Below are 57,533 nucleotides of genomic sequence, written 5' to 3'. Positions count from 1 at the left end.
TCGAACCAGAAGTCGACGCGGGTGTTGTCTGCAGCGGAAGTCGTCATGCCGTCACCCTACGCGCCGATCCCCGTCGACTCCCCCGAAACCGATGGACGGCGGGTCTAGGCTGGTTGATCGTGCCGCGGTCGTCACGAGCGACCACGTGCAGTTCACACGTCACGTGTCCATCAACACCAGGGAGCAGTTGTGCCAGGAGAGAACCTCACCCGAGTCGAAGCCCAGGAGCGCAGGGCGCTCGTCGACACGTCGAGCTACGAGGTCGTGCTCGACCTCACGACCGGTCCCGAGGTGTTCCGCAGCACCACGACGGTCCGCTTCACCGGTGAACCGGGCGCTTCGACCTTCATCGACGCCATGACGCGCACCGTCCACTCCGTCACGCTGAACGGCGTCGAGCTCGACCCGTCGACCGTCTCCGACGGCGTGCGCATCCAGCTCGACGGCCTCGCTGCGGAGAACGTGCTCGTCGTCGACGCGGACGCCGAGTACACCAACACCGGTGAGGGCCTCCACCGATTCGTCGACCCCGTCGACGGCGAGGTGTACCTGTACAGCCAGTTCGAGGTGCCGGACTCCCGTCGGGTGTTCGCGGTGTTCGAGCAGCCCGATCTGAAGGCGACGTTCACCTTCACGATCACGGCGCCCGCGGCCTGGCAGGTCGTCAGCAACTCGCCCACGCCCGAGCCGGCACCGGCGCACGACGGCGCGGCGACCTGGAGCTTCGCACCCACGCAGCGCATCTCCTCCTACATCACCGCGATCGTGGCCGGCCCGTACGACGTGGTGCGCAGCGAGCTCACCTCGAGCGACGGCCGGACCATCCCGCTGGGTGTCTTCGCGCGGAAGAGCCTGGCGGAGTACCTCGACGCCGACTACATCTTCGAGAAGACGCGTCAGGGCTTCGCGTACTACGAGGAGAAGTTCGCGTACCCCTACCCGTTCGAGAAGTACGACCAGCTCTTCGTCCCCGAGTTCAACGCGGGCGCGATGGAGAACGCCGGCGCGGTGACCTTCACCGAGACCTACGTGTTCCGCTCGAAGGTGACCGACGCGATCAAGGAGCGCCGGGTCGTCACGATCCTGCACGAGCTCGCCCACATGTGGTTCGGCGACCTCGTCACCATGAAGTGGTGGAACGACCTGTGGTTGAACGAGTCGTTCGCCGAATGGGCTTCGACGATCGCCACCGCAGAGGCCACCGAGTGGACCGAGGCGTGGACGACGTTCAACGCGATGGAGAAGACCTGGGCCTACCGCCAGGACCAGCTGCCGTCGACGCACCCCATCGTCGCGACCATCAACGACCTCGAGGACGTCCAGGTCAACTTCGACGGCATCACCTACGCCAAGGGCGGCTCCGTCCTGAAGCAGCTCGCCGCCTGGGTGGGCATCGAGGCGTTCTTCGCCGGCGTTGGCAACTACTTCCGCAAGCACGAGTTCGGCAACACGGTGCTCGACGACCTGCTCGTCGAGCTCGAGGCGACGAGCGGCCGTGACCTCCGCGAGTGGTCGAAGCTGTGGCTCGAGACAGCCGGGGTCGGGACGTTGAGCCCGGAGTTCACCGTCGACGCCGACGGCGCGTTCACCGCGTTCGCCGTCCGTCAGACGGTCCCCGCGGACTACGACACGCTGCGTCCGCACCGCCTCGCCATCGGCCTGTACCGGCTGCAGGACGGCAAGCTCGTCCGCACCCGACGCGTCGAACTCGACGTCGACGGGGCGCTCACCGAGGTGCCGGAGCTCGTCGGTGAGACGCAGCCCGACCTGGTGCTGCTGAACGACGACGACCTCGCCTACGCGAAGATCCGCCTCGACGAGCGGTCGCTCGCGACGGCGATCGGCCACCTCGCCTCGATCGAGGACCCGCTCGCACGCTCGCTGGTCTGGGGCGCCGCCTGGGACGCGACCCGCGACGCCGAGTCGAGCGCCTCCGACTACGTGGAGCTCGTCCTCGGGAACATCGCCACGGAGACCGAGTCGACGACCCTGCGCACGACGCTCGGCCAGCTCGGTCTGGCCGCGCGCAACTACGTCGCTCCGGAACGCCGCCTGGCGACCGTCTCACGGGTCGGCGACGCGCTCTGGACGCTCGCCCAGGAGGCTGAGGCCGGCTCGGACGCGCAGTTCCAGTTCGTGAAGTTCTTCGCCGCCCTCGCCTCGACCCCCGAGCACGGCGAGCACCTGCGTGCGCTGCGCGACGGCTCCGCGGCACTCCCGGGCCTGGAGATCGACACCGACCTCCGCTGGGAGCTCCTCGAGGGCCTGGTCCTCCTCGGTCTCGCGGACGGTTCGGACATCGACGCGGCGCTCGCCGAGGACAACACGGCGAACGGTGCGCAGGCGGCCGCTCGCGCACGGGCGACGATCCCCACCGTCGAGGGCAAGCGTGCAGCGTTCGACTCGGTCGTCGAGCACGACGACCAGCCGAACGCGATCGTCCGGAACGTCGGTCTCGGGTTCGGACATGTCATCGACCCGGCCGTCCTGCAGCCGCTCGTCGAGCCGTACTTCGCCGCGCTCACCTCGGTCTGGGAGTCGCGCAGCTACAAGATCGCCGAGTACATCGTCGAGGGGCTCTACCCGGCGGCGCTCGCCTCCACCGAGCTCCGCGACTGCACCCGCGCGTGGTTGGACGCCAACGCCGATGTCCCGGCACTCCGACGCATGCTCGTCGAAGCCCTCGCCGGGGTCGAGCGGGCACTCGCGGCACAGGCACGGGATGCCGCATGATCCACTCGGCCGGATAGCACTCCGGTACCAGGATCCTCTGGAGAGAACCCCTCCACGGCACGACCCGCTGTGGAGGGGTTCTCCGTATCCTGGAGGGATGCGCCGACCAGTGAACGACGACCGACCCTCAGGGTCGTCCTCGTCGTGACCACTCGGAAGCCCTCCTCCGCCCCGGACCGGGCCGCGACGGAAGCCGCACTGATGCTCCCGCGCCCGCCCGGGGTCGTCCGACGCTGGTGGTCGAGGCATCCGTGGACCGCCGACTCGCTCATCGCCGCCGGGTACCTGCTCGTCGCGCTCTCGGTCAGCACCGTCGAGTGGTTCGACGTCGACCTGGCGGCCCAGCCCGGTCGCATCGCCCTCGCCGTCGCGATCGTGGGCGTCACGACGCTCGCCGTCCTGCTCAGGCGACGGCGTCCGCTCGCGATGGCCGTGCTCGTCATCGTCGTCGGGCTCGTCTCGGTCGCGCAGACGGTGGGCGTCGACGCGTTCGCGGTGCCGATCCTGCTGTACTCCGTGGCCGTGTACCGGACCGTCGCACTGGGCTGGCAGGCCTTCGCCGCCGCCGCGATCGTCGCCGTCCTCGCACCCTTCCTGCCCTGGGCCGCGCCACACGCACCGGGAGAGCCGCAGCAGACCATCATCTCGGTCGTCCTCTTCGCGCTCTTCGGGCTGCTGATCGGGATCAACGTCGGCAATCGCAAACGGTACGTCGAAGCCCTCGTCGATCGGGCGGCGCAGCTGGCCCGCGAGCGCGACCAGCAGGCCCAGCTCGCCGCCGTCGCCGAGCGGACCCGCATCGCCCGCGAGATGCACGACATCGTCTCCCACAGTCTCACCGTCATCGTCGCACTGAGCGAGGGGGCCCTGGCGACGAAGGACCCGACGGCGTCCCGATCCGCCATGACCGCTGTCACCGACGCCGCCCGGAGCTCCCTCGTCGACATGCGACGCATGCTGGGGGTCCTCCGTGAGACGGGCAGCGCGCCCCTCGCTCCGCAACCCGACGCCGCGTCGATCCCCGCGCTCGTCGAGACCTTCCGCGGACTCGGTCTGCCGGTCGCCCTCACCGCCTCCGGGCCGTCGACGGACGACCCGTCGATCCTGCTCGCCGTGCACCGCATCACGCAGGAGGCCCTCACGAACGCGCTGCGGTACTCGGAGCGGCCGAAGCGCGTCGACGTCGTCATCACCACCGACGACGAGCACCTCGAGCTCATCGTCGAGAACGACGGGTCCATTCCGGACGCGCCGTCGCTCGGCGCGGGCCAGGGCTTGCTGGGCCTCCGCGAACGCGTCGCGTTCCAAGGGGGTCAGGTCACCGCCGGAGCCGTCGGGGATTCACTGTGGCGCGTCCATGCCGTCCTGCCACTGGAACCACGTCCGACGAGAACGGCTCCGCCGACCACCGAACCACGAGGAACCACACCATGACCGATCCCGTCCGCATCCTGCTCGTCGACGACCAACAGCTCATCCGGCTCGGATTCGGTCTCGTGCTCGGCGCGGAGGACGATCTGGACGTGGTCGGTGAGGCTTCGAACGGCGCCGAGGCGATCCTCCTCGCCGCCACCCTGCGGCCGGACGTGATACTCATGGACGTCCGGATGCCGGGACTCGACGGGATCGAGGCGACCAGGAGGATCGTCGCCGCGAACCCGGACAGTCGCATCATCATCCTGACGACCTTCGACCTCGACGAGTACGCCTTCGGAGCGCTGCGGGCCGGCGCGAGCGGCTTCCTGCTGAAGGACGCCCTGCCGAACGAGCTGACGTCCGCGATCCGTGCGGTCCACGCCGGCGACGCCGCCGTCTCGACCCGCATCACGAAGCGGATGCTCGAACTCTTCGCGACGGCCCTCCCCGGCACGCCCGCGGCCGCCGAGGACGGCTCGGCCGCAGAACTCGCCGAGCTGACACCGCGGGAGCACGACATCCTCGTCGCCATGGCGGAGGGGCTGAGCAACGCGGAGATCGCCGCCCACTTCGTCCTCTCCGAGTCGACGGTTAAGACACACGTCGGTCGCGTGCTCATGAAGCTGCAGCTGCGCGACCGCGTGCAGGCCGTCATCTTCGCCTACAAGCACGGACTCGTGCGTCCATGACCGTCCACGCAGGCACCGTCCGGCTCGCACTCGGGCGGTTCACACGGTTCACTCCGGGTCGCTCGATACACTGGGGCCCATATGAACTGGGATGAGATCTGGCCTGACGTGACCGCCTTCCTCTGGACGGCGGGGTGGAAGATCATCGGCGTGGTGATCGTGATCGGCCTGGCGTTCGCCGCCGCATGGGTGCTCCGATTCGTCATCCGACGCGTCGTCGGCCGCATCGTGAGCGGCGTCAAGAAGAGCGCCGATGTCACCGACACGCAATCGCTGCTCGCCTCGCCGCTGGCCGCCGTCCGACTCGTCCAACGCACACGGACCCTCGGCACCGTGCTCAGCAACATCGTCAACGTCACCATCGTCATCGTCGCGGCCATCCTCGTCGTCAACGTCATCGACTCGAGCATCATCGGCTCCTTCGCCCTGCTGACGGCAGCGGTCGGCGCCGGTCTCGGTTTCGGCGCGCAGAACATCGTCAAGGACATCCTCAACGGCCTGTTCATGGTGGTCGAGGACCAACTGGGCGTGGGCGACGTGGTCGACCTCGGGCCCGCCACCGGCGTCGTCGAGACCGTCGGCATCCGGATCACCCAGGTACGCGACGTCAACGGCACGCTCTGGTTCGTCCGCAACGGCGAGATCCTGCGGGTCGGCAACATGTCGCAGGGCTGGTCGCGGGTCATCATCGACCTGGCGATCCCGTACGACACCGACTTCGAGGCCGTCCAGGAGCGCATGCTCGACACGGCGAACGAACTCGCCCACGACCCCAAGTGGCGCTCCCGCATCCTTGAGAAGCCCGAACTGTGGGGTCTCGAGTCGATCTCGGGCGACGCCCTCGTCATCCGCCTCGTCATCAAGACGCGCACGAGTGCCAAGGACGATGTGGCTCGCGAACTGCGGATGCGGTTGAAGCGGGCCGTCGACGAGATGGACGTCAAACTGCCGTCGCTCAACAGCATCGTCCTCTCGGGTTTTGAGGGTGCCGCAAGCGTGACCGGTTCGCGTCCCCCGCGCACCCACCCGACCACGGTGGTCCCGCCACGGGCGCCGAAGACCAAGCGACCCCCGAGAGGGCAGCAGTGACCGACTCCCAGGCACCAGGCACGTCCTTCTACGAGCAGGTCGGCGGACACGCCACCTTCAAGGCCCTCGTGGACGAGTTCTACCGCGGTGTGGCCGGCGACCCCGTCCTGAAACCGATGTACCCCGAAGAGGACCTCGGTCCGGCGGCCGACCGGCTGATGCTCTTCCTCGAGCAGTACTGGGGTGGGCCCGGCACCTACAGTGCCAAACGCGGCCATCCGCGTCTCCGGCTGCGGCACCAGCCCTTCCACGTGAACCCCGACGCTCGCGACCGCTGGCTGCTGCACATGCGCGCCGCCGTCGACAGCCTCGACCTCGCGCCGGTGCACGAGGCGACGCTCTGGGACTACCTCGAGCGGGCAGCCCACGCCATGGTCAACACCTTCGACGAGGATCCAGGGGCACCGCGCCGCAGTCTCCTCTGATTCCGGCCGCGCGGTCGTAGGATCGGACGCACGTCCGTGCCGAAGGAGTCAACAGATGCCAGCAGCCGTCCCTCCCAATCCGTCCGCCGATCGAACCGAGGCCGACGCGATCGTGATCGGCAGCGGGCTGGCCGGGCTCGTCGCCGCCGCAGAGCTCATCGATGCCGGCAAGCGGGTCATCCTGCTCGAACAGGAGCCGGAGTCGAACCTCGGTGGCCAGGCGCACTGGTCGTTCGGCGGCCTGTTCCTGGTCGACTCCCCCGAGCAGCGCCACCTCGGCGTCCGTGATTCACTCGAGCTCGCGACCCAGGACTGGTTCGGCGCAGCAGCGTTCGACCGTCCCGAGGACCACTGGCCCAAGCGCTGGGCAGAGGCGTACCTCGATTTCGCCGCGGGCGAGAAGCGCGCCTGGCTCCACGACCAGGGCGTGCGGTTCTTCCCGGTCGTCGGCTGGGCGGAACGGGGCGGTTACGGCGCCATCGGCCACGGCAACTCCGTTCCCCGCTTCCACATCACCTGGGGCACCGGACCCGGTGTCGTCGCGCCCTTCGTCCGACGGGTGGGCGCCGGCGTCGAGGACGGCACGGTGTCGGCGCATTTCCGGCACCGCGTGGACGAGCTGCTCACCGAGGACGGCGCGGTCGTCGGCGTGCGCGGCTCCGTGCTCGCCCCGTCGCATGCCGAGCGCGGTGCTCCGAGCACGCGTGAGGTCGTCGGCGAGTTCTCGTGCAGGGCGCCCGCGGTGCTCGTCGCGAGCGGTGGCATCGGAGGGAACCACGACCTCGTCCGCGAACAGTGGCCGGCCCGGCTCGGGACGCCGCCGACGACCATGCTCTCCGGTGTCCCTGCGCACGTCGACGGACGCATGCTGGCGATCAGCGAGCGCGCGGGCGGGCATCTCATCAACGGCGACCGGATGTGGCACTACGTCGAAGGCATCACCAACTGGGATCCGATCTGGCCGCAGCACGGCATCAGGATCCTGCCGGGGCCGTCGTCGCTCTGGTTCGACGCGACCGGGAAGCGGCTCCCGGTGCCGCTCTTCCCGGGCTTCGACACGCTCGGTACCCTCGCGCACCTGCGTGCCACCGGCCACGACCACAGCTGGTTCGTGCTGACCCAGCGGATCATCGAGAAGGAGTTCGCGCTGTCGGGGAGCGAGCAGAACCCCGACCTCACCGGGAAGGACCTCGGGCTGCTCGCGAAGCGCATCGGTCCGGGAGCGCCCGGCCCCGTCGAGGCGTTCAAGGAACACGGCGCTGACTTCGTCGTCGCAGACACGCTCACCGAGCTGGTCGCCGGCATGCAGGAGCTGAGCCCGGAGACGCCCATCGATGCGGCGAACGTCATCGCCGAGGTGGAGGCCCGCGATCGCGAGATCGACAACCCGTTCACGAAGGACCTGCAGATCACGGCGCTCCGCGGCGCCCGCTCCTACCGGGGCGACAAACTCATCCGCGTCGCCGCGCCGCATCGGCTCCTCGATCCGAAGGCCGGACCGCTCATCGCGGTGAAGCTGCATGTGCTGACCCGCAAGAGCCTCGGTGGGCTCGAGACCGACCTCGCGAGCCGGGTCCTCGGTCCCGACGGGAACCCGGTGCCCGGTCTCTACGCCGCCGGTGAGGCGGCCGGCTTCGGCGGTGGAGGGATCCACGGCTATCGCGCGCTCGAGGGGACCTTCCTCGGCGGCTGTCTGTTCAGCGGTCGGACCGCCGGCCGCGCGATGGCCGCCGGCTGAGGATCAGGACACGGCACCCGCGAGCACATGCCCGCGTCGGGTGCTCAAGCGGACCCATCCGCCTGAGCGGAAGACGGCCGCACGCTCCGGCTCGGCGATGAAGCCGAGGCCCACCGCGGCGAACGCGGCACCGGTCGGGAGTCCGTGGCCGTCGCCGAGGGGCCGGGACCAGACCTGCGACCGCACCTTCTGGACGATCTGATCGCCCACCGCCGTGGGGAGCGTCTCGGCGATCTCCGAGGCCCCGGTCCTGGCGACGAGTTCGAGCTCGATGGTGTCCACGTCGCCCGCGCGTTCCCAGCCGCCACGCGGCGGCGCCTGTCCGACCCACGGAGCCGTCCTCGTGGACGGCGGCAGCTCGAGCGGCACGGTCTCGCGAGCATCCGCGACCAGGTCCTCGGCAGCGACGCCGCCGAGCGTGCGGACGATGCGGTCGATGAGTTCACGCGGGGTCGCGAGGACGTCGGCCGTGGCGGGTTCGGCGAGTGCGAAGGTACGCATCCCGATGATCGTCGGACTCCGGTCGAGCAGACCCTGCGGGTGTAGCACCGGAGCGGAGACCGCCAAGACGTCCCCGGCGGCCAGGAGTCGCACGCCGGAGTCGTCGATCCGGGCGGCGCGTGCGAGGAAGGTGCGGAGGTCGGCGAGCGAGGTGGCGTCGAGGAGCTGCAAGGTGGTGGACATCTCCTCTCAATCTACGCCACCGCCGCGTGCGCTCCGGCACCGCGCCGCCGGGGCCTGGATAGACTCGGCGGGTCGGGTCGGGCATCGACGACCGAGCCTCGACCCCGGATGAAAGGCGTGTTCGCGTGAAGGAACCGATCCACTCCCTGCTGACCGCGCTGGACCTCAGTGCTCCCGGTGTCCGGACCGACGAGGACATCTTCACCGGTCCGTCGCAATGGATGCCACAGGGGCGGGTCTTCGGTGGTCAGGTGCTCGCCCAGTCCGTCGTCGCCGCGACCCGGACCGTCGACGCCGAGCGCATCATCCACTCGATGCACGGGTACTTCCTCCGACCGGGCGACGTCGACCTGCCGATCACCTTCGCGGTCGACCGCATCCACGATGGACGCTCGTTCGCCACCAGGCGCACCCAGGCCTACCAGAACGGGGTGCCGATCCTCTCGATGATCTCGTCCTTCCAGACCCAGGACGAGGGTCCGGAGCATCAGATCGAGCTGCCCGACGGGATCCCGGACCCGGAGACGCTCCCGTCAGCCGCCGAGCTCCTCAGCGGGATCGACCACCCGGCGGCCGAGGCGTGGGCGACGGGACGCCCCTTCGACCTCCGACACGTCGGCTCCCCCGTCTACCTCCGGGTGGAGGGCGAGCGGACCACCCGGCAAGCGGTGTGGTTCAAGACGATCGAAGACCTGCCCGACGACCCGGCGCTGCACCGTGCCGCGCTCGCCTACGCGAGTGACTACACGATCCTGGAGCCGGTGCTCCGTCGTCACGGCGTTCCGTGGGCCACGCCCGGCATCAAGATCGCCAGTCTCGACCACGCCATGTGGTGGCACCGTCCCGCGCGCGTGGACGAATGGCTGCTCTACCTGCAGGATTCCCCGAGCGCCACCGGCGGAAGAGGTCTGTCCCTCGGGCGCATCTACGATCGGGCGGGTCGCCTCGTCGCGAGCGTCGCCCAGGAGGGCATGGTGCGATTCCCGAAACCTCGGTGACCGGGGTCGCTCAGCGTCGCGAGAACTCGATCGGATCCTCGAGGAACGGCTCCCATGCGGCACGTTCGACGTCCGAGATCCGGCGCGGCTTGAGGGTCTTGGCGTCCACCATGACGACCGTCGTCGACGCTCGGGCGTACAGCGTCTGCGATGCCCCGCCCAGCGGCGAGTACACCTCGTACGCGACCTGCAGGCTGGCCCCGCCGATCTTGCCCATCCAGAGCTGGACGTCGAGCGGATCGCGCTGGTACGGGATCGGGGCCAGGTACTCGATCTCCTGGTGCGCCACGAGCGTCAGCGTCTCGGCCTCGAGGCTCGCGTCGATGACCGCGGTCGGCGGCACGTCCTCCGACGCCAACGTCGGGATCCAGAAGACGCGGACACGCGCCTCCTCCAGCAGCTTGAGCATCGAAGCGTTGTTGACGTGGTTGAAGGCGTCGAGGTCGCCCCACCGCAGTGGGATCGGCACGTGGAGTCTGGTCATTGCTGGGCCCTCCGTGGGTCGGGGACGTACGGGTCGTGAACGGACGACGGCCCACCGGCAGAAGCCGATGGGCCGTTCGCACGAGTCCTAGTCGCGCGTGAGCTTGCGGTACGCGGAGCGGTGCGGCTTGGCCGCGTCCGGTCCGAGGCGCTTGATCTTGTCTTCTTCGTAGGACTCGAAGTTGCCCTCGAACCAGTGCCAGTTCGACGGGTTCTCCTCGGTACCCTCGTACGCCAGGATGTGCGTCGCGATGCGGTCGAGGAACCACCGGTCGTGGGTGATGACCACGGCACAACCCGGGAACTCGAGGAGTGCGTTCTCGAGGCTCGAGAGCGTCTCGACGTCGAGGTCGTTGGTCGGTTCGTCGAGCAGCAGGAGGTTGCCGCCCTGCTTGAGCGTCAGCGCGAGGTTCAGGCGGTTGCGCTCACCACCGGAGAGGACACCCGCCTTCTTCTGCTGGTCCGGGCCCTTGAATCCGAACGTCGACACGTAGGCGCGGGACGGGATCTCCTGGTTGCCGACCTGGATGTAGTCGAGCCCCTCGGACACGACCTCCCAGAGCGTCTTGTTGGGGTCGATGCCCCCGCGGGACTGGTCGACATAGGAGAGCTTCACGGTCTCGCCGACCTTGAGCTCGCCGGCGTCGAGCGGCTCGATGCCGACGATGGTCTTGAACAGCGTGGTCTTACCGACACCGTTGGGGCCGATGATGCCGACGATGCCGTTGCGCGGGAGGCTGAAGGAGAGGTCGTTGATGAGGACGCGTCCGTCGAAGCCCTTCTCGAGCTTCTTGGCCTCGAGGACCGTCGAGCCGAGTCGCGGACCGGCGGGGATCTGGATCTCTTCGAAGTCGAGCTTCCTGGTGCGCTCGGCCTCCGTCGCCATCTCCTCGTAGCGAGCGAGACGCGCCTTCGACTTCGCCTGGCGGCCCTTCGCGTTGCTGCGGACCCACTCGAGTTCGCTCGCGAGGCGCTTGGCGAGCTTCGCGTCCTTCTTGCCCTGGACGTTGAGGCGCTCGCCCTTCTTCTCGAGGTAGGTGGAGTAGTTGCCCTCGTAGGGGTACAGGCGACCGCGGTCCACCTCACAGATCCACTCCGCGACGTGGTCGAGGAAGTACCGGTCGTGGGTGACGGCGAGCACGGCGCCCGCGTACTGGGCGAGGTGCTGTTCGAGCCAGAGCACGCTCTCGGCGTCGAGGTGGTTGGTGGGCTCGTCGAGGAGCAGGAGGTCGGGCTTCTGCAGGAGGAGCTTGCAGAGTGCGACACGACGCTTCTCACCACCGGAGAGGTGGGCGACCGTGGCGTCGGACGGCGGGCAGCGCAGGGCGTCCATCGCCTGCTCCAGCTGCGAGTCGAGGTCCCAGGCGTCAGCGGCGTCGATCGCCTCCTGCAGCACGCCCATCTCGGCGAGCAGGGCGTCGAAGTCGGCGTCGGGCTCGGCCATCGCGAGCGAGATCTCGTTGAAGCGGTCGATCTTGCCCTTGATCTCGCCGACGCCCTCCTGGACGTTCTCGAGCACCGTCTTGTCCTCGTCGAGTTCCGGCTCCTGCATGAGGATGCCGACGCTGAAGCCCGGCGTGAGCTTCGCCTCGCCGTTCGAGGGGGTGTCGATCCCCGCCATGATCTTCAGGATCGTGGACTTACCGGCACCGTTCGGGCCGACGACGCCGATCTTCGCTCCGGGCAGGAACGCCATCGTCACGTCGTCGAGGATGAGCTTGTCGCCGACCGCCTTGCGGGCGCGGACCATCGAGTAAATGTATTCAGCCATGTCGCCGTCCAGTCTACGGCCGGACCCGTCGTTTGCGCTGCACGACGACGCCCGCGACGACGGCCGCCGCCGCGATCGCGCAACTCGTCGTCACCTCGAGGAGCCGGGCGGGTCCGCCGAAGAACATCGACACCAGCAGCGCGACGAGCGCGACGACGACCATGACCGTGAGCCACGGGTGTCCCCACATGCGGATCCCGCCGACGCGGTCGCTGCTCTCCGACGCCGAGACCTGGTCGAACCGTCGGCTGCGCAGTTGGGCGATGGCGATCACGATCCACACGAAGATCGCGATCGCGCCGGTGGAGTTGACGAGGAACGTGAAGACCTCGTCCGGTGCGAGGTAGTTCAACAGGACGCATACGAGCCCGACGACGGCCGAGCACAGGATCGCGACCGCCGGCGTGCCGCGTCGCGTCGTCGCGCGGACCGCTCGCGGGGCCTCCCCGCGGCCCCCGAGCGAGAACAGCATGCGCGACGCTGTGTACAGCGACGCGTTGAGCGTCGACAACAGGGCTGTGAAGACGATGATGTCCATCGCCACCCCGGCACCGGGGATCCCGGCGGCGTGCAGCATGGTGACGAAGGGGCTGATCCCCGGCGTGATCTCCGTCCACGGCACCACGATGAGGACGACCAGGATCGAGCCGATGTAGAACAACAGGATCCGCCAGACGACCGAGTTCACCGCTCGCCGGACGGCACCCTTCGGGTCCACCGATTCTCCTGCCGCGATCGTGGCGACCTCGGCACCGAACATCGAGAAGATGATCGGCAGCAGGGCCGCCAGGACGCCGCCGATGCCGAACGGCAGGAAGCCCCCGTCGGTCGGAGCGAGGTTGGCGACGGTCGCCGTCTCGGTCGGGACGACGCCGACGATGATGAGCGATCCGAGCGCGATGAACAGGATCACGGCCGCGATCTTGATCGACGAGAACCAGAACTCGAACTCACCGAAGGACTTCACCGAGACGAGGTTGGCCGCGAGGAACGCGACGGTGATGACGAGCGCCGGGATCCATTGCGGGAGACCGGGCACCCACTGGCTCACGATCTGCGCTGCGGCGGTCGCCTCGATGCCGACGACCACGACCCAGAACCACCAGTAGAGCCATCCGATCGCGAGACCGGCCCAGGGTCCGATGAATCGCGAGGCGTAGGCGGAGAACGACCCGGTCTCGGGCGACGCGGAGGCCATCTCCCCCAGCATGCGCATGACGAGCACCACGACCACGCCGGCCAGGGCGTACGCGAGGATCACGCCGGGCCCCGCTGCGAGGATCGCCGTGCTCGACGCCACGAGGAGCCCGGCGCCGATCATGCCACCGAGGGCGATCAGCGCCAGGTGACGAGGCTTGAGTGTGTGCGCCAGCGCCGCAGGAGCGACGGCGAGACGTCCGTCGGCCAGGAAGACGGCCTCGGTGGCAGGTTCCCCGCCCGGTGATGGGTTGGCGGTCATGCGGGCCCTCGATTCCGGATCGAGCCACCCAGGAGGTGGCGATATCTGAAATGTCAGGTTATGGCATGCTCACAGCTCGCACCAGCCCGGGAGTGGTCAGCGGCTCTACCAGTCGATCGCGCGGGTGACCCCGACGAGGCATCGCCCGGTGTCGAGCTGCGACACCACCGACGAGTGGTATCCCGTCGCCGGCCCGTTCTGCCCGAGGATGCATTGTCCTTGCCACCGGATGGCGAACTGGATCGAGTCGGCCGGCTCGCCGATGCTCGTCGTGTCCGAGGAGACCTCCATCTCCGCCTTCGGGAAGCCGGCGGCGACGAGACCGTCGATGATCGCCTGGCCGCCAGCGGCGGGGTTTGCGGCGAGCGTGGCGGCGTTGACCGCGTCGAAGAACGGCAAGTTGTCGGTGGCGGTGCCCTCGGGGAGCAGCACCGGCGCCGCCGGAGTCGTCTCAGTGGCGGTCGGCGTCTGGCTCGGCGTGGCCGTCGGCTCGGGAGCGGGCTGGGTGCAACCCGTCACGACGATGCCGAGCAGGCCGAGCACCACGCCGGCCCGTACGCCGGCGATCGACGAGCGGCGACGGATCGAGGTGACGGCTGAGGCGGGGCGGTCGCGGAGGCTCTTCTGCACGTCGAGCAGTCTACGTGGCGCGTCAGAACGGCGTGTCCTGCGGCGGCGCCGACGCCCACTCCCCGGTTCCGGATCCGGTCGACTCGGATGCGGCGGACGCCGGACTCGCCCCAGCTCCGACCGGTGACTCGACGGCCCCCTTCGGCTGCCAGCCGATGTCGGGCCCGATGTGATCGGCTTCGATGTCGACCGACGTCCCTCGTCGCTCACCCTGCTCCCAGTCGCGGATCCGCAACCGACCGAGCACGATCACACGTTGTCCTTTGACGATCGATGTGGCGGAGGCGGTCGCCAATCCACGGAAGGCGCTCACCGTGTACCAGTTCGTCTCCTGCGCCACCCAGGAGCCCTGCTTCTGGTCGTACCGACGTTGCTGCGACGCCAGGCGGAAACTGGTGATGTCCAGCCCGGATGTCGTGCGATGGTGCTTGGGGTCTGTCGCGACGTGTCCGCAGACGGTGATCTGGTCGTTCATGGGTTCCTCTCCTGTCGGTTCGTCGATCCTGGCGGTGGATCGCCGAAGCGTCCGGGGCGGGTCCGTGCCGATCGCCACCCCGGACGCACTGCCAGCCTCACCGATCCCGTAGGCCCTGTGTCGAGCCGGGCAACCCTCGTCGATGTCCACAACCGCGCACCTCGCTGTGGAGGACCCTCGTTCCGCCCCGACCAGGGCCGATGTCGGTGGCCCCGCATACGCTGACGAGTACCAGCCGGCAGTCCCCGTCCGGCATCACCCCACCAGCGCAGGAGGAGTCCCATGCCCAACGCCCTGAGCATCCGTCCCGGCTACTGGCGCGTGACGACCCCCGACGGCCGCGTGCTCGGAAACATCGAGGCCGTCGGAGCGGACGGCGTTCCGGAGTACCGGGCCAACCGGTTCCGACCGGCGGTCCTCGGGTACGCCCCATTGGGCAGCTTCAGCGATCTCGCGGTCGCCATCGACGCCTTCCGCAACTGAGCGGCGACCCTCCCGCCGTTCCCGTCGAACCCGGTGCGTCGCCCGTGTTCACGCCCGAACGAGGGGTAGTCTGCGGCCCATGCAGTGGTGGAATGACTTCGTAGAGTGGGTGACCTCAGCTGAGGTCCGCCCCATGCTGTTCGCTGCGGCCCTCTTCATCGTGGCCGTCGTGGTGTCCTCCCTCGTCGCCGCCGGCGCAAGCCGTCGCGCGCTTCGGGCCATCGTGGACCAACGCGATCGAGAGCAGAAGAACGTCGCGATCCTGGCGCTCGTCGACGCCGCCACCGAGGCCAGCGTTTGGAACTCGCTCACCCCTCAGGAGCAGGTGCTCAGTGATCGGGCGGTCGCCCAGGCCGACACGCTCGTGCGACTCAGCCCGATCAAGGGTGCGGCCGTCGCCGCGGACTGGGCGAATCACCAGCTCCACGAGATGAAGCGCAACTCCGCGACGTTCGGGTACGAGTTGGACCCGGTGGTCGAGGACTTCCGCGACCGTCTCGTCGAGTGGTCGAAGAAGCCGGCACGGGCCCGGAAGGACTTCGACGGCGACCTCCGTCGCTGGCGCGCCGAGTCCAGCGGATCGGAACAGGCGCTCGTCGCTGAGCAGGAGTCCTGGGTCGCCAAGCAGCACCACGAGCAGTACGCCGAGGTGAAGCCCGCATCCACCGCGCCGGCTTCACGGCCCGGTGACATCACCCGCTCGACGGGCGGCACGATCAACACCAGCACGACGCAGCGCATCATCGACGACGTCGCGGTCCTGGAAGCCGAACGCAAGCAGTCCAGCGTCAGCTGACCGCGAGACCGACAGACGGCGGCCCGATCAACCGATCGGGCCGCCGTCTTCGTGTCAGGGGTTCGTGGTCAGCGCCACCAGGTGTCGAACTTGCTGACCGGGACCTGGCGCTTGTGCTCCGTCGCCGTATACCGGGCCTCGATCGCTTCGGCGGCCGCCAGATCGATCTCGCTCCCCTCGAGGAAGTCGTCGATCTGCTGGTAGCTGAGTCCGAGATTCTCCTCATCGGTCTGGCCGGGAGTGCCGTCGAGGAGATCGGCGGTCGGTGCCTTCAGGTAGAGCCGTTCCGGAGCGTCGAGCGACTCCAGGAGGGCTCGCCCCTGACGCTTCGTCAGGCCGCTGAGCGGGAGCACGTCGGCTCCGCCGTCGCCGAACTTCGTGAAGAAGCCGGTGACCGCCTCGGCCGCGTGGTCCGTCCCGACGACCAGGAGCCCCTGCTGACCGGCGATCGCGTACTGGGCGACCATCCGTGCCCGGGCCTTCGCGTTGCCCTTGACGAAGTCACTGAGGGGTTCACCGGTCGCATCCGCGTACTCGGCTTCGAACCCGTCGACCGCGCGCTGGATGTTGAACACGACGGAGTCGTCCGGGCGGATGAACGACAACGCCAACTGAGCGTCATCCTCGTCGTGCTGCACGGCGTACGGCAGACGGACGGCGACGAACCGGGCCTCGCCACCCTCGGCTCGGACCTCTTCCGCCGCCAGCTGGCACAGGCGCCCGGCGAGCGAGGAATCCTGCCCCCCGCTGATGCCGAGAACGAACCCCTTCGTGTGCGTCGCCCGCAGGTACGACTTCAGGAAGTCGATCCGGGAACGGACCTCGGCCGCCGGGTCGATCGTGGGGCTGACATGGAGTTCCGCAATGATGCGGGCCTGGATCTCGCGCATGTCCCCAGGCTACTCGCTCGCCGGAGGCGCACCCGGAACTCCGAGGCACTTGCAACACACCGGAAACACGACTCGGTGGGCGAGGCGGATCTCAGGCCCAGCCGAGCTCGTGCAGCCGCTCGTCGTCGATCCCGTAGAAGTGCGCGATCTCGTGGACCAGGGTGGTGTGGATCTCGTCGGCGAGCTCGTCGAGCGTCTCGCATGCCGCCAGATGCGGCTCGCGGTAGACGATGATCCGGTCGGGCATCTCGCCGAAGCCGTAGCGGTCACGCTCCGTCAAGGCGACACCGTCGTACAACCCGAGCGTGTCGAGCGTGCCGTTCTCAGGGCGATCCTCGACGACGAAGACGACATTGTCGAGACCGTCGACCATCTCGTCGGGTAAGCGGTCGAGTTCGTCCACCACGAGGGCTTCGAACGCCTCGGTGTCCAGCTCCAACATGCCCGCTCCCCGGATACGACAGAAGCCGGAGGGATCCTCCGGCTTCTGTACGACATGGGGTGAGTAACGGGGCTTGAACCCGCGACCTCCTGGACCACAACCAGGCGCTCTGCCAACTGAGCTATACCCACCATGCGACCTGCTCCGCGGAGACCGCGTCACAAGCGACTGGATGAGTCTATTACATGTTTGGGGCGTACCGTGACACGACCGCTTCCGAAACCTGCTTCGCGTCGTCGGAGGACGGGCCGGGGAGGTCGACGAACAACGCTCCGCGGTAGTAGGCGAGCTCACGGATCGACTCGAGGATGTCCGCCAGCGCGCGGTGACCGCCGTGCTTCGACGGGGCGTTGAAGTAGACCCGCGGGTACCACCGACGGGCGAGTTCCTTGATCGAGGAGACGTCGACGTTGCGGTAGTGCAGGTGGGCGTCGAGTCGTGGCATGTAGCGCGCGAGGAACCCTCGGTCGGTCCCGATGGTGTTCCCGGCCAGCGGAGCCTTCGACTCGTCGGGGACGAAGCGCTGGATGTACTCGATGACCTGGAACTCCGCGTCCGCGACGCTCACGCCGTTCGGGATCTCCTCGAGCAGCCCCGAGGTGCGGTGCATGTTCGTCACGAACTCACCCATGTTGTCGAGTGCCGACTGATCGGGCTTGATCACGACGGAATAACCCGGGTCGAGGATGTTCAGTTCGAAGTCGGTGATCACGACGGCGATCTCGACGAGTTCGTCGACCTCCAGCTCGAGTCCGGTCATCTCGCAGTCGATCCAGACCAGACGGTCCCCAGCTGTGCTCATGGGTCGAGTCTACTCAGCACGACCGACGCCGCCGGTTCCGTAGACTCGAGCGGTGATCATCGCCATCTCCGTCCTGCTGCTCGTCAACGGTGTCTACAACGTCGTCGTCTGGCCCCGCTTCCTCAAGCGGATCGTCGCCGACCCGCGTGCCCGCGACGATCAGGGACGTGCGACGACGTTCCTGCGCGTGCACGTCATCCTCATCAGCATCGCCCTCGTCCTCGCAGCCCTGTCGCTGGTCTTCGGTGTCCTCGGCCTCCTCGGCGTCGGCGCCTGAGACACCGCTGCGGTATCCTGGACGACGCCCGCCTCCGTAGCTCAGGGGATAGAGCAGGAGCCTTCTAATCTCTTGGTCGCAGGTTCGAATCCTGCCGGGGGCACACCAGAAGCTCTCGCGGACCCTTACTCATCTCTTGGTCGCAGGTTCGAATCCTGCCGGGGGCACCTCACACGACATCGCGGACCCTTCTCATCTCTTGGTCGCAGGTTCGAATCCTGCCGGGGGCACACCCACCCTTCGACAAGCTCAGGGACCGAACCTCAGCCCTGACCCTTCGATGAGCTCAAGGACCGGAACCTCAGCCCCGACCCTTTGACAAGCTCAGGGACCGAGATCGCGGTCGGCCGTCAGACGCGGAGCCAGGAGTTCCAGCGGCCCGCTTCGTCGCGCCTCAGGACATCGAGGACGAGGGATGAGACCTGGCCCGCGGCACCCGTCGCCTCGATTCGGAGACCGGCGTCGAGGTCGGGCCGCTCACGCTCGATGAACGCGTCCTCCTGGAGGGTCCACCCCGCGAGCCAGTCGACGCCGTCACCGCGCCCGATGAGGCGGTCGGTGCGCTGCACCACCGGCGCGTCGAGCCACAGCACCGTGTCGGCGAGCATTCGCGATGTCCGCGACGACGACCCGCAACCCTCGACGATGAGTGGACGGTCGCTCGGTACGAGGTGCGCCTCCGCACGGGCGGACCGTTCCCAGTCCCAGCGCCGCCACTCCCCCGCGCGCCGCTCGGAGAACGGCCTGAGGATCCACTCGACGAGGAGTCGAGCACCCTCGTCGAGCCCCTCCCACCCCGGATACAGGTCGTCCATGTGGACGACCGTGCTGGCCGTCAACGCGGACGCCACCGAGGAGGCGAGCGTCGTCTTCCCCGTGCCCGACCGACCGTCGATGAGCAGGACCGGCGGAACCGCGCTCACTGACCCACGACCCGGAACGTACCGGCGAGGACCGCCGTGGACAGGGCGAGGGCCATGATCACGATCGTCACCAGGACGGCAATGAGATCGGCCCGGCCCAGGCGGGACGGTCTGGCCCAGGTGCGTTCGATCGGTGCCCCGAACCCCCGCGCCTCCATCGCCGTCGCGAGTTTGCTCCCGCGGCGGATGGCGAACACCAGCAGCACGAACGCCATGGACGCGAACCGCCGGACCACTCCCCGGTCCCCCAGCCCACGGGCACGACGGGCGAGCGCGAGACTGCGCCAGTCGTCGATGAAGAGTCCGAGCATCCGCGCTCCAGCGAGGATCCCGAGCACGAACCGCGACGGCAGCTTCGCGATCTGGGACAAGCCGTCGGCCAGATCGGTCGGATCCACCCGCGCGAAGAGCAGGATCGTCGGGAGACCGAGCGCCAACACGCGGATCGTCACGGCGACCGCCAGCTCGATCGAGTTGTCCGTCACGCGGACGAACCCGAGCGACAGGTACTCCGTCCCTCCCGGCTTCGCGTACAACAGCATGCTGATCCCGCCGATGGGCGCGAAGACGAGCACCGGCAGGGCCCGCTTCAGCAACGCGGTGAACCGCAGGCCGGAGAGCGGGAACAGCATCACTTCGAGCAGCACCGCCGTGCTCGCACTCACCCAGTCGATCGTCAGCAACAACGGGACGGACAGGATGAGGACGGCCAGCACCTTCGTCACCGGATTCACCCGATCGAGCGGCGGTCGATGGTGCAGCACCGTCGAGCGCTCCGCTGCCGTGAGGCTCGTCATGCGGCCCGCCTCCGGAGCTCCGGCGGTTCGAGGAGGATGCGATGGTCGCCCAGATGCTCGACGACCCCCGCGTCATGCGTGACGGAGACGATCGTCGCGCCGCGTTCGAGCTCGTGCTGCAGCAGGCGGACGAGTGACAACCACGTGCGTCGATCCTGCCCGAACGTCGGTTCGTCGAGGACCATGACCGCCGGCCGGGCGGCGAGGACGGTGGCCACCGACAACCGGCGCTTCTGACCCCCCGAGAGACTGAACGGGTTCGCCTCGGCGAGACGACCGAGACCGAGCGCATCGAGGATCTCGGAGACCCGCTCGTCGATGGCGGTCCGGGACCAGCGGAGGGCCTGCAGGCCGACACCGAGCTCGTTCCGCACGGTCGATGAGACGAACTGGTGCTCGGGATCCTGGAAGACCGTCCCGATGCGCGCGAGCAATTCGGTCGACTTCCAGCGGATAGGCCGGGATCCCAGCCTGCCGGCGAGCTGCGGAGCGGCGGTCACCGTCCCCGTGATCTCCGGCAGCAGTCCCGCCAGCGTGAGCGCGAGCGTGGACTTCCCCGCGCCGTTGGGGCCGACGATGACGGTCCCCGCGCCTTCGGGCACCGCGAGCCCCAGGTGCTCCTGCACCGGCTGCTTCCGCGTTCGACCGATCGCCAGGTCGTCGGTCGTGATGACCGCCGCTGATGGGCCGGACACCGGACGAGGGGCCAACCCCAGCGGGATGCCCGGCACCCAGACGCCCGCATCGGCCAGGCGCTGCCCGACGTCGTCGAGGACGAGGTCGGGTGGCCCGTCGGCGAGGACACCGCCGTCGGCGTCAAGTACGACGACCCTGGTCATCAGCTCGCGCCAGACGTCGACGCGGTGTTCGATGACGACCAGGGTGGACGAACCGTCATCGACCAGCCGAGCGACGGCGTCCCGCACCTCGGCCACCCCGGCCGGGTCGAGGTTCGCGGTCGGTTCGTCGAGCAGGAGGAGCGAGGGCTGCATGGCGAGTACGCCGGCGAGGGCCAGCCGCTGTTTCTGACCGCCGGACAGCGCCGAGGTCGAGTGGTCCAGCGGCAGGTCCAGTCCGACGGCCTCCAGCGAGGTGTCGACGCGGCGCCAGATCTCCTCGCGCTCGATGCCGAGGTTCTCGCAGCCGAAGGCGACGTCGTCGCCGACCTTGGACAGGATCACCTGCGAGTCGGGATCCTGCAGCACGAGCCCGATGCGACCCCTCGCTCGTTCAGGCGGAACGCCGTCCACGAGGAGCGAGCCGTGGGACTCCCCCTCGTCCGCTCCGCCGAGCACGCCGGCCAGTGCGTGGATCAGCGTCGACTTGCCGGCACCGGACGCCCCCAGCAGGAGGACCCGCTCGCCCGGTTCGATCACGAGGTCGAGGTCGCTCACCGCCCAGGCCTTCCGACCGGCATGCCGCCACCCCCAGTCCCGCGCGACGACGCGCGCCGGACCGGTCGCAGCCGCTCCCGGCACGATCAGACCTCGCGCCGAGCGTCCCGCCCCGACGCGAACCGACTGAGCGCTCCGGTCGACGCGAGTGCCCTGACGAGTGCCCAGCCGACGACACCGGCGAGGATTGCGCCCGAGACGAGCAGCGAACCGAGGTAGATCGCGTTGAACTCGACACCCTTCTCGAGGTTGCCCGACATGACGAGTTCGAGGAGCCACGCGCCGGCCCCGGCACCGGCACCGGCGAGGATCGCCGGAACGAGGCCGAAGCGCTTGTACGCGAACGCCGCGAACACCAGCTCGGCACCGAGGCCCTGAGCGAGCCCGGAGTACACCGTCGTGATGCCCCATGCGTTGCCGATGAGGGCGGAGACGATCGCCCCGATGGTCTCGACGAGGAGGGCAGCGCCGGGCTTCCGGATGATGAGTCCGCCGAGCACCCCGCCGAGGAGCCAGATCCCGACGGCGATCCCGCCGAAACCGGGCGTGACGGCGCTGGCACCCGCGTACCAGAGTGATCCGATCGTGTTCCACGCCCAGAAGATGAGGCCGGTCGCGACGCCGAGTACGGCGACCACGACGATGTCGACGACCCTCCAGCGCAAGGTCCGCGACACAGCGCGTTCAGAGGGTGAGATCTTGGTCGATGCTGACACGATACGTGCCCTTCCTGTAGACGGAAAAGAGCACGGGATAGCGAGAAATGGTCTCCCTGCGCTGGCATGATCCAGATCAGGTTCGACGGTCGAAGGCGAATACCTTCCTCTCAGCCCGGTTCACCGGACTCCCGTGGTGGCACGAGTCTAACCCCTGCCGTGCGCGGTCGCACGACAGGGGTTGGACGGAGGGGGCTACTTCTTGAGGGCCTTGATGAGGCCGGCGAGCGCCTTGCCGCTCACCCAGATGAACGGGATCGCGACGGCGATCAGCGAGATGAGGTTCGGGTCGAAACGGAGACCCTCGTCGGTCTTGATGTAGGCACCGACGGGGATGGAGACGCCACCGCCGCCACCGCCGCTCGGGGCGTCGTCGCCGTCGCCCTCGGAGCCGCCGCCGAAGCCGTAGTACGTCAGCGCGACGGGCACGAGTTTCGTCCCGTCGATGTCCTGCTGCTCCCCATAGGCCGCGGTCACGCCGAGCCCCTTCGCCTGTTCTGCCAGCTTCTCCACGAGATTCGTCATACGGCGAGGCTATCGCTCGGCATCTCCCGGTCCAAGGGGTTGATCCGTGCTCGCAGCACCCTGCGAGTCCCCGCGACTGCCGAGTCCGCGACGCCTCGGCTTCCCGAGGAGGGAGGCGGGGGCGATCGCGAGATCGCCGAACCGGCTTGCGACCCGGTCGATCGTCTGCTCGGCTTCACGCCACTCCTCGTCCGGGTCCCAGAGCCCGGCACCGGCCTCATCGGCCGGGACGAGCTGGTCGACCTTCACCCCCACGAGGCGCACGAGGCGTCCGCCACGATCGAGGTCGTCGAACAGCGAGGCCGCTTCGTCGTACACCCGCCGGCCCACGTTCGTGGCTTCGCCGATGGTGCGCGACCGGGTGACGACGCTGAAGTCCGCATAGCGCACGCGGATGCTGATCGTCCGGCCGGCGTAGCCGCCCTTCCGGAGTCGGATCGCGACGAGGCCGGCGAGGTTCAGCAACTCGCGCTTGAGGATGGTCGGGTCGGAGACGTCCGTCGGGAAGGTCACCTCGTGGCTGACGCTCTTCTCACGTCGTGCCAGCTCGATGCCGCGCGGATCGATCCCGTTCGCGAGCTCGAGGAGTCGGCGACCGGAGGCCTCACCGACCGCGCGTTGGAGCATCGACAGCGGGGTGGAGGCGAGCTGACCGATGGTCCGGATGCCACGGTTCGTCAGCTGCTCCTCCGTCCGACCACCGACGCCCCACAGTGCACCGACCGGCAACGGGTGGAGGAACGCCAGGGTCTCGTCGGCCGGCACGACCAGCAGACCGTCGGGCTTGGACAGGCCGGAGGCGAGCTTCGCGACGTACTTCGTCGCCGCCAGGCCCACCGAGCACGGCAGGCCGGTCGCGTCGAGGACCCGTTGCTTCACGAGCGCGGCGATCGTCCGCGGGCTCCCGAGCAACCGGACCGCGCCGGAGACGTCGAGGAAGGCCTCGTCGATGCTCAGGGGCTCGACGAGCGGCGTGACCGACTCGAACACCTCCATCACCCGGTCGGAGTACTCGCGGTACCGGCCGTGGTGGGGCGGCAGCACGACGGCGCTCGGACAGAGCCGCATCGCCTGGGACACCGGCATCGCCGCGCGCACGCCGTACCGGCGAGCCTCGTAACTGGCGGAGGTGACGACCGACCGCCCCTCCTTGTTGCCGACGATGATCGGCAGACCGCGCAGCTCGGGCCGTTCCAAGAGCTCGACCGAGACGAAGAACGCGTCCATGTCGACATGGAGGATGGGGGTACCGCTGTCGTCGGCATCGTGCGCCGAGACGCGACGAGACGCTCCATCCTGCCGACTCATGCCTCCATTGTCGCAGTCGCCTCCGACACGCTCTCCACAGGGGCCGAGGCGGGAGGGCCCGGCGACGCTAGGCTGTCCGGCGATGAGCACGCGAACGCGGACCGGGTCGGCCCCGGCGGTCCCAGACCTCTCCGGGCGGGACCTCGCCCTCGACCTCGTGCGCGTCGCCTGCGTCGTCACGGTGGTCGTCGTCCACCTCCTGATGGTCGCCGTGGCGGTCGAGCCGGACGGCGCGATCGGCATCTCCCGGGCGCTCGAGCAGCAGCCGTGGTTCGATACGGGCACCTGGTTCGGCCAGATCATGCCGATGTTCTTCATCGTGGGCGGCTTCGCGACGATCACCGGCTGGCGCAGCACCGTCCGACGTGGTGGCGGGACCAGCGACTTCCTCCGGTCCCGGGTCTTCCGACTCGCCCTGCCGACGATCCCGGTCCTGCTCTTCCTCGCCGCAGGGCTGTGGCTCGCCGGGGCGCTCGCTGTCGACCCCGCCATCATCGAGGCCGTCGCCGCCGGCGTCGGCTCCCCGCTCTGGTTCCTGGCCGCCTACCTGCTGTGCCAGGCGGTCGCGCCCTTCCTGGCCACCTGGCACGACCGCAACCCCGTCCTGACCTGTGCGGCCCTGCTGGCCGGCGTGATCCTCGTCGACGTCGTCCGGTACTCGACCGGCCTCCTCGGCATCGGTCTCGTCAACCTGGTGTTCGTCTGGCCGCTGCTGCAGCAGTTCGGGTTCTTCCTGGCCGATGGTCGTCTCCGCACCGTCCCTCGCCTCGTCCTCGTGGCCGTGGTGCTCGTCTCCTACGGTGCGCTCGTGCCGATCACGACCTGGCTGCCGTACTCGACCAGCATGCTCGGCAACCTCAACCCACCGACCCTCCCCCTCGTCGTCCTCGGCGTCGGGCAGCTCGCCCTGCTCGCCCTGGTGCACCCGCTGCTCACGGCGATCATGCGGACCCGCGCCGCGCGAGCCGTCGTCTTCCTCATCGGGTCCCGGCTGATGACGGTGTACCTCTGGCATCTCCCCCTGATCATCGCGGTCGCCGGTCTCCAGCTCGCCCTCGGCATCCCCTTCGCGGAACCGCTGAGCGCGGCATGGTGGTGGACCCGACCGGTCGTGCTGCTCGTCGTCGCGGTCCTGCTCGCGGGCGTCGGCACACTCCTCGGCCGCGTCGAGCACCCCCGCAAGCTGCGCCTCGACCCGGAGCGCAAGCCGACACACGTCGCCGTGTGGATCGCGCTCACGAGCGCCTTCATCATGCCCTTCGCGGAGATCTCCCACCCGCTCACCGCCGCGATGGCGGCTGCCGGCGCTGTCGGCTCGATCATCGCGGTCGTGCTTCTGAACCCGACCCGTCGGCCGGTCGAGCGCGTCGCGAGCGGATCAGACCAGGCCGTGGACCAGCGGCCGTAGCCATTCGCGGAAGGCCTCCCGGTCGTCCCGGAGCGACTCACTGACCACGATCGTGTCGGGCGCGACCACCCAGGCCCCCGGTCGGCAGATCGGAAGCACCTCGAGGTCCAACCGGAACGAGCTGGATTGCCGACGCAACTCGAACTGGCGCTCGCGGATGAGTTCGTAGACGTCGGTGAGACGGCTCGGCGATCGACCTGCGAGCGCGCGTTCGTACTCACGGATACGAGCCGACGCCCATCGGTGCGCCTCGTCGTACGCCCGGTAGGCGAGCTCCTGCAGGTCGAGGGCTCGATCGAACACCTCGAAGTGTGGTGGACGGACCTCGGCCATGAAGAGGCGCGTGTCGCGACGAGCGATCCCGGTCCACCAGCCGTCGAACTGGACCGCGAGCGCGTCGAGGTCGAGGCCGGCGACGTCGATCCGCTCCAGCCCCGGCGTGACGGCGGGAAGCTGCGCGACGCATCGCTCCCCGAGCCCTGCCATGTCGCGGAACGCGAGCGCCAGCATGAGAGCCATCGGAGCGTCTTCCGTGACCTGCCACCGCATGGTGCCTTCGACCAGCATGGCGGAAGTGTATGCCGGGCCAGCAGTCGGCACCAGGGCTTCCCCTGGCCGACGACATCGGGCCCGTGCCGCCGTCGTCGACGCTGGCACGGGCCCGATGGTGCAGCAGTGACCGCTACTGCGAGGCGCGTTCCAGGACGAGTTCGCGCACACGTGCCGCATCGGCCTGTCCGCGCATCGCCTTCATCACGGCGCCGATGACCGCGCCGGCCGCCTGGACCTTGCCGTCGCGGATCTTGGCGAGGACGTCAGGCTGAGCGGCCAGTGCCTCGTCGATGGCGGCGATCAGCGGACCGTCGTCGGACACGAGCGCGAGACCGCGAGCGTCGATGACCTCCTGAGGAGTGCCCTCCCCGTCGATGACGCCCTCGAGCACCTGGCGCGCGAGCTTGTCGTTGAGCGTTCCGTCCTCGACGAGCGCAGCGAGTGCCGCGACGTGCTCGGGCGACACGAGGCTCGTCGCCTCGACGTCGCGCTGGTTCGCGATCCGCGAGATCTCACCCGTCCACCACTTCCGTGCGGCTGCCGGAGCGGCGCCGGCCTCGACGGTGGCCGTGATCTCGTTCAGCAGACCACCGTTCACGACGTCCTGGAACTCCAGGTCGGTGAAGCCCCACTCGCTCTTCAGCCGACGGCGGCGGACCGCCGGCTGCTCGGGCAGGGCCGCTCGGAGTTCCTCGATGAGTTCGGGCGACGGCACGACCGGGAGCAGGTCGGGCTCCGGGAAGTACCGGTAGTCGTCGGCGTCACTCTTCGGCCGGCCGGCCGACGTGGCCCCGGTGTCCTCGTGCCAGTGCCGCGTCTCCTGGACGATGGACCCGCCGTCCTTAAGGATCGCCGCCTGCCGCTGGATCTCGTAGCGGACGGCGCGCTCGACGGAACGCAGGGAGTTCACGTTCTTCGTCTCCGTGCGCGTACCGAGCTTCTCCTGGCCGCGAGGGCGCAGCGAGATGTTCGCGTCGCAGCGGAGGTTCCCACGCTCCATCTTCGCGTCGGAGATACCGAGCGCCACGACGATGTCGCGGATCGCGGAGACGTAGGCCTTCGCGATCTCGGGCGCCCGGTGCTCGGTGCCGTAGATCGGCTTCGTGACGATCTCGACGAGCGGCACACCCGCGCGGTTGTAGTCGACGAGCGAGTACTCGGCACCCTGGATACGGCCGGTGGAACCGCCGATGTGCGTGAGCTTGCCGGCGTCCTCCTCCATGTGCGCGCGCTCGATCGGCACCGTCACGATGGTGCCGTCGGCCAGCTCGACGTCGACCGAGCCCTCGAAGGCGATCGGCTCGTCGAACTGCGAGATCTGGTAGTTCTTCGCGAGGTCGGGGTAGAAGTAGTTCTTCCGTGCGAACCGGCTCGAGGGTGCGATCGAGCAGCCGAGGGCGAGCCCGAGGCTGATCGAGTACCGCACCGCCTGCTCGTTCACGACCGGGAGCGACCCGGGCAGACCGAGGCAGACCGGCGAGATGTTCGTGTTCGGAGCGTCGCCGAAGCCGTTCGGTGCCGAAGAGAACATCTTCGTCTTGGTGTTCAGCTCGACGTGCACCTCGAAGCCGAGCACCGGCTCGTACAGTTCGAGGGCTTCTTCGTAGGAGAGGAGCTTGTCCTTGGCCATGGGTTACCGACCTCCGAGAGCGGGTGCCTGCGAGATGAGGGTGTGCCCCCACGTCGATTCGAGGAGCGCCTCGAGGGCGGCGCCGACCCGGTAGAGCCTGGCGTCCTCCCGTGCTGGCGCCATAAACTGGATGCCGACGGGCAGACCGTCTTCGGGCGCGAGACCGATCGGCACGCTGATGCCGGGCACGCCGGCGAGGTTCGCCGGGATGGTGGTGACGTCGTTCAGATACATCGCCAGCGGGTCGTCGATGCGCTCGCCCAGCTTGAACGCCGTCGTCGGGGCGCTCGGGCTCACGAGGACGTCGACCTGGTCGAACGCCGCCGCGAAGTCGCGCTGGATGAGCGTCCGGACCTTCTGGGCGCTGCCGTAGTAGGCGTCGTAGTAGCCCGCGCTGAGCGCGTAGGTGCCGAGGATGATCCGTCGCTTCACCTCGGGACCGAAACCGGCCTCGCGCGTCGCGGACATGACCTGCTCGACCGTGCCGCCACCCTCGGGCGTGACCCGCATCCCGAAGCGCACCGAGTCGAACTTCGCGAGGTTGCTCGACGCTTCGGCCGGGAGGATGAGGTAGTAGGCGGCGACGGCGTACTCGAAGTTCGGAGCGGAGACCTCGACGATCTCGGCACCGTTCGCCTCGAGGACCGCGAGCGCCTCCTGGAAGCGGCTCTTCACACCGGCCTGGAAGCCTTCACCGTTGAGCTCGGTGACGACGCCGACCCGCAGACCGCGCAGCACGTCGCCACGCGCGCCCTCGCGGGCCGCAGCGGCCATCGAGGGCCACGCGTCGCGGAGCGAGGTGGAGTCGAGGGCGTCGTGCCCGGCGATGACGTCGTGGAGGAGGCCCGAGTCGAGGACCGTGCGGCTGACCGGTCCGACCTGGTCGAGCGAGGAGGCGAGTGCGATCGCCCCGTAGCGGCTGACCGCGCCGTAGGTGGGCTTCACGCCGACCGTGCCGGTCACGTGCGCCGGCTGGCGGATGGACCCACCGGTGTCGCTGCCGAGGGCGATGGGCGCCTCGAACGCGGCGACCGCGGCAGCGGAGCCACCGCCGGAACCGCCGGGGATGCGGTCGAGGTCCCACGGGTTGTGGGTCGGGCCGTACGCCGAGTGCTCCGTGCTCGAGCCCATGGCGAACTCGTCCATGTTCGTCTTGCCGAGCGGCACGAGACCGGCGGCACGTGACCGCGCGACGACGGTCGCGTCGAAGGGCGACAGGTACCCCTCGAGGATCTTGCTCCCCGAGGTGGACGGCATGTCCGTCGTCACCAGGACGTCCTTGATGGCGAGCGGGACGCCCGCCAGCTCGCCGAGGTCCTCGCCAGCGGCACGGCGTGCGTCGATGTCGGCGGCGACGTCGAGCGCGTGGTCCGACACGTGGAGGAAGGCGTGGACGTCGCCGTCGACCTGCGCGATGCGGTCGAGGTGCGCCTGGGTGGCTTCGACGCTGGAGACCTCGCCCGCGCGGAGCTTGCTCGACAGCTCCGCTGCCGTGAGACCGATCAACCCGCTCACTGCTCCTCCCCCAGGATCGCCGAGACCTTGAAGCGGCCGTCGGCCGATTCCGGCGCGTTCTGCAGCGCCTGTTCGCGCGTGAGCGTGTTGCCGACGACGTCGTCGCGGTACACGTTCTCGAGCGGGATCGGGTGGCTCGTCGCCGGGACGTCAGGCGTGGCCACCTGCTGCACCTTCTGGATGTTGTCCACGATGGAGTCGAGCTCCGTCGTGAGGTGGGCGATCTCGTCCTGGCTCAGGGCGATTCGAGCGAGGTTCGCGAGATGCGCGACCTGCTCGGTAGTGATTTCCGACATGCGTCTCCCGTACGTGTAGCGGTGGCGGTCGCTCCAGTCTATTCGCCAGGGACGTGGTCGTCCGTCGGGCTCCGCCCCTACAGTGGAACGGTGACCCAGAACGACTCGAGCAGCCGTCCCCGTCCCCCGCACGAGCGTCCGTGGCTCGCGAGCTACGCCGCCGACGTGCCGGACGACATCCCCGAGCAGACCGGCAGCCTCGGCGATCTCGTCGAGGCCTCGGCGGCGAGCTACCCGGACGCGGTCGCGCTGGAGTTCTTCGGGTCCACCACCACCTACACGGAGCTCGAGGCGCTGATCGCCCGTGCCGCCGCGGGCCTGCGCGCACTCGGTGTCCGGGCGGGCGACCCCGTCGCCCTCATGCTCCCGAACTGCCCGCAGCACATCGTCGCGTTCTACGCCGTCCTCAGGCTGGGCGCCGTCGTCATCGAGCACAATCCGCTCTACACCCCCAAAGAGCTCCGCCACCAGTTCGAGGACCACCGCGCGACGTTCGCGATCGTCTGGGACAAGGTCGCCGAGCACCTGCAGGACTTCCCGGCCGACCTGGCGGTGCACTCGCTCGTGACGATCGACGTGACCCGGGCGATGCCGCTCCACATGCGCGCCGCTCTCCGTCTGCCCATCCCGAAGGCGAGAGCCTCACGGGCCCAGCTCACCGCACCGGTCTCGGGCACGGTGCGGTGGGAGCAGCTCCTGACCTCGGCGCCGCTGCCGGCGAGCCACCCGAAGCCCGCGACCGACGCCCTCGCGCTCATCCAGTACACGAGCGGGACGACCGGCTCGCCCAAGGGGGCCGCACTCACCCACGGCAACCTGCTCGCGAACGCGGCGCAGTCCCGAGCCTGGGTGCCCACGGTGAAGCGCGGGGAGGCCGTCGTCTACGCGGTGCTCCCGATGTTCCACGCCTACGGCCTGACGCTCTGCCTGACCTTCGCCATGAGCATGGGCTCGCGCCTCGTCCTCTTCCCGAAGTTCGACCCGGCGCTCGTCCTCAAGGTCATGAAGAAGCGACCGCCGACCTTCCTGCCCGCCGTACCGCCCATCGCCGACCGACTCCTGACCGCGGCGACCGAGCAGGGCGTGTCGCTGCAGGGCACCGAGATCGCCATCTCGGGCGCGATGCCACTGCCGCACGACCTCGTCGTCCCGTTCGAAGCCGCGTCCGGCGGCTTCCTCGTCGAGGGCTACGGGCTCTCCGAGTGCTCACCGGTCATCTCCGCGAACCCGGTCTCGACCGCACGGAAGCCCGGGACCATCGGCCTCCCGCTGCCGAGCACCGAGGTGCGCGTCGTGGATCCCGACGACCCGGAGACCGACCGTCCGGCCGGCGAGGCGGGCGAGCTGCTCGTCCGCGGCCCGCAGGTCTTCCACGGCTACTACAACAAGCCCGAGGAGACCGCCGCCGTCCTGCTCCCAGGCGGCTGGTTCCGCACCGGCGACATCGTGTCCATCGACGAGGAGGGGTTCATGACCGTCGTCGACCGGATCAAGGAGCTCATCATCACCGGCGGGTTCAACGTGTCGCCGAGCGAGGTCGAGCAGGTGCTCCGCGGACACGCGTCGGTCGCCGACGCCGCCGTCGTCGGTCTCCCCGATCCCCACTCCGGCGAGCAGGTCGTCGCGGCCGTCGTCGCGGCTCCCGGTGCCACCGTGGATCCGGATGCCCTCCGAGCCTGGGCGCGGGAGATCCTCACCCCGTACAAGGTGCCGAAGCGGGTCGTCGTCGTCGACGAACTCCCCAAGTCGCTCATCGGCAAGGTGCTGCGGCGCCAGGTCCGCGACGAGCTGCTGCAGGCCGACCAGGACTGAGCTCAGTCCGTGGGCGCCTCGTCGGCGGACGCTGCGCCCTCGGCCTCGTCCTCGGCCGGGACGTCCGGCTCGCCGAGCGCCGCCGGACCCTCGGAGACGAGCAGGGCGAACTGCTCGGCGTCGATGATCCGCAGACCGAGCGCTTCGGCCTTGGCGAGCTTCGACCCGGCACCCGGGCCGGCGGCGACGAAGTCGGTCTTCTTCGAGACGCTCGAGGCAGCCTTCCCTCCCGCCTGCACGATCGCTTCCAGCGCACCCTCCCGGGTGAAGCCCTCGAGCGAACCGGTGGCGACGACGGTGACACCCGACAGCACCCCGCCGGCCGCGACAGCGGCGCCCGGCCCCGGGTGTCCCGGAGTCGCCCACTGCACGCCCGCCGCAGTCCACTCCTCGACGATCTCGCGATGCCAGTCGACCTCGAACCAGGCGATGAGCGCATCGGCGATGATCCCGCCCACGCCGTCGACCTCCGCGAGCTCGTCGCGGGTGGCCGCACGGATGGCATCGAGCGAACCGAAGTACTCCGCGAGTGACCGGGCGGCGACCGGGCCGACGTGGCGGATGTTGAGTGCCACGAGCAACCGTGCGAGCGGGCGGGTCTTCGCGCCGTCGAGGTTGGCGAGGAGTTCGATCGCGTTCTTGGACGGCACCGAGGACTCGTCACCGTCGAACTCGGCCGCGGCGGGATCGTGCACGCCGTCCTTCTTGGCGCGTCGGCGGCGGAAGGGCGTGACGCGCTTCTCGGATCCGTCCTCGTTGAGCTTGGGCAGGCCGGTCTCGTTGTCGCGGACGATCACCGTGACCGGGAAGATGTCGGCCATCGTGAGCGAGAAGAGTCCGGCCTCGGTCGTCAGCGGTGGTTCCGCGGGCTCCACCGGCTGGGTGAGCGCCGCTGCCGCCACCTCGCCGAGCGCCTCGACGTCGAGCGCGCCACGGGAGCCGATGTGCTCGACGCGTCCGCGCACCTGCGCCGGGCAGCTCCGCGCGTTCGGGCAGCGCAGGTCGATGTCGCCCTCCTTCGCGGGGGCGAGGGTGGTACCGCACTCGGGGCAGTGCTCGGGCATGACGAACTCGCGCTCCGAACCGTCGCGGAGCTCGACCACCGGGCCGAGGACCTCGGGGATGACGTCGCCGGCCTTCCGGAGGACGACGGTGTCACCGATGAGCACCCCCTTCGCCTTCACGACGTCCTGGTTGTGCAGGGTCGCCTGACGCACCTCGCTGCCGGCGACGAGCACCTTCTCCATGACGGCGAACGGGGTGGCGCGACCGGTGCGCCCGACGCTCACGACGATGTCGAGCAGCTTCGTGTTCACCTGCTCGGGCGGGTACTTGTAGGCGATGGCCCATCGCGGAGCACGACTCGTCGCGCCGAGCTCGCCGTGGAGCGCGAGATCGTCGACCTTCACGACGACGCCGTCGATCTCGTGCTCGACGCTGTCGCGGTGGGCGCCGAAGTACTCGATGAACTCCGCCGCACCGGTCGCCTCGTCGTGGACCCGGTAGTGCGAGGAGGTCGGGAGCCCCCAGCTGTGCAGCAACTCGTAGACCTGTGACTGCCGAGCGACTGGTGGCTGTTCCCACGCGCCGATGCCGTGGACGAGCATCTGCAGGCGGCCGAGCCGGTCGTGCATGAGTGCGAGCTGGGCCGGGTTCTTGCTCTCCGCCTTCTGGCGCAGGGAACCGCTCGCCGCGTTGCGCGGGTTGGCGAAGACCCGTTCACCGGCCGCCGCCTGGTTGGCGTTCAGTTCGCGGAAGGCCTCGACCGGGAAGAAGATCTCGCCCCGGACCTCGACGACCTCCGGGAACTCGACCTCGGGGTCGGACGAGGTCAGTCGCTCGGGGATGGAACGGATGTACCGCACGTTCTCCGTAACGTCCTCGCCGACGACGCCGTCGCCTCGCGTGGCCGCGCTCACGAGGCGGCCGCGCTCGTACCGGAGGTTGATGGCGAGGCCGTCGATCTTCAGTTCGCAGAGGTACTGGACGGACCCTCCGGCGTCGCGCTCGACCTTGGCGGCCCAGGCGAGGAACTCCTCGATCGAGAAGACGTTGTCGAGGCTGAGCATGCGCTCGAGGTGCGTGACCGGGGCGAACAGCGTGGTCTCGGCGCGCCCGCCGACGGTCTGGGTGGGGCTGTCCTGGCTCTGCAGCTCGGGGAACAGACGCTCGAGCTCCTCGAGCCGCCGGAGCATCGCGTCGTACTCCTCGTCGGAGGCGAGCGACTCGTCTCGCTCGTAGTACGCGTCGCGGAGCTCGAGGATGCGCGAGGTGAGTTCCTCGGCCTCGGTCGATGCCTGCTGGAGGGTCTGTCCGGTGCTGTTCGCCACGGCGTCCAGTCTACGAGCGGCGTCCGACACCGGCGGGCGCTTGACACCCGGCACGTCCTCCCGGATGTGCGCAACGGGGTCGGGGCGGGTCTCATCGAGGAGTAGGGTGTCGCAGTGCCGCAGGAACCATGCGCGCGGAATCGGAGGAACCATGTCCCAGTCCAGCAGTCCGGGAACGGGGGCGGCTCCTACCAGCAAGCAGCTGACCGCGCGCGTCATCGGCATCTCCGTCTCGGCCGCGGTCGGTGGCTTCCTCTTCGGATTCGACTCATCCGTGGTGAACGGCGCGGTCGACGCGATGCAGGACCACTTCGCGCTCAGTGAGGCGCTCATCGGCTTCGCGGTCGCGTCAGCGCTGCTCGGTTGCGCGCTCGGCGCCTACCTCGCGGGCCGGATCGCCGACAGCCGCGGTCGCATCTTCACGATGCTGCTCGGTGCAGGCCTGTTCTTCGTCTCCTCCTTCGGAGCCGGCTTCGCCTTCTCCCCCTGGGACCTCGTCATCTGGCGCATCGTCGGCGGGCTCGGTATCGGCATCGCCTCGGTCGTGGCTCCGGCGTACATCGCGGAGATCGCACCGAGCGCCATCCGGGGCCGGCTCGCCTCGCTGCAGCAGCTCGCCATCACGCTCGGCATCTTCGCCGCGCTCCTGTCCGACTCCGTGCTGGCGGGCGCCGCCGGCGGCGCGTCGAACCCGCTGTGGTTCGGCGTCGAGGCCTGGCGCTGGATGTTCATCGCGTGCGCACTCCCGGCCGTGGTCTACGGCGTGCTGGCGATGCGGCTCCCCGAGTCGCCCCGGTTCCTCGTCCGCAAGGGCAAGTCGGACGAGGCCCGTCGGATCTTCGCGACCGTCTGGCCACAGGAAGAGGTGGATCGCGCCGTCAAGCTCGCCGAGCAGGCGGTGAAGGACGATGAGCAGCAGAAGAAGGCGACCCTCTGGGGCGGACGCTTCGGGCTCCTGCCGATCGTCTGGATCGGCATCATCCTGTCGATCTTCCAGCAGTTCGTCGGCATCAACGTGATCTTCTACTACTCGACGACGCTGTGGAAGGCCGTCGGGTTCCAGGAGTCCGATTCGCTCCTCATCTCGGTCATCACCTCGGTGACGAACGTCGCGGTCACCATCGTCGCCATCCTGCTCGTGGACCGCATCGGTCGACGGCCGATCCTCCTCGCGGGCTCCATCGGCATGACGGTCTCGCTCGGTGCGATGGCGATCGCGTTCACACAGTCGGTGACCGACAGCGCCGGCGAGGTGTCGTTGCCCCAGCCGTGGGGGACGATCGCCCTCGTGGCCGCCAACGTGTTCGTGGTCGCGTTCGGCGCGTCGTGGGGACCGCTCGTCTGGGTGCTCCTCGGCGAGATCTTCCCGAACCGCCTGCGCGCGAAGGCACTCGGTGTCGCGGCGATGGCGCAGTGGATCGCGAACTTCCTCATCACGGTCAGCTTCCCGGCCCTCGCCGCGTTCTCCCTGCCGGTGACCTACGGCATGTACGCGCTGTTCGCGCTCCTCTCGTTCGTCTTCGTCCTCGCGAAGATCCCTGAGACGAACGGCCTGACGCTCGAGGAGGCGGAGACCCTCTTCGTCAAGAAGCCCAAGAAGTCCAAGGCGGGCGCACCGTCCCGATCCTGAGACCGACGCGGAACGCCCGACGAGCCTGGCTCGTCGGGCGTTCCGTCGTTCCGGGGTCGTCAGGCGGAGGCGGCGGCTCCGACGGGTACCGCGCTGACGGTGCGGTCGATCGTGAACTGACCGAGGACGCGCGTCCCGCTGTACAGCACGGCGGTCTGTCCGGGAGCGACGCCGTCGAGCGGCGTCTCCGGGTGGACGACGAGTTCACCACCGACGAGCGTCAGCGCGGCGGGGACCGGGTCCGCGTGCGCACGGATCTGGACGTCGCACGGGATCGGTTCGGCACCGACCTCCGGAGCCCTCCCAGCCCAGGTGAAGCGCGAGCCGGCGATCTCGCCGATGGCGAGCGCCTCCTTCGGCCCGACGACGACCGTGTTGTCCTTCGGACGCACCTCGAGGACGAAGCGGGGACGTCCGTCCGGCGCCGGCACGCCGAGGTGCAGGCCCTTGCGCTGGCCGACGGTGAACGCGTGGGCACCCTCGTGCGAACCGACGACGGCTCCGTCGCGGTCGAGGACCTGGCCGGTCTCGGTACCGACCCGCTCCCCCAGCCAGCCCTTCGTGTCGCCATCGGGGATGAAGCAGATGTCGTGGCTGTCGGGCTTGTTCGCCACCGTGAAGCCGCGCTCAGCGGCCTCGGCACGGACCTCGGCCTTCGACGGCGTCGCCCCGAGCGGGAACATCGAGTGCGCGAGCTGTTCGGCGGTGAGCACGCCCAGGACGTACGACTGGTCCTTCGCCCAGGCACTCGCCCGGTGCAGTTCTCGATCACCCTCGGGGCTCGTGACGATCGTGGCGTAATGGCCGGTCACGACCGCGTCGAACCCGAGGTCGAGCGCCTTCTCGAGCAATGCGGCGAACTTGATCTTCTCGTTGCATCGCATACACGGGTTCGGGGTCCGGCCGGCGCGGTACTCGGCGATGAAGTCGTCGACCACGTCGAGCTTGAAGCGCTCCGAGAAGTCCCACACGTAGTACGGGATGCCGATCAGGTTCGCCGCACGCTGGGCGTCCATCGAGTCCTCGATGGTGCAGCACCCGCGACTGCCGGTCCGGAGCGTACCCGGCATCCGGCTGAGCGCCAGGTGGACGCCGACCACCTCATGGCCCGCGTCGACGGCGCGTGCCGCTGCCACGGCGGAGTCGACTCCGCCACTCATCGCTGCCAGAACTTTCACCGGGCAAGTCTATGCGCCAGCCGCCGGACGGCCACCCGCAAGCAGCGACGGGAGGGCTGCTCAGGGACGAGCGCCCAGTGCCGTGTCGCGGTCGGCGGAACCGGCCCGACTCGCCTGCGCGTACGCGCGCGGCAGCGCCTGGAGGAAGTCGTCCACGTCGCCCTCGGTCGTCGTCCGGCCCAGCGTGATCCGGAGGACCGATCGGGCCTCGGTCTCCGGGCGTCCCATCGCGAGCAGGACATGCGACGGTTCCGGGACGCCGGCCTGGCAGGCGGAACCCGTCGAGACCGCCACCCCTGCGAGGTCGAGCAGGAAGAGCATCGAGTCCCCCTGTGCGCCGGGGAACACGAAGTTCGCGTTCGACGCGAGTCGCTCGCTGGGATCACCCGTCAGCTCGGCCTCCGGAACGGTCGCCCGCACGCCGGCCACGAGTCGGTCGCGCAAGGCGCTGAGACGCTCCTGTTCCGCGGTCCGCTCGAGCGCCATGAGCTCTGCGGCGACGGCGAATCCGACGGCTGCCGCGACGTCCTGCGTGCCGGAGCGGAGTCCGCGTTGCTGTCCGCCACCGTGCTGCAAGGGCTCGACCACGGCTGCGCGACTCACGACCAGGGCTCCGATCCCCACGGGACCACCGATCTTGTGCGCGGAGACGCTGAGCGCGACGAGACCACCGGCACCGACGGATCCGGATGCGGCGCGAAGGTCGGCGAGGTCGATGGGGAGGTGTCCGTAGGCCGAGACCGCGTCCAGGTGGAACGGCACCTCGGACGCTGCGGCGAGCGCCGCCAGCCGGACGACGGGCTGGATGGTGCCGACCTCGTTGTTCGCCCAGAGCGCCGTCGCCACGGCGATGTCGGGGCCGTGGTCGGCGAAGTGCGCGGCCGCCGTGTCGAGTGAGACCCGGCCGAGGTCGTCGAGCGGGATCCAGAGCGGGGATGCACCCTCGTGGCGCTCGAGCCACTCGACGGTGTCGAGCGTGGCGTGGTGCTCCCCCGCGGGTGCGAGCACGGCGGCGCGGCGTCGATCCTGCTGGCGGTGCCAGTAGAGACCCTTGAGGGCGAGGTTGATGGATTCGGTGCCGCCGGAGGTGAAGACGAGTTCGATGGGGTCGCATCCGAGGGTCGCCGCGACCCGCTCACGTGCCTCTTCGAGGAGGCGGCGGGCCTGTTGCCCGGGGCCGTGGATGGAGGCCGGGTTGCCGACGGTCGCCATCGCGGACGCGTAGGCCTCGATCACCTCGGATCGCACCGGGGTCGTCGCGGCGTGGTCCAGGTACACCACCATGCCGCTCCTCCCCTCGCCGCGTTGTCCGCGGATCTTCGCGCACTCCCGCACTCACTACTGTAGAACCCATGAACGCTGGTGACCCCTTCCACGATCTCGGCGTCCGCCTCGGCCCGTCCGGTGGTGAGCTCCGTGTGTGGTCCGAGCATGCGGATGCCCTCGAACTCGTGATCTTCGACGACAAGGATCTGAACTGGATCACCCACTCGGTCGAGATGACCCGCGACGACGACGGTGTCTGGAGTGGGAGTTCCGAGGAGCTGGTGCTCGGCCGACGCTATGCGGTCCGCGCCTCCGGGCCGTCCTCGCCGAACAACGCCTTCGACCCGAGCCTCCTGCTGCTCGACCCCTACGCCCGCGGCCTCGCCCGGGTGTCGGCAGAGCAGTGGCGGTCCGTCGTCGTCGACGACGCGTTCGACTGGGGCGGTGTGCAGAAACCCCGTGTCCCGCTCGACCGGACCGTCGTGTACGAGGCGCACGTCAAGGGGCTGAGCAAGCTGCACCCCGACGTGCCGGAGGAGCTGCGGGGCACGTACGCGGGCCTCGCCCACCCCGCGATGATCGCGCATCTGCACGACCTCGGGGTGACGAGCGTCGAACTGCTTCCGGTGCACGCGTTCACCTCTGAGCAGCGTCTCATCAAGCAGGGCCTCGTCAACTACTGGGGCTACAACACCCTGAACTTCTTCAGTCCACACGCCTCCTACGCGACGAAGACGGCGCAGGCGGGAGGCGCGGACGAGGTCCTCCGCGAGTTCAAGGGCATGGTGAAGCTGCTGCACGAGGCCGGCCTCGAGGTCATCCTCGACGTCGTCTACAACCACACCGCCGAAGAGGGGCCCGGCGGCCCCCGCACGAGCTTCCGCGGCATCGACAACGCGACCTACTACCGTCAGGACGCCACCGGCGCCTACATCGACGTGACGGGCTGCGGCAACACCGTGGACTTCGGCCACCCGGTCCCCCAACAGCTCGTGCTCGACTCGTTGCGGTACTGGGCGGACGAGGTGCAGATCGACGGCTTCCGGTTCGACCTCGCTGCGACGCTCGGTCGGAACGAGGCGGTCGAGTTCACGCCCGACCACCCCCTGCTCGAGGCGATCGTCCACGACCCGTCGCTCGTCGACGCGAAGATGATCGCCGAGCCCTGGGACGTCGGGATGGGCGGCTGGCAGACGGGGAACTTCCCCGCCGGGTGGCACGAGTGGAACGACCGGTACCGGGATCGCGTCCGCAACTTCTGGCTCTCCGACATCGACTACGCGAGACGGGCGGACGCCCCTGTCGGGATCGGTGGGTTCGCGACCCGTCTGGCCGGATCGAGCAACACCTTCTCCGCTGAGCGCGGTCCGCTGGCCTCCGTCAACTTCATCACGGCCCACGACGGGTTCACCCTGGCCGACCTCGTCTCGTACGACGTCAAGCACAACGTCGGGAACGGCGAATCCAACCGCGACGGGACGGACAACAACCGTTCCTTCAACCACGGTGCCGAGGGCCCGACGGACGACCCCGCGATCCTCGCCGCTCGTCGCAAGGCGATGCGGAACCTGCTCGGCACGCTCCTGCTGTCGGCGGGTGTCCCGATGCTCACGGCTGGCGACGAGTTCGGGCGGAGTCAGCGCGGCAACAACAACGCCTACTGTCACGACTCCGAACTGACGTGGGTCGGGTGGACGAGGGAGCCCTGGCAGGACCAGTTGCTCGCACACAGCCGCCGGCTCCTCGAACTGCGCCGCGAACACCCCGCCCTCCGACCGGAGCATTTCGCCGCCGCCGGGACGACGGTGCCCGGCGCGAGCGTCATGGACTGGTTCGACGCGTCTGGCGGGACCATGAGCACCGAGGACTGGACGAGTCCACGGAACCGGACGTTGCAGTTCTTCTCGACGAGCACGCCGGAGTCCGAGGAGCTCGACCGCGTGCTGCTCATCGTGCACGGCGTCGAGCAGCCGGTCGAGGTCACCTTGCCCCAGCACGAGGGCGTGACCGCGTTCGTGCGCATCTGGAACTCCGCAGACGACGCACCGACGTCCGAGGAGGAGCAGTTCGTCCCCGGCCAGACGGTCCCGGTCTCGGCCACGTCGATGCAGCTCTTCCGAGCCGTCTGACGATGGCGAAACGGAGGGCCGAGGGCGGTGGTGGCACCCCGGCGACGGTGACGTTGACCTCGCTGGGCATCCCGTTCACCCCGCGCTCCTACCGACACGATCCGTCGGTGACGGCCTTCGGGCTCGAAGCAGCCGCAGCGCTCGGGGTCGACCCGCCCAGGGTGCTCAAGACCCTGCTGGCGGAGGTGGACGGGTCGCTCGTCGTCGCGATCGTCCCGGTCACCGACCAACTCGACCTCAAGGCGCTCGCGACGGCCCTCGGCGGGAAGCGGGCGACGATGGCGGACCCCGCCGTCGCCGAGCGCAAGACGGGCTACGTGGTCGGCGGCATCAGCCCGATCGGGCAACGCACCACGCTCCCGACGGTGCTCGACGAGAGCGCCTTCGAGCACGAGACGGTGTTGGTCTCGGGTGGTCGGCGCGGGTTCGACCTCGAACTCGCCCCATCAGACCTCGGATCGGCCGTGTCCGCCGTCGTCGCGCGGATCGCCAGATAGTCGGATCCCTCGGCGCGCCGGTCCGGGGGTCGTACCGGCGCGTCGGGAGAGATCGCCCTACTGGTCCGCCACGGCGACGAGCCCGAGTTCCGCGGGGGTGAGGAGCAGCTCGTGTCTCGGCACGATGCGCACCGTGTACCCGAACCCGCCGGCCCGATCGAGGGGAAGCGTCCCGGCGTACTCGAGTGTGTGCTCCGGCCGACTCGTCGACGGGGACTGCTGCTGCTCGAGCGGCTGCGTCCGGATGTCGAGCAGTTCACCCCCGGCACCGGGCACCCCGTAGACCACCTCGACGGTCACGTCCTCGGGTGACAGCGATCCCAGTTGGACGTAGGCGCGCAGCCGCAGCACGTCACCGACCTGCGGGACCGCGTCGACACCGCCGCTCTCGACATGGGCGACCGCCAGCTGTGGCCAGGCCTCGCGCACCCGCTGCTTGTAGGCTGCCAGCTCGCGTGCCCGCTGCTGATCGGACGCGTTCAGCTCGCGCTCCATCGCCGCCGCCGGGAGGTACATGCGCTCCGTGTACTCGCGGACCATGCGGTCGGCGCTGAGCGGTTCGGACAGCGTCGAGATCGTGTGTCGCACCATCTGCATCCAGCGCTGCGGCAGCCCGTCGTCCTCGCGCTCGTAGAACCGCGGTACCAGCTGGTGCTCGAGGATCTCGTACAGTGCCGTGGCCTCGAGGGCGTCGCGTTCCTCGTCGTCCGCCGCCCCGTCCGCCGACGGGATGACCCAACCGTTCTCGCCGTCCGCGTACTCGTTCCACCATCCGTCGAGGATCGACAGGTTCAGTGCTCCGTTGAGTGCGGCCTTCATACCGGAGGTCCCGCAGGCCTCGAGGGGACGCAGCGGGTTGTTCAACCACACGTCACAGCCGGGGTAGAGCGTCTTGGCCATCCCGATGCCGTAGTCCGGTAGGAAGACGATGCGCGATCGGAGCTCGGGATCCTGGGCGAACTGTACGAGGCGCTGGATGAGCCGCTTGCCGTCGTCGTCCGCCGGGTGTGCCTTGCCCGCGACGACGATCTGGACGGGCCGTTCGGGGTGGAGCAGGATCGCGCGCAGTCGGTCGGGATCGCGCAGCATGAGGGTGAGCCGCTTGTAGCTCGGCACCCGCCGGGCGAACCCGATCGTCAACACCTCGGGGTCGAGCAGTTCGTCGATCCAGGACGGGAGCACCGCTTGCGGGTTCTGGGTCCGATACCCGTCGGCGATCCGGCGCCGCACGTCGGCGACGAGGCGCTCCCGCATCCCGTGCTTGCGCGACCAGAGCTCGGCGTCCGGGAGCGACGGATCGGACCAGTCCGCCCGACTCGTGTCGGTCGTCCCCCACCGGTCCACGGCGAGGTCGACGAGCGACGGATCCGTCCAGCTCGGGGCGTGGACGCCGTTCGTGATGGACGTGATCGGCACGTCCGAGACGTCGAAGCCGGGCCAGAGCCCTCGGAACATCGCGCGGCTCACCTCACCGTGCAACCGACTGACGCCGTTCGCGCGCTGCGCCAGACGCAGGCCCATGATCGCCAGGTTGAAGACGTCGGCCGAGCCGCCGTTCGCCGTCTCGTCGCCGAGTGCGAGGGCGTCCTGTGCGGCGACGCCCGGGAGCAGGTCACCGCTGAAGTACCGCGTGATCACCTCGCGGTCGAACCGGTCGATCCCGGCCGGAACGGGGGTGTGCGTCGTGAAGACGGTCCCGCCCCGCACGAGCTGCAGCGCCTCGTCGAAGGAGAGCCCGTTGCCGACGAGGTCGCTGATCCGCTCGAGTCCCAGGAAACCGGCATGGCCTTCGTTGGAGTGGTAGACCTGCGGCAGCGCGTGGTCCGTGAGCTCGCTCCACTGCTTGATCGCTCGGACGCCGCCGATGCCGAGGAGGAGTTCCTGCAGGAGGCGGTGCTCGCCGCCACCGCCGTACAACCGGTCCGTCACGCCGCGCAGGTCGGCGACGTTCTCCGGGATGTCCGTGTCGAGCAGCAGCAGTGGCACCCGACCGACCTCGGCGATCCAGACCCGTGCCGACAGGCTCCGGTCGTCCGGGAGCGCCAGGGTGACGGTGACCGGTGTCCCGTCCGGCTCCCGGAGCACCGTGACCGGGAGTCCGTCGGGGTCCTGCACGGGATAGGACTCCTGCTGCCAGCCGTCGTTCGTGATCGACTGCGCGAAGTATCCGGAGCGGTAGAGGAGGCCCACGCCGACGAGCGGCACCCCCAGGTCGGAAGCGCTCTTCAGGTGGTCGCCGGCGAGGATGCCGAGTCCGCCCGAATACTGCGGCAGGGCCGCGGCGATACCGAACTCGGGCGAGAAGTAGGCGATCGTCTGCGGTTTCGGGTCCGGAAGACCCTGGTACCACCGCGGCTCCTCCAGGTACCGGCGGAGGTCGGCGTGCAAGGCGTCGGCGCGGCCGACGAAGTCCGCATCGGCGGCGAGTTCCGCCAGTCGCTCCGGTGTCACGAGTCCGAGGCCGCTGATCGGATCGTGGTCGGACTCGCGCCAGACGTCCGGTGCGATCTCGTCGAACAGGCGCTGCGTCGGCTCGTGCCACGACCACCGCAGGTTCGCAGCGAGGGCCGTGAGCGAGGTCAGGGACTCGGGGATGAGCGCGCGGACGGTAAACCTGCGGATAGCCTTCACGCGCTCACTCTATGGCAACCGCAGCGGCCGCTCAGGACACGGCCGCGCCCGAGGCCTTAGCATGACGCGCGACACCCCGCGCGCCCCTTCATCGGTGGTCGTTTCGCGGTACGGTCGGACCAGTGGCACCGAAGGAGATGGAACGCACTATGCCGAAGTCAGTACCGCAGTCCTCCACCGTCGACGACGCCGGACCGGTGTCGCTCACGCTGTCCCCGAGCATCGGGCGCATCCCGATCCTGGATCCGACGCCCTCGGTCGAAGGTGGCCGTTGGCCGGCCAAGGCGTTCTCGGGCGAGGTGGTGCCGTTCGGCGCGACCGCGTTCCGCGAAGGGCACGACCTCATCGGCGTCGAGCTCCTGTTGACCGACCCGCGCGGGAAGACGGTCGCGCATCGGATGTCCCCCGGCGCCCCGGGCACGGACCGATTCGAGGTCGAGGTCCAACTCGCGACGGAGGGCCCCTGGCGGTACCAGGTCCGCGCCTTCGCCGACGAGTTCGCGACCTGGGAGCACAACGCCCGGGTCAAGATCGAGGCCGGTGTCGACGTCGAGCTCATGTACCTCATCGGCGCCGAACTCCTCGAGCGCGCCGCTACGGACAAGCTCCGCCCGGCGAAGGACCGCCGCTTCCTCACCGCCGCCGCCAAGCTCCTCCGCGACACCGAGGCCGAGCCGGAAGCCCGGTTCGCGGTGCTCGACGATCCAGAACTCCTGGTAATCGCCGACCGTCGGCCGTTCGCCGGTCTCGCGAGCACGAGCGACGAGCGCGTGGTCCGCGTCGAGCGCACCCGGGCCGGCGTCGGTTCCTGGTACGAGTTCTTCCCGCGGTCGGAGGGTGCCGAGCGGAACCCGGACGGCTCCTGGACGTCGGGCACTTTCCGCAGCGCAGCCGGTCGGTTGCCGGCCGTCGCCGCGATGGGGTTCGACGTCCTCTACCTGCCGCCAATACACCCGATAGGCGTGACGTTCCGCAAGGGACCGAACAACACCCTCACACCCGGCGAGCACGACCCGGGCTCCCCCTGGGCGATCGGTGGTGCCGCGGGCGGTCATGACGCGATCCATCCCGACCTCGGCACGGAGAAGGACTTCGTCGCCTTCGTCCGCCAGGCGAAGAAGGTCGGTCTGGAGGTCGCCCTCGATCTCGCCCTGCAAGCGTCGCCGGACCACCCCTGGGTGATCGAGCACCCCGAGTGGTTCACGACCCTCCCCGACGGCACGATCGCGTACGCCGAGAACCCGCCGAAGAAGTACCAGGACATCTACCCGGTCAACTTCGACAACGACCCCGAGGGCATCCGGGCCGAGGTGTTGCGCATCGTCCGCCACTGGATCTCGCTCGGCGTCCGCATCTTCCGCGTCGACAACCCCCACACCAAGCCGCTCGACTTCTGGGAGTGGTTGCTCGCGACCGTCAACCGGACGGACCCCGACGTCGTGTTCCTCGCGGAGGCCTTCACCCGTCCGGCCCTGCTGCAGGGTCTGGCGAAGGTCGGGTTCCAGCAGAGCTACACCTACTTCACCTGGCGCAACACGAAGGAGGAGCTCGAGGAGTTCCTCGGTGCGGCGGCGACCGAGACCGCCGACTTCCTCCGGCCCAACCTGTTCGTCAACACGCCGGACATCCTCACCGAGTACCTCCAGTTCGGTGGCCGGGCGGCGTACAAGGTGCGTGCGGCGATCGCCGCGACCGCCGCTCCGACGTGGGGGGTCTACGCCGGGTACGAGCTCATCGAGAACGTGGCCCGTCCCGGTGCCGAGGAGAACATCGACAGCGAGAAGTTCGAGTACCGTCCGCGGGACTGGGCCGCTGCGGAAGCCGCCGGCACCTCGCTGTCGCCGTACCTCACCCTGCTCAACCGGATCCGGCGTGCGCATCCCGCCCTCCGGCAGTTGCGCAACATCAGCTTCCACTGGAGCGACGACGACCAGATCCTCGTCTTCAGCAAGCATCTCGACCAGCGGTTCACCGGGACCGGTGAGCACGACACCCTGCTCGTCGTCGCCAACCTCGATCCGCACTCGGTCCGACAGACCATGGTGCACCTCGACCAGACCGTGTTCGGTGGTGTCCCGGGCGGCAGCTTCGACGTCACCGACCTCGTCACGGGAGCCGAGTGGATCTGGTCCGACAGCAACTTCGTGCGCCTCGACGCCTTCACCGAGCCCGTGCACATCCTGAGCGTGAGGATCCGACCATGACGACCAGCCCTGTGACCCCAGACGGAGCCGCTGCACCGAAGCGCTCCGGCCGTCGAGCCGCACCGATGCCGGTCGACGCCACACCGGCGCCCCGGGAGCTCCCGCTCCCCTCCGTCGAGGACTGGATCCTCGACGCCGTCGCGGAGGGCCGCTACCACGATCCGCACGAGATCCTCGGCCAGCACCTGGTCGACCTCGGCGGGGTGAGCGACCCCCTCGTGGTCGTCCGCGCCAGACGCCCGCTGGCAGAGCAGGTGACGGCGGTGCTCGCCAACGGTGCGCGCGTCGAGCTCGCGCACGTCCGCGCCGGCATCTGGCAGGGCTTCCACGTCGACGGCATCATCGACTACACGCTCGACGCCCGCTACAGCGACGGATCGATCTGGAACGCCGACGACCCGTACCGGTTCGCGCCGTCGATCGGCGAACTCGACCTGCACCTCATCGGCGAGGGTCGCCACGAACGACTCTGGGACGCCCTCGGCGCACACGTCACCGAGCTGCGTGGGGTCACCGAGTCGGTCGCCGGCACCGCGTTCGCCGTCTGGGCACCCCACGCACGCGCGGTCCGGGTCATCGGCGACCTCAACTCCTGGGACGGCACCGCGCACGCCATGCGCAACATGGGTGCGACGGGTGTCTGGGAGCTGTTCATCCCCACCATCGGCGCCGGCGAGCTGTACCGCTTCGAGATCCTGACCCAGCGCGGCGACTGGGTCCGTCGGTCCGACCCGATGGCCCGGTTCACCGAGCGCTCCCCCGCCACCGCATCCGTGACCGGTGTCAGCGACTACCGCTGGACCGACGAGGCGTGGCTCGATCGGCGAGCCGCGAGTGATCCGCACAACGGACCCATGAGCGTCTACGAGCTCCACGTCGGCTCGTGGCGTCCCGGGCTCGGCTACCGGGACCTCGCGGACCAGCTCATCGAGTACATCGCGGAGCTCGGCTACACGCACGTCGAGTTCATGCCGCTCGCCGAGCACCCCTTCGGCGGCTCCTGGGGCTACCAGGTCACCGGCTACTACGCGCCGACGAGCCGCTTCGGTTCGAGCGACGACCTCAAGTACCTGATCGACCGTCTCCACGGCGCGGGGATCGGCGTCCTCATGGACTGGGTGCCCGGCCACTTCCCCAAGGACGAGTGGGCCCTCGCGAACTTCGACGGTCAGCCCCTCTACGAGCACCCCGACCCGCGACGTGGCGAACAGCCGGACTGGGGCACCCTCGTCTTCGACTTCGGGCAGCCCCAGGTCAAGAACTTCCTGGTGGCCAACGCCCTCTACTGGCTCGAGGAGTTCCACGTCGACGGCCTGCGCGTCGACGCCGTCGCCTCGATGCTGTACCTCGACTATTCGCGGAAGGACGGCGAGTGGCTGCCGAACGTCCACGGCGGGCGCGAGAACCTCGAAGCGATCAGTCTCCTCCAGGAGGCGAACGCGACGGCCTACCGGCGGAACCCCGGGATCGTCATGATCGCCGAGGAGTCGACGAGTTGGCCCGGCGTCACGGCGCCGACGGGCGCGGGCGGTCTCGGGTTCGGTCTGAAGTGGAACATGGGCTGGATGCACGACTCGCTCCAGTACATCGAGCACGACCCGCTCTACCGGTCACATCACCACGGCGAGATCACCTTCTCGATGGTCTACGCCTTCAGCGAGAGCTTCCTCCTGCCGATCAGCCACGACGAGGTCGTCCACGGCAAAGGCTCCCTCCTCGCGAAGATGCCCGGTGACCACTGGCAGCAACTCGCGAACATGCGCGCCTACCTCGCGTTCATGTGGGCCCACCCCGGCAAGCAGTTGCTCTTCATGGGCCAAGAGTTCGGTCAGCCCTCCGAATGGTCTGAGGAACGCGGTCTCGACTGGTGGATCCTGGACCAGCCGAGCCACCGGGCGCTGCTCGGCCTCGTGTCCCGACTCAACGCCGTGTACACGGAGCACCCGGCGCTCTGGGCCCTGGACCACGACGCCGCCGGCTTCGAATGGCTCGACGCCGGGGACGCGCAGAACAGCGTGCTCTCATTCCTGCGCTGGGACGACGACGGCAACGTGATCGCCGCACTGGTCAACTTCTCCGGCGCCCCCGTCGGCCCGTACCGGGTCGGCCTGCCTCGCGCCGGTCGGTGGGAGGAACTCCTCAACACCGACGCCGTGGAGTACGGCGGATCCGGCGTGGGCAACTACGGATCGATCGAGGCGTCGGCGTCACCGTGGGCAGGACGCCCGGCTTCCGCCGAGCTCACGCTCCCCCCGCTCGGCATGATCTGGCTCAAGCACGTCGGCTGATCAGGCTTCCGCAGCACCCGGATGCACGACGAAGGCCCGCCTCCCGAGGGAGGCGGGCCTTCGTCGTGCATCGGTCGGTCAGTAGAGGAGGCCGGTCAACCGGGCCCTGGCCTTCATGACGCGCGGATCGGTGACGCCGGCGACCTGGAAGAGCTCGAGCAGGCGCGTCCGGACGGTGTCCTTACCCGACTGGTCGAGGTCGGGGAACAGCGTCAGCAGACGGTCGAAGGCGTCCTCGAGGTGTCCTCCGGAGAGGTCGAGGTCGGCGACGGCCAGCTGGGCGTCGAGGTCGTCGGGAGCAGCAGCGGCGCGTGCGCGGATCTCATCGAGGGTCTTCCCCGTGAGGCGGTGCAGCAGACGGACCTGAGCGAGGCCGGCCACGGCCATGTCGTCCTTGGGATTCTGCGCGATGGCCTTCTCGTACGCGGCGATGGCCGTCGGGTAGTCGGCACGCTCGATGGCCTCGTACGCCTCGGCGTGGAGGGGCGGCAGCGGCTCCTCCACGGGTTCGGCTGGAGCTGCGGCGTCCCCTTCGGCGACGACGGTCCGACCGGAGACCCCGTTCTGTTCGGCCAGCTGCAGCAACTGCTCGATCACATCGCGCACCTGCGACTCCGGGATGGCGCCGTTGAACATCGGCACCGGGCGTCCGCCGACGACGGCGACGACCATCGGGATCGACTGCGCCTGGAACGCCTGGGAGAGCTGCGGGTTCGCGTCGACGTCGACCTTGGCGAGCACGAAGCGGCCGGCGTATTCGGCGGCGAGGCGTTCGAGCACCGGGGAGAGCTGCTTGCACGGTCCGCACCACTCGGCCCAGAGGTCGATGACGACGGGGACGACGGAGGACAGCTCGACGACCTGACCGAACCCGTCGTCCGTCGCGTCGAAGACCAGGGACGGGACCTGGACGGTCTGGCCGGTCGTCGCGCCGGGCGCCTCTGCCGGTGCGCCCGCCTGCGTCGACGCGCCCGCGGGCGGCGTCTGGTGGCGACGAGCGAGACCGGAGAGGTCGACGGCGCCGCGCAGGTGTGCTGCGCTCGGCTCCGCGGCACTCACGGGAGCTCCGATGCGGCGATGAGGGTCTGGGTGAATCCGAGCAAGGTGATCTTCTCTCCGGAGTTGACGGCTGGCACGTAGAACAGGAGCTGGTCGCCGTAGGTGGCCTGCGTCCCCTTCGCGCTCTCGGTGATCCCGGAGAGCGCGGCGACCGCACCCGAAGGTTTCACGGTAGCACCGGCCGTGACGACCGAGACCACCTCGCCCTCCTGCACGTTGACGGCGACGATCGCACCCGAGTCGTTGGTCGCCAGTGCGACGTTCGGGCCGGTACCGGCGGCCGCCGAGAAGGCGATGCTCGCCGTCGTCGGCAGGTTCGCGGCCTTCGTGGCGCGGTCCGCAGCGACCTGGGTCCGGAAGACGTCACCATCGGCGTTGAACATGCCGGCGAAGGTGCTCGCATCGCCGTTGGTGATGATGTCGGCGTATGCCGCGGCGATCTCCTCCGGCGGCATGACGAGCAGCTTCGAGTCCGGCGGGACGCTCGCGGCACCGATGGTCGCGGGCGCGACGTTCTCGAGTCGGGCGCCCTCGAGGAGCTTCTCCGCGTAGACGACCTGGTAGTTCGACCGCGGGTCCTGCTGGGTCATCACGAGGACCGTTGGCGACACCGTCTCGTCGGCCTTGTCCTGGATGGCGGTCATGACCGTCCGAGGCCAGGCATCCGTCGCCTGGGGCAGGGTGAGCGTGACTGGCGACGCGGGGATGGGCGTCGCTCCGGCGGCATCGGCCACCTTGGAGCGGAGGGCGTAGTTCGCCCTGCGCTCCTCGAGAGCCGGCCCGGAGAACCGGACGGCTGCAGCGGTGCCGTCGAGCGCAGCATCGGCCTCGGACGCCGCCGTCGAGATCCGCGACACGATCCGCTCGACCTGTGGCACGGTGACGACGGGCGCGGCGAAGTCCTGGTCTTGGCTGTCGGCCGGCAGATCCGTCGCAGTGACGGTGGGCGTCGGTGACGGCGCTCCGATGGTCGGCCAGTAGTCCTGGGAGCAGCCACTCAGGCCCAGGGTCCCGATGAGGACGAGCGGTACGCCCACGACGAGTGAACGGCGCAGCGAAGAGCGCTTCGTCTTGCCGGCTCCGAGTTCACGGGGGCGGCGCGGCTTCGGTTGTCTCGACATCTTCGTGATGCCCTTCTGTCCTTGTCCCGGACCCTTGCGACGCGGGCCTCGCGAGCGACGCATGCGCTGGATCCCCGAGAGGTAGAGCACGATGCCGGCGAGGAGCACGAGGATGCCACCGGCGATCAGGGGACCGGCCCACGGGGTGGCGTTGTCGAGTGGCCAGGAGAGTCGGAGGGAATCCGGAGCTGCGGCCGAGCCGTCGGTCGCGATGAGCACGTCGATGTCCTTCGGCAGGTTCATCGTCGCGATGACCGCGCCCGCCTCGTCGTACTCACCGAGCCAGAGGTCGGATCCGCGCGGGTCCGGGCCCTTCTCGGCGGTGGTGGTGTCGTCGCTGGCCTCGGGGGCCGGCGTCGCCGACGGCTCGGGACTCGGGGTCGCCCCATCGTCGTCGGTGGCGTCCGCCTCGGCCGTGACGGTCGTGGTCGTCAGTGCGGTACCGGCACTGTTGACGCCCACGCGGCTGTAGGGCTCGTCGCCGAGCCAGGCCGTGATGTCGTCGGAGCGCCCGTAGCTCATGAACACCTGCGTGTCGCCGCCCGCGCCCGCCACGATGGACTGCGCTCCCGGCTGCGACTGCAGCACGCTCCCGGGGATGACGATGAACCGGTCTCCGCTGTCGACCGTCGTCGACAGGCTGAAGGTGCCGGGCGAGAGGAACACGGTCCGTTGCGCGATTCCCGTCACGATCATGACGGCTGCCACGACGAACGCGGCGATGGCGAGAACGAAACGCACGGATTACTCTCCTCTGGCGTCGGAACGACGCGGGTGATCCTGCGTCCGACGGGATCCGGCGGGTCGGGCCGGCAGGAGACGCAGGTGGTTCAGGCTATCGGAAATGACTGAGAGGCGGCTAGACGGCCGCTGGGAGGCCGGGAGCCGGCCAGTGGGTCGGCAGTGGCAGCGCCTCGGGACGCACTGCAGCGACGATCTCGGTGAGCACGCGTTGGGTCTGGCTCTCCCCCACCCACAGGTGCTTGGCGCCGTCCACCGGGACGAGCGTGACCCCGGGGAGGACGCCGAACCGTTCCGCCGCTTCCGCGGGTCGGAGGTAGTCGTCGAACTCGGGCACGAGGACGACCATCGGCCGGTCGTCGCCGGCCCATGCCCGGAGCTCGTCCTCCGTCGTGCGGTGCAGCGGCGGAGACAGGAGGATCACTCCGTCGACGGCCGGGTCGCGCCCGTACTTCAGGGCCAGCTCGGTCCCGAACGACCATCCCACGATCCACGGGTGCGGAAGCCCGCGCTCGGCCACGAACGCGAGCGCGGCCTCGACGTCGGCCCGCTCCCCGACGCCGCCGTCGAAGGCGCCGTCGCTCGTCCCTCGAGGAGACGAGGTGCCGCGGGTGTTGAAGCGGAGCACCGCGATCCCCGTGAGCGCAGGCAGGCGCGCCGCGGCCTTCCGCAGCACATGGGAGTCCATGAACCCGCCGGCGGTCGGCAGCGGGTGTAGCGTCACCAGGGTCGCGACGATCTCGCCATCGGCCGGCACCGCGAGCTCGCCGACGAGGGTCAGGCCGTCGGCCGTGTGCAGCTCGATCTCCTCGCGGACGGCGGGGAGCTCGGCGCCACCACGGATCTCGATGGTGTCGGTCATGAGTCAGTCCTCCGGGGCAGTGTGGTCGGGTCGATTCGCGGCGTGCGGGCGTTCACCGGATCCGCCAGCAGTGGGAGTGCCAATGCCGCCGGGCAGCGATGTCGGCCTGGTCGCCCAGGACCCCGTCGGCGCGCCACGTCACCACATGTGCGGTGCCGGGCGGGATGGACTGTCCGCATCCCGGACACACGTAGGTCTTCTGCGCACTGGAACCGCTGACGGGCTGGACGAACCAGGACCCGTCTCGATGGTCCTCGGTGCGTTTCCACCCTGCCATCAGCCGTTCGAGACCGTTACCCTCGTCGTCGCCGGGCCGTGGCCGGTGGCGGTGGTGTCGGGGCATGGGTCAAGTCTAGGCTCAGCCTCCACGACCGTGTCGGGAGGCGGTTCCGGTCAGTACCAGCCGTTGGACTCCGAGTGGGCCCACGCGCCACACGGCGTGCTGTACCGACTCGTGATGTATCCGAGACCCCAGGTGATCTGCGTCGCGGGGTTGGTCGCCCAGTCGGCGCCGGCCGAGGCCATCTTGGAGCCGGGAAGCGCCTGCGGGATGCCCGTGGCACCGGAGCTGGCGTTGTAGGCGTACACGTTCCAACCCGACTCACGGTTCCACAGGGAGACGAGGCAGCTGTACTCGCCCTCGCCCCAGCCGTTGGCCATGACCATGTCGTAGGCGATCGCCTGAGCCGTACCCGGGTCGGGCGTGCCTGCCGCGGGAGCGCTGCCCGTGGACGAGGAACCGCCGTCGGTCGCGGCCGGCGTCGCCACGGGAGGCGGCGGGGGCGGAGCGACGACCTCGTAGCTGTCGCGGGCGAAGGTGTACTGGTAGTTCGAGCTCGCGACGACGGACTGCGCCGCGTTGCCACCGAACTGCGCCTGCTTCTCCGCGTAGGAGGACGCCACGACGCTCGAGGTCGGGTCGACCATCGTCACGGCGACGAAGCCGAATGCAGCCGTCGCGGCGAAGATCCCGAGGACCTTCTTTCCGCGAGAGCGCGGCCGACGGTACGGCTGGACCGCCTTACCGGTGTTCGGCTGGGCTGATGGTTTCCACGGGGTCACGTCAGTTGAGTCTTGAGGCACGATGCATCGATGGTAGCCGAGAATGCCTGATCAGGCCACCTGGTCGACCGACGCTCAGCGAACCGCCAGCATGACGTCCACGACGCTGTCGAGCAGTGCGTCGACCTGCGACTCGCGGTATCCGGCCCATTCGTTGCGGAAGACGGCCGTGCGGACGCGGTCGACATTGAGCGGTGTGCCGTCGTGGAAGTAGGCGACGAGGCGGTCCGCGAGGGCGTCCACGTCCTTCCGGCTGTAGCCGCGGGCGAGCAGGCTCACGCGCTGGAACCGTTGGCCCTCCGGCCTCGTCAGCCGGTTGAGGATGACCTGCGCGGTGCCGCGGGCGTCGCGCAGCCACTCCTTGGCGCCGCGCTCCTCGACCGACCGTTCCCGCTCGCGGAGCGAGAAGGCGTCCTCGAGTCGCTCGAGCGCCGCGTCGACGTGCTCGGTGCTGTAGCCACCCCGGACGAGCCGGAACGCCACGTGCCGGATGTCCTCCGCGCTCAGGATCGCGTCGGCGTCGGCGTCGGTGTCCTGCCCGTAGGCGGCGCGAGCGCGGTCGAGGAACTCGTCGACCTCGGCCGGATCGTAGCCACGCTTCGAACGCTTTGAGGTGGGGAAGATCGTGCTCACCGGACCATTCTCCCCCATGAGGGGCTGATCGGGCGAAATCGGACCGAGCCGGGACTCAGACCGCGAGTCCGCCGAACAGCAGGTAGACCACGTAGGCGACGACCGCCGACGGCAGGATCGAGTCCAGGCGGTCGAGGAACCCCCCGTGTCCCGGCAGCCACGAGCTCATGTCCTTCACGCCGATGTCCCGCTTGATGAGCGACTCGGCGAGGTCGCCGACCGTGGCACTACCGAGGAGCAGCAGGCCGAGCAGGAGACCGACCCACCACGGCACACCGAGCATGAGGATCGCGAGCAGCACACCGGCCACGACCGCGACGACACCCGCCCCGGCGAAGCCCTCCCAGGTCTTGTTCGGGCTGATCACCGGCGCCATCTTGTGCTTGCCGAATGACAGGCCACTCACGTAGGCGCCGACATCGACGCAGATGACGAGGATCAGGAACGCCAGCGTCCACCATTCGCCCTCGGGCTGGGCGACCAGGAACACGGCGAAGGAGGCGAGGAAGGGGACGTAGACCTGGATGAACGTCCCGGACGCGAGGTCGCGGACCAGCGTGGGAAGGTCGGTGCGCTTCGAAGCGATGGCCTGCTCGGCCACGCGCCAGACGATGACCAGCAGGATGCCGAGCAGGACGACGGACCAGCGCCAGACGTCGTGGAGGAAGAACGCCGCCGGTTGCATCGCGACGGCCGAGATGACGGTCGGGATCGCCGGCACCCGGCGGTCGGTCTGCTCGAGGGCCTTCCGCAGCTCCAGCGTGGCGAAGGCCACCACGGCCGATGCCAGGACGACGAAGATCACCTTGAAGATGATCAAGCTCACGAGCATGATGCCGCCCGCGGCGACCCCGATGAGGATGGCGTTGACGAGGTTCCGACCGACGCGTGCCTCGATGCGTTCGTTCGTCGCGTCGAACTGCGCCTTCGTCGCCTGGACCTGCCGTTCGATGTCGGCACGTTTGGCGTCGACCTGCCGCTCGAACTTCGCGCGGCGGTCCTTCAGCTGGGAACGCAATTCCTGCGGACCCGACTTCCCGGACCGACCGGGTTCGGGTTGCGACGGATCGCTCGATCGCCCGGGAGCGACATCGTCTTCCACAGGTACCTCCAGCGGGCGTGCCGTCGGTCGAGGGACCGGTCGGCGAACGGAATCAGCGGTGGGACAGCGGCTCAGATGGAGAGCAGCTCGGTCTCCTTGGCCTTCAGCGCGGCGTCGACGGCGTCGATGTGCGACTTCGTGACGGCCTCGAGCTCCTTCTCGCCGCGTGCGACGTCGTCGTCGCCGACCTCGCTCTTGAGCGCCTCGAGGTCGTCCTTGCCCTTGCGACGGATGTTGCGGATCGACACCTTCGCGTCTTCGCCCTTGCCGCGGACGATCTTGACGTACTCCTTGCGACGCTCTGCGGTCAGCTCGGGCATGGTGACCCGGATGACGGTGCCGTCGTTCGTCGGGTTGGCGCCGAGGTTCGGGATGTCGCGGATCGCCTGCTCGATGTCGCGCAGTGCGGACTTGTCGTAGGGCGTCACGACGATCGTGCGAGCTTCCTGGTTCTGCAGGGAGGCGAGCTGCGCCAGCGGCGTCGGCGTGCCGTAGTAGCTCACCAGGACCTTCTGGAACAGCTGGGGGTTGGCGCGACCCGTACGCACCGTGGCGAAGTCATCCTTCGCGGCCTCGACGGCCTTCGACATCCGGGTACCAACATCCGAGAGGACATCCGCGATCACGAGCACTCCTTTGATTGCATTACTGGGTTCAGTCTAGTCGGGCGGCGGGCCTCGGCCTGGCCGCCCTGCCGCCTACGCGGAGGTGACGAGGGTGCCGATCGCGGCACCGCGGATGGCCGCCGTGACGTTGCCGGCCGGCTCCATGCCGAAGACGCGCATCGGCATGCCGTTGTCCATGCAGAGGCTGAAGGCCGTCGAGTCGACGACCTTGAGGCCACGCTGGAGCGCCTCCTGGTAGGAGATGGTGTCGATCTTCGTCGCGGTCGGGTCGACACGGGGGTCTGCGGTGTAGACGCCGTCCACGCCGTTCTTGGCGACGAGCACCTCGACGGCCCCGATCTCGAGCGCGCGCTGTGCGGAGACGGTGTCGGTCGAGAAGTACGGCAGCCCTGCGCCCGCTCCGAAGATGACGACGCGACCCTTCTCCAGGTGTCGCTCGGCGCGGAGCGGGATGTACGGTTCGGCGACCTGCGTCATGGCGATGGCCGACTGCACGCGCGTGGCGGCGCCGGCCTGTTCCAGGAAGTCCTGGAGCGCCAGGGCGTTCATGACCGTTCCGAGCATGCCCATGTAGTCGGCTCGGCCGCGGTCCATGCCGCGCTGGCTGAGCTCGGCTCCGCGGAAGAAGTTGCCGCCTCCGACGACCACTGCGACCTCGACCTCGGCGGTCGCTTCAGCGATCTCGCGGGCGATCGACCCGACCACGTCGGGGTTGACGCCCAACTGGCCGCCTCCGAACGCCTCACCTGACAGCTTGAGCAGTACCCTGCGCTTCTTCTCCGGCATCCGCCTGTCCTTCCTCGTCCCTCACACAACTTAGCGTCAGGAGCCGCCCGCTGTCCGCGACAGTGGTCGACTCACTGACCGGATCGTCACCGATCCCACGTGCACGGGTATGCCCGCGCACGCAAAGGGGTCCGGATCGCCACTGGCGATCCGGACCCCGTCACAACTGCTACGCGCCGACCTTGAAGCGGGCGAACCCGGTCACGGTGAGGCCCGCGTCAGCGAGCACCTTCTGCACGGACAGCTTGTTGTCCTTGGCGTAGTCCTGCTCGAGGAGCGCGACCTGCTTGAAGTACGAGGTCACGCGGCCCTCGACGATCTTCGGCAGCGCAGCCTCGGGCTTGCCCTCGTTCTTCGAGATCTCGGTGACGATCTCGCGCTCCTTCTCGACCTCGTCGGCCGGGACGTCGTCGCGGCTGAGGTAGGACGGGTTGGCGAACGAGATGTGCTGCGCGATGCTGCGAGCCGTCTCCGCGTCGTCGCCCGTGTAGCCGACGACCACGCCGACCTGCGCGGGCAGGTCCTTGTTGGTCTTGTGGAGGTAAACGGCGAAGTGCTCACCGTGCACCACCGCGAGGCGGCGGAGCTCGAACTTCTCACCGATGATCGCAGCGGAGTCCGCGATGACCTCGGCGACGGTCTTGCCGTCGGCCGGAGCCGCGTTCCCCTCTTCGACGGTGGTCGCGCCGGCGGCGACGACTGCGTCGAGGACGAGGTCGGCCAGAGCGAGGAACTTCTCACCCTTCGCGACGAAGTCGGTCTCGCAGGCGAGCTCGATGAGCGTGGCGGTGTCGCCGTTCTCCTTCGCGGCGACGAGGCCCTCGCTCGTGGAGCGGTCGGCACGCTTCGCGTTGCCCTTCGCACCCTTGAGACGCAGGATCTCGGTCGCCTTCTCGACGTCGCCATCGGCTTCGACGAGTGCGTTCTTGGTGTCGACCATGCCGGTGCCGAGCTGCTCGCGCAGCACCTTCAGGTCAGCGAGAGAAAAGTTGGCCATTGCTGGTGTCCTCCTTGATTACTTCTCGTCGGCGACGACGGCGGCAGCTGCACCCTCGGCGTCGGCGGCGGACTCGGTTGCAGCGACCTCGACGTCTTCGACAGCCGGGGCTGCCTCGACGGCGTCGGTTGCGGCGATCGCCTCATCGGCGACCTTCTCGGTCTCGGCGGAACCCTGCTCGCCGCCCTGGAGCAGCTCCTGCTCCCACTCGGCGAGCGGCTCGGCCGGGGCGTCGCCCTCGGTCGGCTTCTGGTGGCGCTGGATGAGACCCTCGGCGGCGGCGTCGGCGATGATGCGCGTCAGCAGGCCGACGGAACGGATCGCGTCGTCGTTACCCGGGATCGGGTAGGTGACCTCGTCGGGGTCGCAGTTGGTGTCGAGGATGCCGATGACCGGAATGCCGAGCTTGCGCGCCTCGTCGATCGCGAGGTGCTCCTTCTTGGTGTCGACGACCCAGAGCGCCGACGGCGTCTTCGAGAGGTTGCGGATACCACCGAGCGACTTGTGGAGCTTGTCCAGCTCGCGCTTCTTGATGAGGAGTTCCTTCTTGGTGAAGCCGCTCTTGGAGGCGTCTTCGAAGTCGAGCTCCTCGAGCTCCTTCATGCGGGCGAGTCGCTTCGACACCGTCTGGAAGTTGGTGAGGAGGCCACCGAGCCAACGCTGGTTGACGTAGGGCTGGCCGACGCGCGTCGCCTGCTCGGCGATGACTTCCTGCGCCTGCTTCTTCGTGCCGACGAAGAGGATGGTGCCGCCGTGGGCGACCGTCTCCTTGACGAAGTCGAAGGCCTGGTCGATGTAGCCGAGCGACTGCTGCAGGTCGATGATGTAGATGCCGGAACGCTCGGTGAAGATGAAGCGCTTCATCTTCGGGTTCCAACGGCGGGTCTGGTGCCCGAAGTGCACGCCGCTGTCGAGCAGCTGGCGGATGGTTACGACGGCCATGAGCCGTTCTCCTGTTCTGCGCTCGCCACCGCACCGCTGACGCGGACGGGTGGGAGTGCCTCGGTTGTCTGACGGACCGGATGGCCTCGTCCCTGGTGCCCGGCGCACGTCCGCCACGCTCCGGAGAGCGAGGACCGATTGGAAGTGGTGGCCGAAATGGCACGCGTAGTCACCCCGACGAGCGAGGTGCTCCGTTCAGCATAGCATCAGGCCACCGTGATGACGGCGCTCCACAGCCCGTCCGGCCACGTCCGTCTCCCCGCTCCGAGGCGCCCACCCGCGGGCCTGAGCCC

At 69.2% G+C, this 57,533-nt stretch carries 52 protein-coding genes, 2 tRNA genes and 1 riboswitch (1 of these 55 running past the window's edge); of the genes, 18 read left to right on the top strand and 36 right to left on the bottom strand.

Features of this window, described 5'->3' with window-relative positions; genetic code table 11:
- On the bottom strand, window positions 1-47 hold the 5' end (the start) of the coding sequence (locus A4X17_RS08025) for a DsbA family protein (protein ID WP_064295146.1). 577 nt of this gene lie to the left of the window's left edge; 47 of the gene's 624 nt are visible here — the first part of the coding sequence; it begins with the start codon at window positions 45-47; its stop codon lies beyond the left edge, outside the window.
- Window positions 48-189: 142 nt separating this feature from the next.
- Here A4X17_RS08025 and pepN point away from each other — a divergent pair, with 142 nt between their 5' ends.
- From pepN to A4X17_RS07995, 6 genes are all read left to right on the top strand, one after another.
- Window positions 190-2,733, top strand: a complete 2,544-nt coding sequence (gene pepN / locus A4X17_RS08020; RefSeq protein WP_064295145.1) for an aminopeptidase N — start codon at window positions 190-192, stop codon at window positions 2,731-2,733.
- A 144-nt stretch (window positions 2,734-2,877) separates the two neighbouring features.
- Window positions 2,878-4,167: a sensor histidine kinase gene (locus tag A4X17_RS08015; RefSeq protein WP_157583393.1), complete on the top strand. Its 1,290-nt coding sequence runs from the start codon at window positions 2,878-2,880 to the stop codon at window positions 4,165-4,167.
- Window positions 4,164-4,838, top strand: coding sequence for a response regulator transcription factor (locus A4X17_RS08010; RefSeq protein WP_064295144.1), 675 nt, complete (start codon window positions 4,164-4,166; stop codon window positions 4,836-4,838). Before A4X17_RS08015 ends, A4X17_RS08010 begins: the two co-directional genes overlap by 4 nt.
- A gap of 81 nt (window positions 4,839-4,919) precedes the next feature.
- The gene (locus tag A4X17_RS08005; protein WP_064295143.1) at window positions 4,920-5,927 is read left to right on the top strand and encodes a mechanosensitive ion channel family protein; all 1,008 of its coding nucleotides are present in this window, start codon (window positions 4,920-4,922) and stop codon (window positions 5,925-5,927) included.
- Entirely contained in the window at window positions 5,924-6,352 is a 429-nt protein-coding gene (locus tag A4X17_RS08000) for a globin (protein ID WP_064295142.1), read from the top strand. Before A4X17_RS08005 ends, A4X17_RS08000 begins: the two co-directional genes overlap by 4 nt.
- Before the next feature lie 55 nt (window positions 6,353-6,407).
- The gene (locus A4X17_RS07995; protein WP_064295141.1) at window positions 6,408-8,090 is read left to right on the top strand and encodes an FAD-binding dehydrogenase; all 1,683 of its coding nucleotides are present in this window, start codon (window positions 6,408-6,410) and stop codon (window positions 8,088-8,090) included.
- 3 nt (window positions 8,091-8,093) lie between these two features.
- On the opposite strand, the gene A4X17_RS07990 is transcribed toward A4X17_RS07995, so the two are convergent.
- Window positions 8,094-8,774 carry a hypothetical protein gene (locus tag A4X17_RS07990; RefSeq protein WP_064295140.1) on the bottom strand — a complete coding sequence of 227 codons (681 nt, stop codon included), beginning with the start codon at window positions 8,772-8,774 and terminating at the stop codon, window positions 8,094-8,096.
- A gap of 125 nt (window positions 8,775-8,899) precedes the next feature.
- Here A4X17_RS07990 and A4X17_RS07985 point away from each other — a divergent pair, with 125 nt between their 5' ends.
- On the top strand, window positions 8,900-9,772 hold the full coding sequence (locus A4X17_RS07985) for an acyl-CoA thioesterase II (protein ID WP_064295139.1): 873 nt from the start codon (window positions 8,900-8,902) through the stop codon (window positions 9,770-9,772).
- A gap of 10 nt (window positions 9,773-9,782) precedes the next feature.
- Here the strand turns inward: A4X17_RS07985 and A4X17_RS07980 are convergent, their stop codons facing one another.
- The 5 genes from A4X17_RS07980 to A4X17_RS07960 form a co-directional block, all read right to left on the bottom strand.
- Window positions 9,783-10,256, bottom strand: coding sequence for a thioesterase family protein (locus A4X17_RS07980; RefSeq protein WP_064295138.1), 474 nt, complete (start codon window positions 10,254-10,256; stop codon window positions 9,783-9,785).
- An 87-nt stretch (window positions 10,257-10,343) separates the two neighbouring features.
- Window positions 10,344-12,026, bottom strand: coding sequence for an energy-dependent translational throttle protein EttA (gene ettA, locus A4X17_RS07975; RefSeq protein ID WP_064295137.1), 1,683 nt, complete (start codon window positions 12,024-12,026; stop codon window positions 10,344-10,346).
- Between the two features lie 13 nt (window positions 12,027-12,039).
- Complete coding sequence (locus tag A4X17_RS07970; protein WP_082916015.1) at window positions 12,040-13,485, bottom strand: amino acid permease; 1,446 nt, start codon at window positions 13,483-13,485, stop codon at window positions 12,040-12,042.
- Window positions 13,486-13,590: 105 nt separating this feature from the next.
- The gene (locus A4X17_RS07965) at window positions 13,591-14,115 is read right to left on the bottom strand and encodes a hypothetical protein (protein WP_231884329.1); all 525 of its coding nucleotides are present in this window, start codon (window positions 14,113-14,115) and stop codon (window positions 13,591-13,593) included.
- Window positions 14,116-14,137: 22 nt separating this feature from the next.
- A complete protein-coding gene (locus tag A4X17_RS07960) occupies window positions 14,138-14,590 on the bottom strand; it encodes a single-stranded DNA-binding protein (protein ID WP_064295163.1) in 453 nt (150 codons plus the stop codon).
- 282 nt (window positions 14,591-14,872) lie between these two features.
- Here A4X17_RS07960 and A4X17_RS07955 point away from each other — a divergent pair, with 282 nt between their 5' ends.
- Together A4X17_RS07955 and A4X17_RS07950 are read left to right on the top strand one after the other, a co-directional pair.
- A complete protein-coding gene (locus A4X17_RS07955; protein WP_064295136.1) occupies window positions 14,873-15,073 on the top strand; it encodes a hypothetical protein in 201 nt (66 codons plus the stop codon).
- Window positions 15,074-15,152: 79 nt separating this feature from the next.
- The gene (locus A4X17_RS07950) at window positions 15,153-15,869 is read left to right on the top strand and encodes a hypothetical protein (RefSeq protein ID WP_121290279.1); all 717 of its coding nucleotides are present in this window, start codon (window positions 15,153-15,155) and stop codon (window positions 15,867-15,869) included.
- Window positions 15,870-15,937: 68 nt separating this feature from the next.
- On the opposite strand, the gene nadE is transcribed toward A4X17_RS07950, so the two are convergent.
- The 4 genes from nadE to orn all read right to left on the bottom strand — a co-directional run bounded on the left by nadE (window position 15,938) and on the right by orn (window position 18,003).
- A complete protein-coding gene (gene nadE / locus A4X17_RS07945; protein ID WP_064295134.1) occupies window positions 15,938-16,759 on the bottom strand; it encodes an ammonia-dependent NAD(+) synthetase in 822 nt (273 codons plus the stop codon).
- Between the two features lie 91 nt (window positions 16,760-16,850).
- Complete coding sequence (locus A4X17_RS07940; RefSeq protein ID WP_064295133.1) at window positions 16,851-17,201, bottom strand: metallopeptidase family protein; 351 nt, start codon at window positions 17,199-17,201, stop codon at window positions 16,851-16,853.
- A gap of 55 nt (window positions 17,202-17,256) precedes the next feature.
- Window positions 17,257-17,332 (bottom strand) — tRNA-His (locus A4X17_RS07935).
- Window positions 17,333-17,382: 50 nt separating this feature from the next.
- Complete coding sequence (gene orn, locus A4X17_RS07930; protein WP_064295132.1) at window positions 17,383-18,003, bottom strand: oligoribonuclease; 621 nt, start codon at window positions 18,001-18,003, stop codon at window positions 17,383-17,385.
- Window positions 18,004-18,055: 52 nt separating this feature from the next.
- Here orn and A4X17_RS07925 point away from each other — a divergent pair, with 52 nt between their 5' ends.
- Both A4X17_RS07925 and A4X17_RS07920 read left to right on the top strand, forming a co-directional pair.
- Entirely contained in the window at window positions 18,056-18,280 is a 225-nt protein-coding gene (locus A4X17_RS07925) for an SCO4848 family membrane protein (RefSeq protein WP_064295131.1), read from the top strand.
- A gap of 30 nt (window positions 18,281-18,310) precedes the next feature.
- Window positions 18,311-18,383: transfer RNA gene (locus A4X17_RS07920), tRNA-Arg, on the top strand.
- Window positions 18,384-18,630: 247 nt separating this feature from the next.
- Here the strand turns inward: A4X17_RS07920 and A4X17_RS07915 are convergent.
- The 6 genes from A4X17_RS07915 to dinB form a co-directional block, all read right to left on the bottom strand.
- On the bottom strand, window positions 18,631-19,203 hold the full coding sequence (locus tag A4X17_RS07915) for a hypothetical protein (protein ID WP_064295130.1): 573 nt from the start codon (window positions 19,201-19,203) through the stop codon (window positions 18,631-18,633).
- Window positions 19,200-20,000: an energy-coupling factor transporter transmembrane protein EcfT gene (locus A4X17_RS07910; protein WP_064295129.1), complete on the bottom strand. Its 801-nt coding sequence runs from the start codon at window positions 19,998-20,000 to the stop codon at window positions 19,200-19,202. Before A4X17_RS07910 ends, A4X17_RS07915 begins: the two co-directional genes overlap by 4 nt.
- Window positions 19,997-21,394: an ABC transporter ATP-binding protein gene (locus A4X17_RS07905; protein ID WP_231884328.1), complete on the bottom strand. Its 1,398-nt coding sequence runs from the start codon at window positions 21,392-21,394 to the stop codon at window positions 19,997-19,999. Before A4X17_RS07905 ends, A4X17_RS07910 begins: the two co-directional genes overlap by 4 nt.
- Window positions 21,395-21,480: 86 nt before the next feature.
- Window positions 21,481-22,071 carry an ECF transporter S component gene (locus A4X17_RS19670; protein WP_064295127.1) on the bottom strand — a complete coding sequence of 197 codons (591 nt, stop codon included), beginning with the start codon at window positions 22,069-22,071 and terminating at the stop codon, window positions 21,481-21,483.
- A 75-nt stretch (window positions 22,072-22,146) separates the two neighbouring features.
- Window positions 22,147-22,255: riboswitch (TPP riboswitch) on the bottom strand.
- A 50-nt stretch (window positions 22,256-22,305) separates the two neighbouring features.
- Window positions 22,306-22,635, bottom strand: a complete 330-nt coding sequence (locus A4X17_RS07895; protein ID WP_064295126.1) for a hypothetical protein — start codon at window positions 22,633-22,635, stop codon at window positions 22,306-22,308.
- Between the two features lie 9 nt (window positions 22,636-22,644).
- Window positions 22,645-23,943, bottom strand: a complete 1,299-nt coding sequence (gene dinB, locus A4X17_RS07890) for a DNA polymerase IV (protein ID WP_064295125.1) — start codon at window positions 23,941-23,943, stop codon at window positions 22,645-22,647.
- 82 nt (window positions 23,944-24,025) lie between these two features.
- Between dinB and A4X17_RS07885 the strand changes: the two genes are divergently transcribed.
- The gene (locus tag A4X17_RS07885) at window positions 24,026-25,351 is read left to right on the top strand and encodes an acyltransferase (RefSeq protein ID WP_064295124.1); all 1,326 of its coding nucleotides are present in this window, start codon (window positions 24,026-24,028) and stop codon (window positions 25,349-25,351) included.
- Here the strand turns inward: A4X17_RS07885 and A4X17_RS07880 are convergent.
- The 4 genes from A4X17_RS07880 to gatC form a co-directional block, all read right to left on the bottom strand.
- Window positions 25,322-25,918, bottom strand: a complete 597-nt coding sequence (locus A4X17_RS07880) for a hypothetical protein (RefSeq protein ID WP_064295123.1) — start codon at window positions 25,916-25,918, stop codon at window positions 25,322-25,324. The two genes, A4X17_RS07885 and A4X17_RS07880, sit on opposite strands and share 30 nt — an antisense overlap.
- A 115-nt stretch (window positions 25,919-26,033) precedes the next feature.
- Window positions 26,034-27,533, bottom strand: a complete 1,500-nt coding sequence (gene gatB, locus A4X17_RS07875; protein WP_064295122.1) for an Asp-tRNA(Asn)/Glu-tRNA(Gln) amidotransferase subunit GatB — start codon at window positions 27,531-27,533, stop codon at window positions 26,034-26,036.
- 3 nt (window positions 27,534-27,536) lie between these two features.
- Window positions 27,537-29,048, bottom strand: coding sequence for an Asp-tRNA(Asn)/Glu-tRNA(Gln) amidotransferase subunit GatA (gatA, locus tag A4X17_RS07870; RefSeq protein WP_064295121.1), 1,512 nt, complete (start codon window positions 29,046-29,048; stop codon window positions 27,537-27,539).
- Window positions 29,045-29,344: an Asp-tRNA(Asn)/Glu-tRNA(Gln) amidotransferase subunit GatC gene (gene gatC / locus A4X17_RS07865; RefSeq protein ID WP_064295120.1), complete on the bottom strand. Its 300-nt coding sequence runs from the start codon at window positions 29,342-29,344 to the stop codon at window positions 29,045-29,047. Before gatC ends, gatA begins: the two co-directional genes overlap by 4 nt.
- A 90-nt stretch (window positions 29,345-29,434) precedes the next feature.
- Here gatC and A4X17_RS07860 point away from each other — a divergent pair, with 90 nt between their 5' ends.
- Entirely contained in the window at window positions 29,435-31,156 is a 1,722-nt protein-coding gene (locus A4X17_RS07860; RefSeq protein ID WP_064295119.1) for a long-chain-fatty-acid--CoA ligase, read from the top strand.
- 2 nt (window positions 31,157-31,158) lie between these two features.
- On the opposite strand, the gene ligA is transcribed toward A4X17_RS07860, so the two are convergent.
- Window positions 31,159-33,486 (bottom strand): NAD-dependent DNA ligase LigA, encoded by a 2,328-nt coding sequence (gene ligA / locus A4X17_RS07855; protein WP_157583391.1) that lies wholly within the window; start codon window positions 33,484-33,486, stop codon window positions 31,159-31,161.
- Window positions 33,487-33,637: 151 nt separating this feature from the next.
- Between ligA and A4X17_RS07850 the strand changes: the two genes are divergently transcribed.
- Window positions 33,638-35,116 (top strand): sugar porter family MFS transporter, encoded by a 1,479-nt coding sequence (locus tag A4X17_RS07850; RefSeq protein ID WP_064295118.1) that lies wholly within the window; start codon window positions 33,638-33,640, stop codon window positions 35,114-35,116.
- A gap of 59 nt (window positions 35,117-35,175) precedes the next feature.
- Here the strand turns inward: A4X17_RS07850 and mnmA are convergent, their stop codons facing one another.
- The gene (gene mnmA / locus A4X17_RS07845) at window positions 35,176-36,294 is read right to left on the bottom strand and encodes a tRNA 2-thiouridine(34) synthase MnmA (RefSeq protein ID WP_231884327.1); all 1,119 of its coding nucleotides are present in this window, start codon (window positions 36,292-36,294) and stop codon (window positions 35,176-35,178) included.
- 60 nt (window positions 36,295-36,354) lie between these two features.
- Window positions 36,355-37,578, bottom strand: a complete 1,224-nt coding sequence (locus A4X17_RS07840) for a cysteine desulfurase family protein (protein ID WP_064295116.1) — start codon at window positions 37,576-37,578, stop codon at window positions 36,355-36,357.
- A 68-nt stretch (window positions 37,579-37,646) separates the two neighbouring features.
- Between A4X17_RS07840 and glgX the strand changes: the two genes are divergently transcribed.
- Together glgX and ybaK are read left to right on the top strand one after the other, a co-directional pair.
- Window positions 37,647-39,689: a glycogen debranching protein GlgX gene (glgX, locus tag A4X17_RS07835; protein WP_064295115.1), complete on the top strand. Its 2,043-nt coding sequence runs from the start codon at window positions 37,647-37,649 to the stop codon at window positions 39,687-39,689.
- Between the two features lie 2 nt (window positions 39,690-39,691).
- Window positions 39,692-40,186 carry a Cys-tRNA(Pro) deacylase gene (gene ybaK, locus A4X17_RS07830; RefSeq protein WP_064295114.1) on the top strand — a complete coding sequence of 165 codons (495 nt, stop codon included), beginning with the start codon at window positions 39,692-39,694 and terminating at the stop codon, window positions 40,184-40,186.
- Between the two features lie 57 nt (window positions 40,187-40,243).
- On the opposite strand, the gene glgP is transcribed toward ybaK, so the two are convergent.
- Window positions 40,244-42,817, bottom strand: a complete 2,574-nt coding sequence (gene glgP / locus A4X17_RS07825; protein WP_064295113.1) for an alpha-glucan family phosphorylase — start codon at window positions 42,815-42,817, stop codon at window positions 40,244-40,246.
- A gap of 149 nt (window positions 42,818-42,966) precedes the next feature.
- On the opposite strand from glgP, the gene A4X17_RS07820 reads away from it, so the two are divergent.
- Complete coding sequence (locus A4X17_RS07820) at window positions 42,967-45,021, top strand: alpha-1,4-glucan--maltose-1-phosphate maltosyltransferase (RefSeq protein ID WP_082916013.1); 2,055 nt, start codon at window positions 42,967-42,969, stop codon at window positions 45,019-45,021.
- Between the two features lie 65 nt (window positions 45,022-45,086).
- A complete protein-coding gene (glgB, locus tag A4X17_RS07815; RefSeq protein ID WP_064295160.1) occupies window positions 45,087-47,309 on the top strand; it encodes a 1,4-alpha-glucan branching protein GlgB in 2,223 nt (740 codons plus the stop codon).
- 78 nt (window positions 47,310-47,387) lie between these two features.
- Here the strand turns inward: glgB and A4X17_RS07810 are convergent, their stop codons facing one another.
- The 11 genes from A4X17_RS07810 to rpsB all read right to left on the bottom strand — a co-directional run bounded on the left by A4X17_RS07810 (window position 47,388) and on the right by rpsB (window position 57,240).
- Window positions 47,388-48,368: a tetratricopeptide repeat protein gene (locus A4X17_RS07810; RefSeq protein ID WP_064295112.1), complete on the bottom strand. Its 981-nt coding sequence runs from the start codon at window positions 48,366-48,368 to the stop codon at window positions 47,388-47,390.
- Window positions 48,365-50,230 carry a hypothetical protein gene (locus A4X17_RS07805; protein WP_064295111.1) on the bottom strand — a complete coding sequence of 622 codons (1,866 nt, stop codon included), beginning with the start codon at window positions 50,228-50,230 and terminating at the stop codon, window positions 48,365-48,367. The genes A4X17_RS07810 and A4X17_RS07805 overlap by 4 nt, the downstream gene beginning before the upstream one ends.
- 118 nt (window positions 50,231-50,348) lie before the next feature.
- On the bottom strand, window positions 50,349-51,092 hold the full coding sequence (locus A4X17_RS07800; protein ID WP_064295110.1) for an alpha/beta hydrolase: 744 nt from the start codon (window positions 51,090-51,092) through the stop codon (window positions 50,349-50,351).
- Between the two features lie 52 nt (window positions 51,093-51,144).
- Window positions 51,145-51,435 carry a hypothetical protein gene (locus A4X17_RS18895; protein WP_071260877.1) on the bottom strand — a complete coding sequence of 97 codons (291 nt, stop codon included), beginning with the start codon at window positions 51,433-51,435 and terminating at the stop codon, window positions 51,145-51,147.
- Window positions 51,436-51,485: 50 nt separating this feature from the next.
- On the bottom strand, window positions 51,486-52,154 hold the full coding sequence (locus A4X17_RS19665; protein ID WP_064295109.1) for a hypothetical protein: 669 nt from the start codon (window positions 52,152-52,154) through the stop codon (window positions 51,486-51,488).
- A gap of 75 nt (window positions 52,155-52,229) precedes the next feature.
- Entirely contained in the window at window positions 52,230-52,787 is a 558-nt protein-coding gene (locus A4X17_RS07790) for a DivIVA domain-containing protein (RefSeq protein ID WP_231884326.1), read from the bottom strand.
- A gap of 55 nt (window positions 52,788-52,842) precedes the next feature.
- Complete coding sequence (locus A4X17_RS07785; RefSeq protein WP_231884325.1) at window positions 52,843-53,805, bottom strand: phosphatidate cytidylyltransferase; 963 nt, start codon at window positions 53,803-53,805, stop codon at window positions 52,843-52,845.
- Window positions 53,806-53,960: 155 nt separating this feature from the next.
- Window positions 53,961-54,515 carry a ribosome recycling factor gene (frr, locus tag A4X17_RS07780; RefSeq protein WP_064295107.1) on the bottom strand — a complete coding sequence of 185 codons (555 nt, stop codon included), beginning with the start codon at window positions 54,513-54,515 and terminating at the stop codon, window positions 53,961-53,963.
- A gap of 72 nt (window positions 54,516-54,587) precedes the next feature.
- On the bottom strand, window positions 54,588-55,301 hold the full coding sequence (gene pyrH / locus A4X17_RS07775; protein WP_056006822.1) for a UMP kinase: 714 nt from the start codon (window positions 55,299-55,301) through the stop codon (window positions 54,588-54,590).
- 169 nt (window positions 55,302-55,470) lie between these two features.
- Entirely contained in the window at window positions 55,471-56,298 is an 828-nt protein-coding gene (tsf, locus tag A4X17_RS07770) for a translation elongation factor Ts (protein WP_064295106.1), read from the bottom strand.
- Between the two features lie 18 nt (window positions 56,299-56,316).
- Entirely contained in the window at window positions 56,317-57,240 is a 924-nt protein-coding gene (gene rpsB / locus A4X17_RS07765; protein ID WP_064295105.1) for a 30S ribosomal protein S2, read from the bottom strand.
- Between the last annotated feature and the right edge of the window lie 293 nt (window positions 57,241-57,533).

This window comes from Plantibacter sp. H53, assembly GCF_001650455.1.
Classification (GTDB): Bacteria; Actinomycetota; Actinomycetes; order Actinomycetales; family Microbacteriaceae; genus Plantibacter; species Plantibacter flavus_A.
Note: the sequence above shows the minus strand (reverse complement) of the source record. Positions and strands in the feature narration are given on the sequence as shown.

Bases quoted from the DNA above. Each gene is read 5' to 3' on its own strand.
- A4X17_RS08010 (WP_064295144.1), top strand. From the start codon at position 4,164: ATGACCGATCCCGTCCGCATCCTGCTCGTCGACGACCAACAGCTCATC.
- A4X17_RS08005 (WP_064295143.1), top strand. From the start codon at position 4,920: ATGAACTGGGATGAGATCTGGCCTGACGTGACCGCCTTCCTCTGGACG.
- A4X17_RS07995 (WP_064295141.1), top strand. From the start codon at position 6,408: ATGCCAGCAGCCGTCCCTCCCAATCCGTCCGCCGATCGAACCGAGGCC.
- A4X17_RS07990 (WP_064295140.1), bottom strand. From the start codon at position 8,774: ATGTCCACCACCTTGCAGCTCCTCGACGCCACCTCGCTCGCCGACCTC.
- A4X17_RS07980 (WP_064295138.1), bottom strand. From the start codon at position 10,256: ATGACCAGACTCCACGTGCCGATCCCACTGCGGTGGGGCGACCTCGAC.
- ettA (WP_064295137.1), bottom strand. From the start codon at position 12,026: ATGGCTGAATACATTTACTCGATGGTCCGCGCCCGCAAGGCGGTCGGC.
- A4X17_RS07970 (WP_082916015.1), bottom strand. From the start codon at position 13,485: ATGACCGCCAACCCATCACCGGGCGGGGAACCTGCCACCGAGGCCGTC.
- A4X17_RS07960 (WP_064295163.1), bottom strand. From the start codon at position 14,590: ATGAACGACCAGATCACCGTCTGCGGACACGTCGCGACAGACCCCAAG.
- A4X17_RS07955 (WP_064295136.1), top strand. From the start codon at position 14,873: ATGCCCAACGCCCTGAGCATCCGTCCCGGCTACTGGCGCGTGACGACC.
- A4X17_RS07950 (WP_121290279.1), top strand. From the start codon at position 15,153: ATGCAGTGGTGGAATGACTTCGTAGAGTGGGTGACCTCAGCTGAGGTC.
- nadE (WP_064295134.1), bottom strand. From the start codon at position 16,759: ATGCGCGAGATCCAGGCCCGCATCATTGCGGAACTCCATGTCAGCCCC.
- A4X17_RS07940 (WP_064295133.1), bottom strand. From the start codon at position 17,201: ATGTTGGAGCTGGACACCGAGGCGTTCGAAGCCCTCGTGGTGGACGAA.
- orn (WP_064295132.1), bottom strand. From the start codon at position 18,003: ATGAGCACAGCTGGGGACCGTCTGGTCTGGATCGACTGCGAGATGACC.
- A4X17_RS07910 (WP_064295129.1), bottom strand. From the start codon at position 20,000: ATGACGAGCCTCACGGCAGCGGAGCGCTCGACGGTGCTGCACCATCGA.
- A4X17_RS07895 (WP_064295126.1), bottom strand. From the start codon at position 22,635: ATGACGAATCTCGTGGAGAAGCTGGCAGAACAGGCGAAGGGGCTCGGC.
- dinB (WP_064295125.1), bottom strand. From the start codon at position 23,943: ATGAGTCGGCAGGATGGAGCGTCTCGTCGCGTCTCGGCGCACGATGCC.
- A4X17_RS07885 (WP_064295124.1), top strand. From the start codon at position 24,026: ATGAGCACGCGAACGCGGACCGGGTCGGCCCCGGCGGTCCCAGACCTC.
- A4X17_RS07880 (WP_064295123.1), bottom strand. From the start codon at position 25,918: ATGCTGGTCGAAGGCACCATGCGGTGGCAGGTCACGGAAGACGCTCCG.
- gatB (WP_064295122.1), bottom strand. From the start codon at position 27,533: ATGGCCAAGGACAAGCTCCTCTCCTACGAAGAAGCCCTCGAACTGTAC.
- gatC (WP_064295120.1), bottom strand. From the start codon at position 29,344: ATGTCGGAAATCACTACCGAGCAGGTCGCGCATCTCGCGAACCTCGCT.
- A4X17_RS07850 (WP_064295118.1), top strand. From the start codon at position 33,638: ATGTCCCAGTCCAGCAGTCCGGGAACGGGGGCGGCTCCTACCAGCAAG.
- A4X17_RS07840 (WP_064295116.1), bottom strand. From the start codon at position 37,578: ATGGTGGTGTACCTGGACCACGCCGCGACGACCCCGGTGCGATCCGAG.
- glgX (WP_064295115.1), top strand. From the start codon at position 37,647: ATGAACGCTGGTGACCCCTTCCACGATCTCGGCGTCCGCCTCGGCCCG.
- ybaK (WP_064295114.1), top strand. From the start codon at position 39,692: ATGGCGAAACGGAGGGCCGAGGGCGGTGGTGGCACCCCGGCGACGGTG.
- A4X17_RS07820 (WP_082916013.1), top strand. From the start codon at position 42,967: ATGCCGAAGTCAGTACCGCAGTCCTCCACCGTCGACGACGCCGGACCG.
- glgB (WP_064295160.1), top strand. From the start codon at position 45,087: ATGCCGGTCGACGCCACACCGGCGCCCCGGGAGCTCCCGCTCCCCTCC.
- A4X17_RS07800 (WP_064295110.1), bottom strand. From the start codon at position 51,092: ATGACCGACACCATCGAGATCCGTGGTGGCGCCGAGCTCCCCGCCGTC.
- A4X17_RS18895 (WP_071260877.1), bottom strand. From the start codon at position 51,435: ATGCCCCGACACCACCGCCACCGGCCACGGCCCGGCGACGACGAGGGT.
- pyrH (WP_056006822.1), bottom strand. From the start codon at position 55,301: ATGCCGGAGAAGAAGCGCAGGGTACTGCTCAAGCTGTCAGGTGAGGCG.
- tsf (WP_064295106.1), bottom strand. From the start codon at position 56,298: ATGGCCAACTTTTCTCTCGCTGACCTGAAGGTGCTGCGCGAGCAGCTC.
- rpsB (WP_064295105.1), bottom strand. From the start codon at position 57,240: ATGGCCGTCGTAACCATCCGCCAGCTGCTCGACAGCGGCGTGCACTTC.